The organism is Psychrobacter sp. AOP22-C1-C5 (assembly GCF_052378885.1).
Classification (GTDB): Bacteria; Pseudomonadota; Gammaproteobacteria; order Pseudomonadales; family Moraxellaceae; genus Psychrobacter.
Genome location: NZ_JBQSYC010000004.1, coordinates 173,015 through 230,685, shown reverse-complemented (window position 1 = coordinate 230,685; position 57,671 = coordinate 173,015). Strand labels below are relative to the sequence as shown.

Sequence of the window (57,671 nt, the reverse complement as noted above, 5' to 3'; positions counted from 1 at the left end):
AACGCGTTTTGCGAATCATACCGCTTTTGTAGTACATATCGAAAGACATATTATGATACCTTCCTTAGGTTCTTAATACTCAAATATCCAACATATTCTTTATCTTCTTCAGTTTCAATACTATTCTCTGTATTGACAATAGGCTCAATCAAAAGCTGAACGTCTGAAATCAGATCATTGACGTTGTATATATCATCGACATCTACCTCAAATTTATCGTCGATATGTGAGGCCGCATTAAGGGGTGATGGTTTATCTTTAAAAGTAAACACTTTATAAAACTCACTCTGCTTTGCTTGCTTAATAGCCTCCGCTTGACTGGCAGCCACGACAAGCAATTTATAATGAAACTCTTCAAAACTCCCCTGCTGATAGCCGCCCAAGTTTATAAAAAATAGCTTTAAATCAGAGGTGTTTTCTACTCGTTCATTTGTCTCAATCAATTTAATAGCATAGTTATCAACTTTGGTAATCGCTCGGTACGAATCAACGTGCCACTTGTTTTTTACCTCAGGCCAATGGTTATTGATATCAATTATCAGCTCATGCAGCTGATTTGCTACACCAAAAAAAATATCATGCTGTTCTATCAAGCGCCCTTTGGGACGACCGCCCAATTGAACCATATATAGGGTTGGCATTTTACGAAGTCCTTATTAACTTTTCATCTCTAATAAATATGTAAATACTATCAGACTGACAACACTCGCCCTGTCTTTAAAGCAAAAGCCCAATCTTCACGACCATTTTTCAAAGCCAGTTTAGCCGCTAATTCATGGTCATAGGTCACTTTGATATGTTCAGTTTGCCAACGTTTTCCCTGCTTAGTCTCTATACACTTAATAAGCGCATAATTGGCATGAGGAGAATAAGTTTGCATCTTATGAACAATGGGCAAATCATCTTCGTAGGCTGGATAACCAACGCTACCCGTATTGATGATAGTCTGTCCTGATGACAATGTGACGGTACGTGGAATATGCGTATGACCACAGATAACGACAGCACTATCAATACCATTGAGCAGTGTCAAAATATCTGCATCGCTACGTACCGCTGGCGCGCCTGTTACAATATCTTCAAGCAAATATATCATGTCATCAGTTGGTGACCCATGGCATAGATAGACATTTTCATTTAACTGACAATCAAACGGTAATGAGCGCATCCATTCAATCGCCTTTATTGGCAAGTCTTCGACAATAAAGCTCAGTGTCGAATTACCAATAAGGTCTGCTGTAGTCGCTTCATAGATCTGCCTATCCTGATTGCCACTAATAGTAATAATATCTTCTTGATGCGTCATTAATAGATCGTACGTCGCCTTAGGAGCAATGGGCCCATATAAAATATCACCAAGATTGACGATTTGATTAACGTTACGATGTCTGATATCAGCAAGTACCGCTTCAAGCGCAAAGACGTTGCTATGAATGTCTGAAATGGCAGCAATTGTAGTAAAGTCTTTATTATTAGAGTACACCATATTTTTCACTTCCTCTCAAATAGTTCTCTTATATACCGCCTAAGAATAAAAGCAAATAAAAAACCCAATGCCTCGTAATGATTGAGACATCGGGTTTTCATTTATCGTTACAAGACTCATGAAACTATAGTAAGAAAAAATAAGCCCACAGCCCGACAACAAAAGTCGCAATAATATTGAGAATAATACCAGTACGGATCATTTCTGTTTGCTTAATCAATCCAGTACCAAATACAATAGCATTTGGCGGTGTGGCAACCGGAAGCATAAAGGCACAAGAAGCACCAATACCGATAATCAATACCAAGACTTCGTGTGGCAAGCCCATCTGCTCAGCAATGGCTGCGAATACAGGTACAAGGAGTGCCGCAGAGGCCGTATTAGAAGCGAATTCTGTCAAGAAGATAATAAACGCTGATACTGCAATCATGACAACAATAATCGGTGCAGAAGACAATGCATTTGCGACCGTCTCGCCCAGTACCAATGAGGCACCTGACACCTTTAGAATTGTCGACAGCGCAATACCACCACCAAACAACATGAGAACACCCCAGTCGGTGTTGTCAGACACTTGTTTCCAAGACACCAAGCCAAGACTCACTACGGCTACCGCTGCTGACAAAGCAACAATAGCATCAGTATCCGTAATATCTAGTGCTGCACCAATTTGCTTAGAAAGTATCCAGCTTAATGCTGTGACGATAAAGACAATAATAGTCACTACACGTGGCTTGTTCCAAGCAATAGGATCGTCTTCAATTAGTGTGATTTTACGATTCAGATTCGGTTTGAGGTATAAATACATTGCACCTAATAATAATGGTAATAGCACCAACATCATCGGAATACCAAACTTCATCCAATCAACAAAAGCAATATCAAGCGCCTTTGCCGCAATAGCATTGGGCGGGGAACCAACGATGGTCCCTAGACCCCCAAGACTTGCTGAATAAGCAATACCTAGTAGTACGAAAACAAACGTACCACGATCTTTTTCGCGATCCACTTGAGTCAAAATACCGAGCGCCAATGGCAGCATCATCGCTGCAGTGGCAGTATTCGATATCCACATCGATAAAAATGCTGTTACCCCAAATATCAAAAACACTGCTGTACTTAATTTGCCGCCAGACATGGACAAAATCTTTAGCGCGATTTTTTTATCCAGTTTCTGCACATGAAGCGCGGCGGCCAGTGCAAAACCCCCGAAGAACAAATAAATAGTCGGGTTAGCGAAGCTTTGTAAACCAACCTCAGCATTGAAATCTGGTATGCCAATCAAGGCACCAACCACTACTACTAATAATGCTGTAATTGTGACATGCAACGCTTCTGTCAACCACAGTACACCGATAAAAAATAGTAAGGCAAGGCCCTTATTGGCATTGATATCGAATGGTAATACATTATAAAGAATCATACCGATAATCGCCGCAATAGCGACAACTATTAACCCTTTACCTGTACCCTTTGGAAAGGTATCAGTAAATAAATACTCATTGCCATCTTTAGGAAGATGGCTGTCTAGTTTTTGCTCTGACATAAAATGTCCTTATTTCCTCAAAGACAGTGTGAAAGAACCTATATATAAACGTATTTTTGTGCTTAACAATCAATTATTGTCGCAAAAAAAACACATCGCCATCATAGCAATATAGGACAAAAAAATTTGGCAAAGCTTTTGGTTGATAACAATCTGTGCTTTGAATAATGCATTAAGTTGGATGATTTATAATTATCATCCCTATCGTAATTTTTGCAATTTCTTCAGCTTTATTGGCTTACCATATCTGGTAACAGCGATCGTGACTTCTGGTTACACATCGTCACTGAACATGCGTAGATCATCTATGTACAAGACAATAAGCGTATTCCATACTTGATGAGTTGAATAAAAAACAAATGCCAATAGATGTTTGGCTATATTGAACCCTTAATAAAAACAAATAGGAGCACCTTATGACAGATGCAAACAAAACGGATTCAACCACCAAAATGGCACCAAAAGACATCAATCAAGATGGTCTTGCCAAAGAAGATCAGCAGCGCACCGACGACTCAGTGCTAGATATGATGCAAGGCATGCATGAGCATGAAGACCATAAAGACGAAGACAATAAGTAAACGACTACTTTAGACGCCTTCATTAACCACCTAGTTTAATATACAACATCGCTTGAAAATCAAAATATCAATGACATACAAGAGGCGCTTATCAATATGATGAGCGTCTTTATCTTTTCAGCTCTCTTTTTTCTGGTAAACGATCTGACGCATAGTTATAGACAAATGCAGCAATCGTAACGATAGCAATCGGTACAAACAAAGCATCATAGCCGACTTTACTGAATAAAAATGCCCCTAATGCACTACCACCACAAAAACAATACCAGATAATAGCTTGAAATCCTAATGTTGGCTTACTGATCGAACGACCAGCTAACCAGTTACCGATAGCAGCACCCATGTCTGAAGTTAATCCAGTCAAATGAGTGGTACGAATTACTGCGCCGCTATAAGTTGCTACCATCGCATTCTGTAGTCCACATGCCATAGCTGCCGCTACATGTCCTAGGTAATCATGCTGCTGATATAACCAATAGCTGAGCAAAAGTAATATCGCTTCAATATATAGCGCACGTCCATAACGTCTGCCAAGCTTCAATGATGCCTGTCCAATAATAAAACCACTCAATATTGCCCCAGCTAAAAACGACAATAGCAGCGCACCAATATATAAGATACTACGAGCGTCTAGATAAGCAATTGCTGCGGCAAATAAACTGACATTACCAGTGACATGCGAAACTGACAAATTGGTAAAACCCATGAGCGCGGCTGTATTCACGCAGCCTGCACTAAATGCCAGCACCGCGCCACCCCACAAGATCCATCTTGGTAGCTTGGTTATCATATCTATCGCCTAGAGGCTAGTCTCAAAATAGCTCTCAGTATAGCCAAAAAAGACAGCCAATTGGCTGCCTTCCTGTTGTCTATATCCTATAGCGCATAACTAAAGGTAACTATTTTGGTTCATCAAGCATCATTAACTGCTCGCTGATAGCAACCGTATTAAAACCTGCATCAACAAACATAATCTCACCTGTAATACCAGAAGCCCATGGCGACAGTAAGAACAAGGCCGCATTACCTACTTCCGTCTGGGTAATGTTGCGTTGCAATGGTGCAATTTTTTCGCTGATGTCGAGCATTTTGCGAAAAGATTTAATACCGCTGGCAGCAAGTGTACGAATAGGACCAGCTGAGATAGCATTCACACGGATACCTTCACCGCCCATTGAGGTAGCCAAATAACGTACGCTGGCTTCAAGACTGGCTTTTGCCATACCCATCACATTATAGTTTGGTAACACTGAGATGCTACCTTCATAAGTCAGCGTCAGCATAGAACCATGGCGCATAGCGAGCAACGCGCGTGCTTCTTTGGCCAATGCGACAAAGCTGTAACTTGAGATATCGTGAGCAATGTGACTGCCTTCACGAGTGGTCGCATTCACAAAATCGCCATCCAACTGATCCATCGGTGCAAAGCCAATTGCATGTACCACACCATTGATACCGTCACCCCAATGAGCAGTAACTTGCTCAAAACAAGCCGCGATGGACGCGTCAGAGGCAACGTCACACTCTAGCACCAAATCTGCCTCGAATTGCTCCGCTGCCATATCCACACGCTTTTTGATTTTGTCGTTTGGATACGTTAGGATCAATGATGCGCCTTCACGGTGTAGTGCTTCGGCGATGGCCCAAGCGATAGAAAGTTTGCTTGCGATGCCAGTTACGACAAACCGTTGTCCTTGCAGTAGCATAATATTTCCTTTTGAATCGAACAAAATGATTTAGAGAATAAAGTTATTTTGAATAGTCAGATATAATAAATATTGAGCAATAACCAAATATAAGTTAAAAAACGCTATTATACACGAATTGATTTAAGTAAACAGTCGTAAACTGTATTCCTCCAAAATCTGGTTTAATATCGACTAAACATTTAACGTTTTACCACAGCGGTATGAAGTTGAGCAGATTTCGAGTATAATTACAGCCCTTCCCCAGCTTGCACAATTTTTATAAAAATCCTTTACATAATCGGATTTAGCGTTAAGCTACACCCACATTTTGGATGGCTGCCAAACTTATGAGTAACACCCCAACTATAGCATCAGATTACCAAGAAAGCGTTGAGTCATATCGTCAACTGATTCTCTCAACGGGCGAAGACCTGGAGCGTCCCGGTCTTGAAGAAACACCGATGCGTGCTGCCAAAGCTTTTGCCCATTTAACCCAAGGTTATCATCAAAACTTGGATGAAGTCGTCAATGATGCTCTGTTTCCATCGAACAATCGTGAGCTGGTCTTGGTACAAAACATTGAGTTTTATTCATTGTGCGAACATCACATGTTGCCTTTTCATGGCATTGCGCATGTGGGCTATTTACCTAACGGTCAAGTATTGGGCTTATCAAAATTTGCACGCATTGTCGATATGTTTGCCCGTCGTTTACAAGTTCAAGAAAACCTAAGCGATCAAGTGGCACAAACCATTATGGATGTGACGGGCTGCCGCGGCGTAGCCATTGTGATGGATGCAGCGCACATGTGCATGATGATGCGCGGTGTAAATAAGCAACATTCTACCACCCGTACCACATCAATGCTGGGTGAATTTGTTCATGACAACCAAGCACGTATGGAGTTTTTGAGTGCAATACCGAGGCGTCAACCAGCGTTTTAAGTTGATGTATTAGTACCCATTACTTTGATATACATAAAAAAGGACACTGAGATAGTGTCCTTTTTTTATGTTGCATTGCTTGTGTATATCATCCTCTATAATCACTAATGACACTCAAACCACGTTATTTGTCAGCAGATACGTCACTTGCCTGCTTAATTTTCGTTAAAATCTCTTTTATTTCAGAGGCTGACAGATACGTTGGTACAGCATAGGTATCACTGACTTCTTTGGCAGCTGCTTTAGCAATTTTATTAAAATCGCTGGCTTGCATATTTTGAACAGTCGGATCGATATTTAGGGCTTTAATCAGGTCACGTACCTGTGCGATAAGCTTATCTGCTATGTCGCTATCGCTACTAGTAGCCTGACCATCCTCTATTATACCGGTTTTTTTGGCCAATTCAGCCAATCTTTTTTTGCTCGAATTACGATTGACATCAAGTACATAGGGCAGCACGATAGCATTGGCACGGCCATGAGGAATACCATAATATGCTCCCAATTGATGCGCAATGGCGTGCACATAACCAAGCCCCGCTTTATTAAAGGCGATACCACCATAATGCGCGGCAATACCCATCGCTTCTCTTGCTTTTAAATCACCGCCATCTTTATAAACTATTGGTAGATAATGCATGACAGATTTGACAGCAGAGGCTGCATAATAATCGGTTTCTACGCTTGCGTTGACACTCATCCATGCTTCGAGCGCATGCGTCAACACATCAATACCGGTGTCTGCTGTGATATGCGCTGGCATGCCTTTCATAATAACAGGGTCAATAGCCGCCGCCAACGGCACCATTCTTGGATCAATAGACAGCGCTTTTTGATGGGTTTCGTCATCTGATACAACTGCCCCAAGTGTCGCTTCCGAACCTGTGCCAGCAGTAGTAGGAATACAGTATAAAGGCGTCGCAGGTTTTCTTGCTTTTAGAATACCGATAAGCTGTTGAGGCTTGCAATTGTTGCCTTGTGACATCGCGATCATCTTCGCGGCATCAATCACCGAACCGCCGCCAATAGCAACTATCGAATCGCACTTGGCTGCTAGCGATTGGCGCAGGCCCTCTTCAACGACCTTGAAAGTAGGGTCTGGCGTCACACCATCATAGACTTTATATTGGATGTTTTTTTTATCTAAATAGTCGGTGATTTTGGCTGGTATACCAAGTTTGTTTAGTACGGCATCAGTGACAATAAACACGTTGGTGCTTCCTTCATTGATGAGCATATCGCACAACTCATCACAAGAAGTCTCACCAACGAATAACATGGGCCTTCTAATAGGTATCACGTAAGAAAACGCTTTTAGCACTTTGGCGCGAGTTTTGGCAATCGCCAAATAACCCGCATGCTGTAACCCATCCGTACTCACCAATTTAGCAATACTGTTTTGTTTTTTCATGAGCACAAAAATCCTTTTTAATTATGCTAACAATAGCAATAACGAATATTTTAATTAGCCAATTATGACCGTTGTTAAAATAGAAAATATACGAATGGCATGAGCACCTACATCAAGCATTCGCCTGCTTAAACTTATTGTACCACTGCCATTTTTGGTATGTCGCTATAATTGTGAACGGCCATGTTCTGGTTGTTTAGAGCACTCTAAGTTATCTTCAAAAATGCATTATATTTTTGTTTAGGCTAAATAGTAATCGCCTGCAATAACTGCTTGGCATACGGATGATGAGGATTGTTAAAGACATCTTCGGAGCGTCCAGACTCAATACACACGCCATCTTTGAGCACCATAATCTGCTGACACAGTGCGCAGACTACCTTTAGATCATGACTGATAAACACGTAGCTGATTTGCAGCTTTTCTTGAATCTCTCGCAGCAAATTGACTACTGTTACTTGTGTTGTACTATCAAGTGCAGACGTTGGTTCATCCAGTATCAAGAGACTTGGCTTCATGATGAGGGCGCGTGCCAGTGCCACTCGCTGGCGTTGACCGCCCGATAGCTCATGCGGATATCGCTGTGCAAACGCTAATGGTAAATGCACGGTAGCAAGACTGTCCACTACGGCCCGCTGACGTGCGACCTTATCAACACCTTGTACTAGCAGCCCTTCTTCTACTATTTGCATGACAGTCATGCGAGGGTTAATACTGGCGAACGGATCCTGAAAGACCATCTGAATTTGCGCGCGAAAAGTACGTAGCTCGCTTTTTGACAATGTGGTCATGTCTTGTCCATTGACTACTATCTGCCCACTAACACGCGCTTGATTGCTGAGTAATTGGCTCAACGCCAGCGCAATCGTTGTTTTGCCAGAACCCGACTCACCAACGATCCCCAATGCTTGTCCTTTTTGCAGTGTCATATCTAAGTCTTTGACAGCATCGAACCAGCGCTTAGTACCACCAAATAAGCTTTTTTCTATCGGAAACTGTACGTTTAAATGATTCATTCGCAATACCGTTGAAGCTTGATCTTGCTCATTGGCAAGTAACTTTAACGCTTGACCAAAATCTTGCTTGATCAGTGTGCGCGTATACTCTGCTTTTGGTTGACTAAACACAGTAGCGGTTTGACCTTGCTCAATCGTCTGACCTTGACGCATAACGATAACTTCATCACTGTAGCGCCTGACCAGATTGAGATCGTGGCTGATTAATATCATTGCCATATTATGCTGGCGTTTTAGATCATCTAACAACTCAAGGATTTCGTGTTGTAAGGTGACATCAAGCGCCGTGGTTGGTTCATCAGCGATTAAGATATCAGGCTGCTGCGCCAGTGCCATAGCAATCATCACGCGTTGGCGTTGACCACCGGATAATTCATGCGGATAACGATTCAGCTTATCAGCAGGCTCTGTGATATTGACATCATTTAGTAACGCGATGCTTTTGTCTCGCCATTGCTTTTTTGGCACGCCGCTTAGGCGCAATGACTCAGCGATTTGCTTGGCGACCGTATGTAGGGGATTGAGTGCCGTCATTGGTTCTTGAAAGATCATACCAATGCGCTGCCCACGGATGGAGCGTAGTGCTGCATTGCGCGCATTGTTGTTTGCTATTGGCAGGGGCGTCATTCCGGTTGAGCTGGCTAACTGTACCTGGCCGCTAATGCGCAAGTTGTCAGGCAATAACCCCAACAGTGCCAGACTGGCTATCGATTTTCCAGACCCCGACTCGCCAACGATGGCTAAGGTTTGTCCCTGTCTCAGTTCATATGACAGTTTATCGACCAGAGTCACGTTTGCAGAAGTGACAATACTCAGTTTGTCTACTGTCAGCATCAGCGTGCTCTTTGCATTACTATAATTGCCGTTATGATCGTTATTTAAGCTGTCACTATTGCTTAGACTATTATGTTCAGTAGCCATTGTCATATTAAGAGCGCCTCGGATCAAACGCATCACGCAGCGCTTCGCCCACGAAGATGAGCAATGATAAAATAAAGGTTAAGCTAAAGAATCCTGATAGCGCAAGCCACGGTGCATCAAGGTTGTTTTTGCCTTGTACCATCAACTCACCCAGCGACGGAGAGCCAGGCGGCAATCCATATCCTAAGAAGTCTAGCGCGGTTAAAGCAATAATATTGGCAGTTAAAATAAACGGCAGCTGTGACAAGCTTGAGGCCAACGCATTGGGCAAAATGTGTCTCAGCATGATTTGACTGTCAGACACGCCAAGATTGCGGGCCGCGCGGACATAATCAAAATTACGCGCGCGCAAAAACTCTGCTCGTACCAAACCGACCAGCCCCATCCATCCGAATAACAACATCATAGCAAACAGCATAGTAATACTAGGGCTAAATAGGCTGACCAAAATAATAATCATAAACAGCTGCGGCATACCGCCCCATACTTCCATAAATCGCTGTCCGGCCAAATCTACCCAGCCGCCATAATACCCTTGTATCGCACCGACGATAATACCTATCAGTGCGCCTGTAAGCGTCAATGCCAGACCAAACAATAACGATATCCGCATACCATAAAGTATTCGTGCCAGTACATCGCGTCCCAAGTCATCCGTACCAAGCCAATTTTGGCTATTGGGCGCGGCTGGGTATGGCAAACCTAACTCAACATTCGGCGTTTGATCGGCAAAAGGAATGGGCGGCATCACATAATAGCCCTGATCATTGATCAGCGTTTGCACTGCAGGGTCTTTATAGTTGGTCTCGGTCTCAAAGATACCACCAAAAGTCGTTTCGGGATAAGCTTTTACTATCGGAAAGTAATAATCACCTTGATACTGCACGAGGAGCGGCTTGTCATTAGCTATCACATTGGCTGCCATACAAATGACAAATATCACTGAGAATACAAAAAGCGATATCACTCCAAGACGATTGCGACGAAAGCGATCTAGGCGCGCCTGCCAGATAGGGTTTAGGCGGCGATTTTTTTGTGCAGAGATGACAGGTGACGTTGAGGATAGTTTAGTATTTGACATCATCGCCCCTCAAAGTCAATGCGAGGATCAATTAAGTGATAACTCAAATCACTAATTAACTGTAATAACAGCCCTACCAACGTGAAAATGAATAGCGTGCCAAATATCACTGGATAATCGCGCTGCTGAATGGCTTCAAAACCAAGCAATCCCAAGCCATCCAATTTAAAAATAATCTCAATAAGAAAGTTGCCCGCAAAGAAGATGCCAACGATAGCCGCTGGGATGCCCGCAATAATAATCAGCATCGCATTGCGAAACACATGCCCATACAACACTTGACGCTCACCCAAGCCTTTGGCACGAGCGGTGAGCACATACTGCTTACCAAGCTCCTCTAAAAAGCTAAACTTAGTCAAATACGTCAAGCCAGCAAAGCCACCAACTGTGCTTGCTAAAAGTGGCAACGCCAAATGCCAAAAATAATCTTTCACCTTACCAACAGCACTCAATTGATCGAAATTCTCAGAGGTGAGTCCTTGCAACGGAAAAATATTCCAATAGCTACCTCCAGCAAAAAACACCAATAGTATGACCGCAAATACGAATACAGGTATCGCATGACCGATGGCGAGAAGAATAGCCGTCGCTTTATCAACGCCTGAGCCATGATGCATGGCTTTATATATACCGAGCGGAATGGCAATCATATAAATAAGGAGCGTACTCCAAAGTCCAAGCGAGATCGAAACAGGCAGTTTCTCTACAATCAGATCCGTCACCGCCTGCCCTTTAAAGAACGACTCACCAAAATCCAGCCTTGCATAGTTTTTTAGCATCAACCAGAAGCGTTCAGGAGCAGACTTATCAAAGCCATACTGAGCATTGATGGCGGCGACCATCTCCTCCGACAAACCGCGAGTTCCTTGGTAGGTACTACTATTGCCGCCTGCACCTATATTACCACCCAGCGCATTGTCTTTTGCACCTTGCTCAATAAGGGCGAGCTGCTGCTCGACCGGGCCACCGGGTGCTGCTTGTACAATCACAAAGTTTGCCAGCAGTATCAAAAAAAGTGTCGGCACAATCAGCAGTAATCTTTTTAAGATATAACGACCCATAATGGCAGCTTCCAAAGATAAAAAATGTGACAACGAAGAAAATGAGCTGACAAATTTTACGCAAGCAAATTTTTAGGTACTTCTTTTAAATCGGTATGATGTACTAAAAATTATTTTTAAGCTCACGTAAAGCGGCAAACACGGACAAAGGCTCATCATCGGTCATTGCGGTTTTAGACTTTACGCCAGCTATCACGCTTGGCTCTTGTGTCCGCAAAAACACATTGATCGCGCGCTCATGCTCTAGTGTAACGGGCAACGTTGGCACACCTTGTGCCGTTTTTTCTTCTGCTTGTGTTAGTGTTTGCTGCATTGCCTCGTTATTAGGTTCAATCGACAAACCAAAGCGTAAATTGCTGGCTGTATATTCATGCGCTGGATACATAAGGGTTTCAGCTGGCAAGCTGTTTAAGCGCGTAAAGCTGTCGTACAACTGCTCAATCGTACCGGTAAACACTCGGCCGCAGCCTCCACTAAACAGGGTATCACCGCAAAAGCAATGTTTGTGACCTTCGATATCTAATACATAAGCCACGTGGCTGGCTGTATGACCAAACACTTCCCAGACTTGCGCTGCATAGCCCCACGCGTTCACCGTACTCTCGTCTCTTATCGTCTGATCTTCATCAACATTGTGCTCAGCGTGCGCTACCAAATGTGTCATGGGATAAGACTCTTGTAACTCTGCGACACCGCCAGTATGGTCATAGTGATGATGCGTGGTCCAAATCGAGGTGAGCTCTAATTCATTATCCTCTAAATAGGCGATGACAGGTTCAGCTTGGCCTGGATCAATGACGATCGCCTGCTTATTGCTTTCATTAATCAATGTCCAAATGTAGTTGTCATCAAATGCTTTAATCGGGTGAATACGAATACTCATATTAAATCCTTACCAGTGGTTATTTTTCTTGCTAATGTTTTTATCTAAACATAACATTTTTATTTACACACAATCGCTTCAATTCAAAAAGGATACCATGCTGCTGGGATGAATTCTCTGCAGCCTCTGTCTATAGAGCGGCAGCAATCGAAGAAAATTCATGTCAACAGAATACGTTTTGCATTACTTTCTTACTATGAATGGACGATATTTATATATGAAAAACCAAATTCACTTATCGCTTTAGATACTGATTGACACGCGCTTCTGCTTCTTTATCCGCCCACCAGTAATCGATACCGACTGCATTGGTCGGTAGTGTTTCAGTATGGCGGTATTGATCCCAATAAGCGACATTGGTACCGGACTTGCCATATAGCGGCACTAGATAATGACCTGCGCGCAGCAAGCGATCAAGCACATGAGTGTAGAGGACAATTTCGTCACGATTTTTAGCATTGCCCAGTTTTTCAATAACCGTATCAATCCCTGCATTTTTAATACCGACGGTATTACTATTACCCACTTCGTCAGCAGTAGTGCTACCCCAAAATCCAGCTTGCTCTGCACCTGGAGACAAACTTTGGGCAAACTTATCAACCACCATATCATAATCAAAAGTACGCATACGTTCATAATATTGCGGGCCGTCAACTTGACGCAGCGTCGCATTGAATCCTAGACGCTTAAGATTGCGAATATAAGATAACAGCACACCGCTCATTGTTTCACCCGTCATCAAAATCTCAATTTGCGCAGGCTTGCCATTGGGTTGATACAATTTCATATCATCATAATAAAACCCAGCATCTAGCAATAACTGCCGCGCCTTTAACAGACCTTCGCGATTAAAACCACTGCCGTCACTGGTTGGCAGCTGCCACTCTGCCAATACCGCTTGACGCTGAAGTGGCTCAAGCTTGGGCAGTAGTGGATTGAGCACTTTCATTTCGGCCGCAGATGGTGTGCCTTTTGCAGCAAGCTCTGAACCATGAAAAAAGCTTTGTAAGCGTTCATACTGCCCATGAAATAACGTCTTATTCATCCACTCAAAGTCATAAGCCGCCGTTAGCGCTTTACGAACACGGATATCTTGAAAGATTGGCTTACGCATATTCATGACCAACCCTTGCATCGGTACAGGGTTTTCACTACTGATCGTTTCTTTTTTAATCATGCCCGCCTTGACGGCAGGAAAGTTATAACCAGTCGCCCAGTTAGAAGCTTTATTTTCTGCGCGAAAGCGATATTGACCAGACTTAAACCCTTCAAAAGCAATCTCATCACTTTGATAATACACAAACTTAATCATATCAAAGTTATAACGACCCCGATTGACCATCAAATCACGTCCCCAGTAGTTGGGATCACGTACATAGCTGACTGCACGACCTGCATCAACGCGCCCAAGCTTATAAGGTCCACTACCCATCAGCGGTGTCAGGGTGATTTTTTCGTAATCAGTATCGATCGAAGACTTAGCAAATATAGGGAACTGCCCGACGGTTAATAGAATTTCTTTATTATCACTTGATTCAAAGACAAACTTCACTCGCTGCTTATCTAGAATCTGCACTTCACGGATGTCACCCAAATAGCTACGAATGTACATCGGCCCTTTATTTAATAGAGCATCAAACGTCGCTTTGACATCACGACTGGTCACGGGTGAGCCGTCCCAGAATCGCGCAGCAGGATCAACATGATATATGATCCAACTGGTATCTTCTGGATCGTAAGTCACCTTATTTGCCAGTTGCGGATACATGGTAAATGCTTCGTTTAAAGAGCCAGTCATCAAGGTATCGTACAGATAGTCGGTACCAATCATCGCCACACCAGTCGTCATCCATTTATTGGCACTGTTAAAGGTACCGCGCGCATCCAATGAAAGCGTGCCACCTGTTGGTGCCTCTGGATTGGCGTAAGGCAGATGAGGCGCGTCGATATACTCAGTAGGGCTATTATGACCAAGCGCTGTCGTCGTCATTGGCGCAGCAAAACTGACAGGCATCCAGCCGATAGTAATAGTGAGCAAGACGGTTTTTAACATGATATTTTTAATCATAATAAAGTGATGACAAGCCCTTATACCAAATCAATGAAAGTACTGAATATTTACCAAGTAACAAAAAACAGATTAAAAAATAAAAAAGATCAGTCTGAAATCAACAACTGGGCTAAAATTTCATCATAACAAACTTAGGTTTTTTAACCTAATCGTTTGCTACGTTAAGTACGGCTTTTACCATCTCAATAACGTAAAAATCAGAAATAAACTTAATAAAAAAAGACGCCGCTTACAAGGGCGGCGTCTTTTTATACTAAAACCTAAAATGACTAGTTATCAAATACTAGCGACTTAAGCGTGCTTTTTTTCGAACGCTATCATAAAGTCCACGAGCTGTTGTACCCATTCAAGCGACACGGCGTTATAAATGCTAGCTCGCATACCGCCCACATCACGGTGACCTTTTAAATTCAATAGACCAGCAGCCTCTGACTCTTCTAAGAAAACTTTATCAAGGCTGCTGTCAGCTAACGTGAATGGCACGTTCATAATGGAGCGATATTTAGGAGCAACTGGATTCTTATAAAAGTTGCTGTCATCGATGGTTTTGTACAGCAAATCAGCTTTTTGCTGGTTGATTTTACCGATAGCAGCCACGCCGCCCTGCTCTTCTAACCAATCAAAAACCAGTCCTGCCAAATACCAAGAGTAAGTCGGGGGCGTGTTTGACATGGACTCTCTTTCGACCTGATGCTCATAATTCAGCAGCAGTGGACACCACTCACTCGCCTTGCCCAAGAGATCTTCACGGACAATCACAATGACCAATCCTGCAGGGCCAATATTTTTCTGTGCACCCGCATAGATCATACCAAACTTAGACACATCAATTGGCTGTGACAAGATGCAGGAAGACATATCAACGATAATGGGCGCATCCACTTGTGGTGGCTCAAAAATCTGCAAGCCATGAATGGTTTCATTGGCGCAATAATGGAAGTACGCCGCATCTTCGCTAACATTCCAATCGTTTTCGTCTGGTACATCGGTAAAGTTACTGTCTTTCCCCGTTGCCACCACATTAATCTCACCAAGACCGAGATTGGAATAACGCTGCGCTTCCTTAACCGCTTTAGCTGACCAAGTACCAGTCGTTAGATAATCTGCACGTCCACCATTCAATAGATTCAATGGAATCGCTGAAAACTGTAAACTTGCGCCGCCTTGTAAAAACAGCACTTTGTAGTTGTCTGGAATATCCATTAGTGAGCGCAATTTGGCTTCGGCTTTTTCAGTAATGGCCAAATACTCTTTGCTACGGTGGCTCACTTCCATTACCGATACACCACGTCCTTGCCAGTCAAGCAGCTCATCTTGCGCCTGTAATAATACTGCAGTCGGTATCGTGGCAGGCCCTGCAGAAAAGTTGGGTAAACGATGAGGGGTCGCAGCACTAATTGGTGTTGTTTTTGTAGGGACTGAATTTGTAGACATGGCTATCATCCTAGTATGATGGGCGAATCGTTGTGAATTGGCTCTTAAAATCTAATTAACGGACTACCTAAAACTATCAAACTACCTCAAGAGAAGTCTTATATGTATTATAGCTATTCAAAGTCATCTTATTTATGTACCAAATCATTAAAGCGCGCATGACCAATTCATGCTTGACTAGCCAGAGATCTGCGCCCACAGTTGACGCTTTAAGTTACTATCAGCAAGCATCTCATTCAATGTAGGCGCGTCGGCAAGATTGGGATGCTCAAGACCTTCAGGCAGCTCAGTCAATGCAGCGATTTGTATGTCTTCACTTCGACCTATCTTAAATACATAACCTGCAAGGCTTGCGTTGGCAAGCTCAGCTGTATCCATACCTTTACAAATGGGAAATGAGGTGGTCTCGCAAGTGATTGAGAGTGCTTGCGTGATATTTTCCCATAGCTTTTGGCTGTCATTATCAAGGGCTTTGATATCAACCAACACCACCCAGTTGCCATAGCGACCACCTTGTAAATCAAAGGGTGCAACTTTCAGCAGGGTGTCATAACGGGGTTCAGTAGAGTCCGTTTGTTCAACTAAGACAGAGATTTTCTGTATTGATGTATCAACAAAGTTCGTAGTCGCTATATTAGGGGTGCTCGTATCAAAGCTGTAGGTAACTGGACTTTGTTCATGAGATGGGGTTGATGTAATGTCAGACGTATCGTCATTCGCATCATGATAATAGCGGTTAATAGCATCCTCATCTACGAGGTTTGAGGATGTATCATTTATCGAGTGATTATTCAAAATATCAGTATTGAAAATTTCAACGTCTGGCAGACCAATAGCCGAAATATCAGTATCCGGCATATCGGCGTTTAGATCATCAATACTTGGTTGTTCAACGCTGGTATGAGAAGCAGCAGATTGAGTTGTCGTGCGAGTAGTAGGTGCCGTAATATCAGCGATGTTAATAGTTTCTGAGGTTGGCTGCACCCACTGATTGATACCCATCATCGCTAAAATCTGGCGCTGCTGCATACGACGTTGTAATACAATTAGCGGATCTTGGATATCACTCATGCGTCTCTACTATCCTACTTATTTTAAATGGCTTTACAGTTTTTTATTTTGATGACTAAGACAAAACGCACCTTAGCTCAGTAGTTCTACATTTATCAATCAACTTACTCAAAACAGTTTCCGAACGCCCAACCATCGCTCTGATAGTAAGACTAAGCAATCGTACTCGTCTTGACTGACTATCGTATCGTGTAACATCATCGTATGCAATGTACTTAACCACTGTCGATAATCATTGTAGTCATAAGGGTTGTCGAGAAAGCCGTGATCAGCACGGCTGTCATGGGTCTGACTATTATAGTCTATTTGATCCCCGCCCTGTTGTCTCTCTTGGGGATTATTCTTCTGCTTATCTTGTCTGGCAGACGATATATAAGCAGGCACAATCTCTATCAATGCCAATAACTGTATACTGTTTAGACTCTGTGCTGTTAATAACAGCCATTGCAAATTGGCATCGCTAACGGCAGCCAATTCGATATCAATTAAACGTGCATGGCGTTTTAAGTGCACAATATAATGAGCCACGCTCGCGTCGTTATAACTGAGTAACGAGCTGTCTTGTGCCGACGTCATCTGACCTTTAATGTCTTTTGATAATCGATAGGCCAACAGTATGAGCACTGACCGCTTGGTATCATTTATACTGGCAAATACCTGACCGGACGGATCAAGCTGGGCGAAGATATCATCTCTGCCCGCTTGCAATACTTGCTGCCATGACGCTTGCATGACTTGCTCATTGTTTAATACGTTAGATAAGACGGGTAATAACCGCTGTAAATGAAGCGCTTGCCACAAAGATAAGATCGGTGGTATCTGCGACTTGCCAGCCTTTGAATGAGTTAGCAATAGATTCGGCTTGTCAGTAAGCCCTCCACTATCGATTATCTTATCCGCAAAACTCTTAGTCAGTTCAGCCGTTATTTGGTTGTCAAACAACGTCATCATACCGTGCTGATAGCGTTTAAGCATTGTCCGACATTTTTTTTGTTGGATATAATGCTGATAACTTTGGTTACTATGATCGCTTTCATGTTTTAGGCGTAATTTGTGGATGGCACTTTCAGACAGATCATGCCGACTCAGTTGCTTTATTGCTAGTCCAATCAGAGTACTGTCCAAGCGGCGGTCAAGAAGGGCCACCCTCTCTAATAATTCATGATCTATCGTATGCGGTAAGGTTTGCTCATGAGTAATGGTTGCATTTGCTGGACTAATATCAGCGTCATTGGCGACAGTAGGCAATTCGTGCCAAATGACTGTCAAATCATAGCGCGTTGCCGTCGATAGCATGCAACCTTGATGACATAGCATCACTGCCTCAATCAACGCTTGCGCTCCTAGCGCATGGTGACTGTGATTTAGCACATAATGTGGTAATGAAGCTATTGGTACATCATCGATACTGATCAAGGTTGCTGGTGGCAAATTACTGTCTGGTTTTGCTTGCCACGGCTTTAGCCACTTATGAGCGTGAACTTCTTGCGCTTTTACTTGCAATCGCCCATTTACAATCATATCTTTTTCTAAGGCAAACTCAAGCCCTGTTTCGACCTCTATATTTGATTCATTATCAACGTTACTGTCAGAAGAAGTAGGAACGTCATCACTATTAGTCACATTACTACCAGTCACATTTAGACGTTTGTCCAATTGATTGTTGGTTGCATTTTTTGTGTTATCAGTATTAGGTAGTGATTCAGACTGAGTTTTTTCTTGAAATTTATTGCTTAGGCTATTTTCTTTTATTATTCCCCAATCACCCAGTCGACGCTGTCCATATATCTGTCTGACTTTTTGTTGATTAAGACGCTTTTCTTTAGCAATTTGAATAGCGAAACTTTGATACGCATTCGCATTAATGGCACTCATACGCTCAGCCAAACTAGGATGAGTGGCAAACCATGATACGTCTCCCAAATCTGCACCACTGCTGGCAAAAAAGAAATGGCTGAGTCCATTGATATCGGCAGTACCCGTTAAGCGCGAGCCAAATGAGTCTTGATGAATGGCTTTTAAGGTTTCTATAATAGCGGGCGAGCGCGTAAGCTGTACACTGGTCGCATCAGCCAACAACTCACGCTCACGATTAAAACTGTGTTTAATCAACTGAGCACTGGCCATACTTGAGAAGCTTAAGGCATGTAAGATCAATACCCAGATACTCGGCAATGCTGGCAGTCCAGTGGCAGCCCTGTTTTGTTGCCACATTGATTGATTTCTAGATAAGGACTGCTGTTTTTGAGATTGGATCTGCCAGTAAGCAACCCAATCCTCATGCGTTTTAAAATTGGCAGTTTGCGCTTCATTAGCGTGGTCATTTCTATTGTCATTATTGTGACGCCAAGAACGACCTGAGCCTATAGAACCAACAGGATCGCTCCAGTCATACAGTATCTGTAAGCCTGCGAGTATCACCATAAGCTTTAGGTTAAATGCAGCATCCCCATGCAGGATGTGACCGTACTCATGACCAATAAGTCCGTATAGCGCTTCATCGGACAACTTATCCAGCGCGCCTTGCGTCACTACCAATACCATATCTTGACTATGTCGACCTGCTACGAAGCCATTAATACCCTGCTCATTCGGCAGCACATAAAGAATTGGCATTGATATACCCGAAGCAATGACTAGCTGCTGGGCAATCTCATAATAACGACGATAAACAGGTGGAAAATCGCGCTCATTACGCACCGCAATATGACGTGGACTGTAACGAACTTTTTGCACAGGCTCATGTTGATGGGCGACGCCGCGGCTTTGCTCCCAAACATCTTGACTATGGTCAATGAATAATCTCACTGCCCCTACTCGCCGAGCAATGGCACGGCCACCAGCTTTTAACCGACGATACTCTAAAAAGCTACCAACGATAAAACTCCCTAGTATCCCGACGATGACCAGTATCAGCACCCAATGATAGATGCCACCAGTAAATAACGTAAGCAATAGCGCCATGATAGCAAGCCCTACTGCCATATGGACAAATACAATAAGAAAAAACAGCCCATAGAGTAACAGGCTGCGCTGAGTACGTGTCCGCTGGGCGCCAAAAAAATCCATTTATTTGTCTGACCCAAAGATAAGTAAACGCATGGGATATCAGCTCATATCAACGGTTGGCGCTTGAGCAATTGCTTTTCTATCCTCAAAAATCAGTTGACTCAAAGGACGAAATCCAAAGGTTGTACTAACAAGGTTGTTTGGAAATACTTCGCGATCATTATTATAAAACATGACGCTGTCATTATAATGTTGACGCGCAAAGCCGATGCGATTCTCCGTATTGGTCAACTCATCCATTAGCTCTTTTATCATACTGTCTGCTTTTAGCTCAGGATACGCTTCTACAACTGCCGAGAACTGACCCAATGCCTTGGATAACATATCTTCTGCTTTGGCAAATAATGCCATATGCTCAAGCGAATCTGGTCGATGCTGATTGGAATCTTGCAAGCTTTGGGCATGATTACGTGCAGCAATAACGCGAGTCAACGTCTCTTGTTCGTGCGTCAAATAGCGCTTTGCAGTTTCAACGAGGTTTGGAATCAAGTCATGACGGCGTTTAAGCTGAACATCTATTTGAGCAAAACCATTTTTTGCTTGATTGCGCGCGCGTACCAACTTATTAAATATCGCAACCCCAAACACTACTACCAATACCACAAGGGCAATAAACAACCAGACAAACAGTTTCATAATAGAGTCCCAAAAAGTTTAGGGTTAACAAAAGTTAGTACATTATATTCTAACCCATCTTAATCCATGTAATCTCAGAACGGGACAAAATTTTTTGCAAAAAAAAGCCCTTTACAATGAAGGGCTTAATACAAAACATAAGTATTTTTAATTCTTTATCAAGATATTTATCGAATTTTAGGCAAAAAAAAGCGACTCCAAAAGCACATCCTCGGCACACATTGTGACTATTACCGTTGCTACCTTCCGGTCCTGGCGGGATTCATAGAACAATGTTGCGAGGCTACCAATGGAGCCACCAGTCGCAAATTATACAAGAATTTTTTAGCATTGCAACCCCTTTTATAAAACTGTTTGTTTTATACCCTATAACAAGCCGTAACTTAGGTGACAAAATTCTAACAGCAGGGGTCTTAATTTTTGCTATTTTAGTGTGTGGAGTTGGACACACATTGTCATCTAATAAATAAAATGAAAAATGAACAACTTCCAAAACAATCATGGGTTTTATCAGTTTTATACTAATAGACTCATGCACATACTATTGAGGTTTACTTAGGAGATTATTATGAAAAACATGTTAATTAATAGAGCGGCGCTTACTACGGGCACGGCGCTTTTATTCACAGTAATGATGGGTAGCGCCCATGCAGAAACAACTGGTTATGACCAGTTAACCTTTCAAGCAGAAGTAAAAGAAGAGATCCAGAATGATGAAGTACGCGCCAGCTTATATAAAAAAGCGCAAGCAACTGATTCTAAAACGCTAGCAACTACGCTCAATACCACTATTAATAATGCAATGAGAATTGCTAAGCGCTACCCTAGCGTTACAGTCAGTACAGGACAGCAGACTACCTACCCTCGCTATGATAAAAACGACAAAATCATTGGCTGGACAGGACAGGCAAACATTGATCTAAAGAGTACAGATTTTGCAGCGACGAGCCAGCTGATTGCCGATTTGCAGGAAACGCTCGTCATGGACAATCTAACTTTTGGGGTTTCAGACACTAAGAAAAATGAGTTAGAGCAAAAACTGATGACCGAAGCTTCTCGTGCGTTTCAGCAGCAAGCTAAGAACCTAACCCGTGCATGGGACGCTCGCAGCTATCGTGTGGTAAATGTCAGTCTGAATGCAGGCAGTAACTACCCACGTCCAATGTACGGCGCTATGGCCATGAAGTCTGAATCTGCTGATGCAGTGCCAAGACAAAGCTTTGAGTCTGGCAATAGCACTGTTTCAGTGACCGCTAATGGTACAATTGAGCTGACTAAATAAATCAAAGATATTTCAAGCAAGTTGAGTGATTTATGATAAAAAGGCAAGCACTATCAATAGTGCTTGCCTTCTTTTTTGCATATATCAAACCTATGAACACCGAATGGACATAAAATAGTGTTACTGGTAAGCCATTCTAAGAAACAGTCTTAAAGAAGACGCTCTAAGGCTTCGCAGTCTCTTTTTGACGCATTTTCAACATGACCTTTTGGTGCCACGGCAAATTTTGATAAGCCAAAAGTTGCTTGGCAATTTCTTTATTGTTTTGCATCGTGGTATTGTTTTGAATCACATAAATGGTGCGAGTCACTTGTTGAAGCACCTCGCCATTCTCGTTTTTTACCACAGCTTTTATCTCGTGCGCTCCTGGCAAAATATTGACCGTTGCAATCGTGCTACTAAGACCCTGTGCAACCTCATTGTTATCAAAGTAGATACTCACATTATCGCCTGCTTGTAGAGCAGGTTTAATTTGCACGTTCACATTGATACTTTGCGCCGGGCGACGATAAGCCCGCTCTTCGCTCGGCTCGACAATAGCAAGTTGATAGTTAATTGCTACTTTAGCCTTAGTACTGGCAACCGGTGTAACAGGCACTTGGCGTGTGTTAGTTGGCTGACTGCTCGCTTCATTGCTACTTGTATCATTACTAGCTGAGCTGTTGCTACTTGTTCTAGTTGTCTCATTACCTGTGGTAATGGCCATCTGACTGATTTGTTTACCCGCTTGCTGTTCATGATTCTGCGGTCGATCGGTAAACGTCACTTGTCCTGTTTTTTCATCGACAATTTTATAGATAGGCGCAGCATTTGCAGTCGCCGCACCTAGACTGACCACACTAATCATAAAACCAAATAGCAAAATTTGTGTCGGCTTTTTATTCAAAACTCTGTTTTTTGATAAGACAGTCATAATCAGTCAACCCAGCTTGTGTTTGTTATTGAAGTTATAACAGATATTATGCGGTACTTTTGCGGTTAAAGCAGTAATGAATGTAGAAAAAATTTCCCAATTGATTTGGATAATAGATATTAGAAACACAAAAAAACCAGCTAAGCGTTACTTAACTGGTTTTTATTTATCAAAATACTATGTATTTTAAGCCAGAAATTAACAGCTATAATACATATCGAACTCAACTGGATGTACAGTTATGTTCAAACGTTGCACTTCTTCTTCTTTCAATGCGATAAATGCTTCTAGCATGTCTTCAGTGAATACATCGCCTTTTAACAAGAACTCATGGTCATCACGTAGAGCCTGTAGCGCCACATCCAAGCTTTCAGCAACGGTTGGGATTTGTGCTTCTTCTTCTGGTGGTAAGTCATACAAGTTTTTGTCAGCCGCTTCACCTGGATGCATTTTGTTCTGAATACCATCGAGACCTGCCATCAGTAACGCTGCAAACGCTAAGTATGGATTTGCCGTTGGATCAGGGAAACGCGCTTCAACACGAACTGCTTTAGGGCTACTCACATGCGGAATACGGATAGACGCTGAACGGTTAGACGCTGAATATGCCAATTTGATCGGTGCTTCGTAATGTGGCACAAGACGCTTGTAGCTGTTCGTAGATGGATTGGTAATGGCATTTAACGCACGAGCATGCTTGATGATACCACCGATGAAATACAAGGCGGTTTCAGACAGACCAGCATATTCATCACCAGAGAATGTGTTTACGCCATCTTTTGAGATCGACATATGCACATGCATACCTGAACCATTGTCACCAACGATTGGCTTTGGCATAAAGGTCGCTGTTTTACCAAACTGATGCGCAACGTTATGAACCACATACTTCAATTGCTGAACTTCATCAGCTTTACGAACCATGGTATTGAACGCCACACCAATTTCAGACTGACAAGAAGCGACTTCATGGTGATGTACTTCTACGCTACCTTCACCAACGATCTCTTCAATACGTTCACACATAACAGCGCGCATATCGTGTGAGCTGTCGATTGGTGGTACTGGGAAATAACCACCTTTGACGCGTGGACGATGCGCCATGTTGCCCCACTCATAAGTCTCACCAGTTGACCAAGCTGCTTCTTCAGCTGTGATCTTATGGCTAACACCTGACATATCAATTGACCATTTAACATCATCGAATACGAAAAATTCTGGCTCAGGACCGAAATAGGCAGTATCACCGATACCAGTAGACTTTAAATACTCTTCAGCACGGCGAGCGATAGAACGTGGATCACGATCATAGCCTTGTAGCGTTGATGGCTCAATAATATCGCAAGTCACAACCACCGTTACAGCATCGAAGAATGGGTCAAGAAAAGCAGTTTCTGGATCAGGACGTAAGATCATGTCTGACGCTTCGATACCCTTCCAACCGGCAATGGATGAGCCATCAAACATTTTACCATCTTCCATGACTTCCTCGTCTATGGTAGACGCTGGGAAACTGATATGTTGCTCTTTACCGCGTGTATCGGTAAAGCGGAAGTCGACCCATTTAGCATTAGAGGATTGGATAAGGTCTAGTAGTTTGTTCGACATAAATAGTCTCCGTTGTGTAGATCACGTTATTGCGATTTTAAAGGTTTTGTTGCAATTTTTTGGTTTAAGAATGAAGGTTAGATAGGCTTCTAAAGTAAAATAGCGCTTTCCGTATTATGCTTATCATTATCATAACTATCAATGTTATTAGTTAAAAGGCATATTTAAGGCATATCCTGAATCAGACCAGCTTTCATTTCAAAATATTAAACACATGCCAAATAGATCACTCATTTTATTCTAACAGCATGTGACTCATCATGCCGAACTCTTCTATTATGTGTCAACACTCATTTTTGAACCACTGATAACCACTAACCTTCATAGCATCACTCATGCAAAGGCTGTGCCAATCTATCTATCGCTAGAACTAGAAAAAACTACAGCCATCTTAATTACGATGTATTTCAAACACCTACACTAAAATTTTAGTACCTCAAATATAATATTTTAGCTATTAATGGTTTAATTAATATTCTTCGCTAAGAATAAGAAATAAAAGTCTTGCACAGATTTAGTGCGAATTTATGAGCAATAATCGTGCATCTTGTAATTCTTTAGTGCATATCTCTGATTACAATTATTAAACTGGTGAGTTGCTTGACAGGTGCAATCTATAAGCCAAAATACATTTACGTTTGTTTAAGCCAATTTGTAGGGCAAGTGCCCTGCATTTGATAGAGGAGAAAATAGTGGTAAGATAACGGCGTCTTGCTATGATTAATATCATTAAGTCGGCTTAAGCCAAGTAGGAAGATATATAAGAGCTCAAATATAACGCTATTAATAAGTTGGAAACCCAATGATTCTGATGATCGATAATTACGACAGCTTTACGTACAATATTGTACAGTACTTCGGTGAGTTACAGCAGGACATCACCGTCTGGCGTAACGATCAAACCACTATTGAGCAGATTAAAGCATTAGCCCCCGATGCAATTGTCATTGGCCCGGGCCCCTGTGATCCTGACCGCGCTGGTGTGTCGCTAGAAGTTATAGAGACCTTTAAGGGCGTTTTGCCCATACTAGGGATTTGCTTAGGACATCAAGCAATTGGGCAAGCGTTTGGTGGACAAGTGGTCAAAGCAGGTAAAGTCATGCATGGGCGTTTATCTGCTATTTACCATAATAATAAAGGTGTTTTTGCAGGATTGCCCAACCCATCCCAAGTCACGCGTTATCACTCGCTTGTCATTGATAAGGCCACTCTGCCTGATTGTTTGGAGCTGACTGCTTGGACACAAAACATCGATGGTAGTATTGAAGATATAATGGGCATCCGTCACAACACGTTTGCCATCGAAGGAGTGCAGTTCCATCCTGAATCTATCTTAAGTGAAGCGGGCTATCAACTGCTCAATAATTTTTTGCAGACCCATAGTTTGGCAGTATTAAAATCAGATGATTTACCGCAAGTTGGTTAACGGTTGAATAAGTCGGCTGGTTACCGAATAAAAATAAGCAATCATGTTAGTAATAAGACCAATTTCAAATCCATTCATTTAAAAATTACATAAAAATAGTAAGCGAGATAATAATGAATACTGCTAAAACTGAGGAAACCCATAATTCAGACAACCTTTCTCAAAACAATGTTGCTCGACTGTCTGATGAAGAAATACATAAGCTGTTGACCACCGCCTTGGGTCGAATTTTTCAGCACATTGATTTGACCTTTGAAGAGATGTACCAAGTGATGCTGATCATTATGCAAGGCAAATGTAGCGATGCCATGATGGGTGCGATATTGACTGGACTACGGATGAAAGGAGAATCGATTGATGAGATTACTGCCTCCGCCAGTGCCATGCGAGATTTGGCAGCCAATATTGCTCCAGAAAATTGCGATTATCTGGTCGATATCGTCGGTACAGGCGGCGATGGTGCCAATCTATTTAACGTCTCTACTGCGTCGGCTTTTGTGGTAGCTGCCGCAGGGGCACAAGTGGCAAAGCATGGCAATCGCGGTGTCTCTACCAAGTCTGGCAGCTCAGACTTACTTGAAGAAGCCGGAATCAGTCTGGCGCTTACGCCTGAACAAACCAAAGACTGTATCGAAAATCAAGGTATTGGCTTTTTGTTTGCCCCAAACCATCATAGTGCGATGCGCTACGCCAACCCCGTACGTCGTGAGTTAAAATCACGTACGATTTTTAATATTTTAGGGCCGTTGACCAATCCTGCTGGCACGCCCAATCTAGTCATTGGCGTCTTTACGGCACAGCTTTGTGAGCCTATCGCTAAAGTGATGAAAAACTTGGGCGCACGTCATGTTATGGTCGTCGGCGCAAAAGATGGCTTAGACGAAATCAGCCTTGCCACGTCTACCACAGTGGCTGAATTAAAAGACGGCGAAATCTCCGTTTATGAGATGATGCCAGAAGACGCCGGTATCGAATCACAAACTCTCATTGGTCTTGATGTCCATTCTCCAAAACAAAGCCTCGAGCTGATTCGCGCGGCTTTATCGGGGTCAGAGACGACAGACCGCTCCGTGCTCAAAGCCCGTGATATGATTGCATTAAATGCAGGCGCAGCAATCTATACCGCAGGACTTGCCAGCAACTATCCTAATGGCGTCAGCCGAGCACAAAGCATTATTCAAAATGGTGAGGCTTTAATCAAGCTTGAGTCGTTAGCTGAGTACACGCAGCAACTGGCGATTAGAGGTTAAATAACAGGTTAAACCGTAAGCATATTAAGTGCACAAACCTAGCCACCCTCATCTATTTACACTTAACGATTCGGATACCAGCATGACCACAACTACTACAAAAATTCCTACGGTATTACAGCGCATTGTCGCAACCAAACTAGAAGAAGTAAAAGCCGCTCGCGAAGCATTGTCGCTTGAAAACTTACAAGCAAAAGTCGCAGCGGATAACAAACCACGTCGAGGATTTGCGGCGGCGCTGCGTGCAGCTGATATTGGTATCATCGCTGAGATTAAAAAAGCTTCACCTTCAAAAGGTGTCATCAACAATAACTTTGCGCCCGCTCTCTTTGCTCAGCAGTACGAGCAAGCGGGTGCCAACTGCCTGTCTGTACTGACAGACCGTGATTATTTTCAAGGCGATGACAGCTATCTTATTCAAGCTTCTAATACTGCAAGCCTACCTGTACTACGTAAAGACTTTATGATCGATGCGTATCAAATTTATCAATCTTATCTAATGGGTGCAGACTGTATCTTGTTAATCATGGCCTGTCTTGACGATGTGCAAGCACAAGAGCTACACGCACTAAGTATTGAGCTTGGTATGGATGTATTGATAGAAGTACATACCCAAGCAGAGCTTGAACGCGCGCTAGAGTTACCCCGCTCAGAGCATAATATTTATGGTATTAATAATCGTGATTTGAATACCTTTGATGTCAGCTTACAAACCACCCTTGATCTAAAGAATATTTTAATTAAGGCATTAACTGCTGATACTGATGGCGCAACGCATAAGCCCCTTATTGTTACCGAAAGCGGCATTCATAGCAGTGACGATATTCGTTTAATGCTAAACAATGATATTTCGCACTTTTTAATCGGTGAGCAGTTTATGAAGACCGATCATCCCGGACAAGCGTTACAATCCTTACTTGCGGGCGTTGCAGCAGACGGGTAAAGTAACGGACATAGTCTGGGATTCAATTATGAGACCATTCATTCATCAACCAACGATATGTTAACTTTTATGTCAAATTCTCTATTTTCAAAAGAAATGCAAGACCAACTCAAAGAGCTAAAAGGCCAACTGAGCAAAGGGCGTGATACTATTGCTCCCGAAGGTGAAAATCAAAAACCGACTGAGCCTGTTTCATTACCGACCCAAAAACAAGTCAAAAAAACGGTAAAACAGTTAGACAGTGAACATATCGACGATGATAAAGTACTGTTCATGCAAGCAATGCATGGTGTCAATCAGCTTGAAGACAAAAACGTTCGCTCACCTGCCAGCACCGCGAGAGCACGCAAACCTGATGCTGCAACGTTGTCAAAACGTGCGGCCGCTCAAGGTAGCGATGCCAGTGACTTGGGGGCAGGCTTGTCAGACATGCAGGCACTATTGAATCCTGTCGCTAGCGAGGCGTACTTATCATATAAACAGCCAACCTTGCAAAACAAGATTTTTGATCAGCTTAAGAAAGGTAAGCTACGTTGGTATGATGCCGTAGATATTCATGGCTGTACTATCGAAGAAGCACGTGATGCCATGACTCAACTATTGAGCCAAGCAAAACAGAATAATGAGACCATGGTAAAAATCGTCCATGGTAAAGGCAGCGAAGCCATTCTAAAAACTTGCGTTAATGGTTGGTTACGCCAATTACCAGAAGTATTGGCATTCTGCTCAGCCCCGCCAAAAGACGGTGGCAACGGGGCGGTATTGGTACTACTGAAAAAGCCTAAAGTTGATGGCGAATAAGCCCTACTGTTTTACTATAAAAAAGGACTGCCTATGTGCAGTCCTTTTTTTATTGCTCACTCTTACGTCGATGTCATCCTTGCCCTTAGGTGAAATAAATACCTATACTGTCCTTATACAAGCATTTATCTGATGATTAGCACAAACAAATAAGGCAAATCTATTATGAGCGTACATACCATTGAAAACCCCCAAGAGTTAGAGGCACATATCACAGCATTGACTGCTATTGAGCCAAAATTTGCTGCTGTCTATAAGCAAGTTGGAACGCCAGATCTCAGACACAATGTTGGCGGATTTGAGCAGCTGATGAGAGCCATGGTGGGTCAACAGCTTTCTGTAGCAGCAGCGGCAAGCATTTGGCAGAGGTTAGTTGATACAAATTTAACAACACCGCAAGCAATTCGTGAAGCGACCGATGAGACATTACGAACACAAGGACTGTCACAGCAAAAGACACGCTATGTTCGCTCATTAGTCGAGCATGATATAGACTTTGTGGCTTTAAAAGCCTTATCAGATGAAGAAGTGATAGAAACACTGACAGCCGTTACTGGAATTGGACGCTGGACCGCTGAGATGTACTTGTTGTTTTCGTTAAAACGCGCGGACATACTGGCTGTCGATGACTTAGCCATCAAAGCTGCTGCTATGGAACTACTGGGTTTGCCTGTGCGTCCAACACCAAAACAATTAAAGCACCTCACCCAAGACTGGTCACCACATCGTAGTGCAGCCAGTCTATTACTATGGTCATACTACGGTTTGTTACGCAATAAAACGGTGATTCCTTTATAGAACCATGACTTGATACTTTTATAGAATGTACCAAAAAGCTTACCAAGCCATATAGTTAAAGTTAAACCTAAGGCTGATGCCGTACAGAAAAACCCAGTTTTCTTTTGGCGTGTTTAAAGGTACTTTTTCTTAGTAAACGACTTTTATTTCTTAATCCTCTGAATGTATGACTTTGCTTATTGTCCTCTGTCCCTGCCGTTTGCTGATCGTCTTCTTCGTCATTCTTAGCACCAGCGCTGTTTTTATTTAAATTCACTACATAACGGTTATCATTATTTTCATCGGCAGCGTTGTCAGTATCATCGGTATTGCTATCACTCGATGACGCATTTACTGATTCACCATCGTTGTCTTTCATGTGAGAGTCACGCTCACCTCGATTCAAGATAAGCTGCTGTGTGGGTAGCGCATGCTCGACTTTGTATTTAGCCACTTGGTTCAACATATCGACAAACAAGACATTCTGTTTGTCATAAAATTCGGCAATGCCATTGGCGTTGATATAAGCTTGAAACTGAATGACATAACAGTCTTGACGTAGCTCTAAGATGTTGACCTGATTCCATTCTTGATTGGTCAAGTAGTGCTCGTTCAAAAACTCATCCAAATCTTTCACCATCTTAAACACCACGTCAATATCAGCGGTACGCTTGAGATACAATTGATGGAAAAAGCGAAACATATCACGAGAGGTAAAGTTTTCAATTTGCATCGACGAAAAGTCACCGTTTGGTACAGTGACAACCGTACGTGTTAAGGTACGTACGCGTGATGAGCGAATACCAATATCGATGACTGTTCCTTCATAAGTCCCAAACTTACAGTAGTCCCCTATTCGCACTGGTGAATCTGCCACTACAACGACACTACCGACAAGGTTTTCGATGGTTTTTTGCGCACCAAGTGCCAGTGCTAAACCACCTACACCCAATGCAGCGATACCCGTTGTCAAATCAAAACCCAAATTACCGAAGATGACAATGACGGCAAATATCAATAGCAGCGCTTTGACGACCTTGCGCATTAGTCCCAAAATTGAGACTCGCTCAGTATAATTCTTCTTGTAACTTAAGTTTACCGCTCGAGTAAATATGGCATCGATGACTCGAAGTAACAACCAAGTTAGCGCAAGCCAAGAAGCAATCTCGGTAAAACGATTAATAGGCTCACGCAGCGTCACGGACACGCCAGCATAAACCATGACCTCTGACAACATCAGCGCCATAATGACCACAGCCATTGGCAATATCACTTTGTCAGGCAGTGGTAGTGGTACACCGCGTACACGAGGATATACGAGTCGCAACAGATGATATAACAGCCATACCATGATATACGTGAGCATAAAGCTAGTGACAATCATGGTAAGTGCAGCAACCAGATCAACCATTTGATAGCCAAAGAGCTTTTTGCCTTCTAGCGAATCAAAAGTATAACGAGATACTAGGGTCGGCTCAGTATTTTCTATCACTTCTGGTATGGAACTGAGCGTATCACTCGAAAACTGCCAGTACTGCTCACCTGAATCAGATACTACTCTCTCTAGTACCAGTGTGACGCTTTTATCGCCGATATTGATCGCACCGACATTCTCTTGGCTTGGCGGCAACTGGTCAGTGAGATTGCCTTCAGGGGTATTATTGATTTGCAAATCCGGCTGAAAGCGTCCACCAGCATCCAATGCTTGTTTAAACTGTCGCACAATAGTGGTCGGATTGTCCGATTTTGATAAATTTAGATAATTACTCGCAAGCAAATAATCATTGTCACTAAGAGCCTTAATAAACCCTTGTACTGTATGTCGCGGCGTATCTCGCCCGAATGAATCTGGTATCGGTGTAGTTGTTGACTCTTCACTACTACTACCACCTAGCCCAAGCGCACTAGGCTCCGCAGCAAAAGCAGTATTGGGTAATAGTAAACTCACCATCATCGCAAACAAAAACACCATTATCGTTAACGGTGTTTTGCTGATTGAATGTGTTGAAGATAACTCGGTATTGAAAATTGGATTACGCTCGATAGACAAAACAAACCTCTTAGCTTTATGAATACTACAGCCGAAAACAGATAAACACTGCTCCTATAATAACAATTATTTATAACAGCCGTATATCTATAACAGTCATACTTTCGATTATAGATTTTTATGCCTACTTATATTACTGTCTATACCCAAGTTCATCCCTCCTAAATTACTAATATTTTTAGTAGGTCACTTACATAAGCAACAGCCAAAATGTGCTTTATCATGAATATTATTCAGCTTAACTTGAGTAAATGTTAGGTTAAATTGGTTTATAAATGCTCCACTTTTGTAGATAATGGCGACGTGTAATATAGTTATTGTTTTTTGTAACTTTTAACTTCCCAACTTTCGCTTCTGTAACTCTCTTATTTGATTAATTTGGAATTAAAAATGGCTTTATCACGTTTATCCTCAACTACTTATCTTCGGTTGTGTATCTTAAGCTCGCTTGGCTTATTTGCCGTGAGTGCGACAGCAGCCACCGATGATCTAAATATTGTTAGTGATAATACGCTTCCAAACGTTGAGCTTGATAAAATTGTAGTGACCGCAACACGTACACCAACTAAAACCAGTAATGTCATCGCCCAGACTCGAGTAATTGATAGTGAAGAGTTGCAGCGTTATCAGGGGCAAACAGTGAACGATGTCTTAAAGAATCAGCCTGGTATTAATATTACCCAAAGTGGTGGTATGGGAACTATTAGTAACTTCTATATGCGTGGTTATGATAGTAAACAAGTTCTTGTAATAATTGATGGGATTCGATATAGCTCTATTTCTACCGGAACCCCATCACTAAATCTATTATCAGCCGACCAAATTGACCGTATTGAAATTTTATACGGTGCTTCAGGCTCTAGTATTTATGGCTCTGATGCCATGGGTGGTGTAATTCAGATTTTCACTAAAGGCAACAGCGTAGAACAATCTAATGTTTCTGCTACAGTTGGTTACGGTAGCCACAATCATTATCAAGCAGGCGTAACAGGTCAACTTAAAAATGACACTTCGTCATTGAGCTTAGGTGTCAGTCGTAATAAAGCAGACGGGTTTAACGCGATTGCAAATAGTAATTCTTTTGATTATAACGCTGATGATGATGGTTTCGAGTCTACTAATGCCAGTTTAGGTTTGCAACATAAGCTTTCAGACTCCTTAAGCGCAGGGCTCAGTGCGTTATATTCTGACTCTACAACTGACATCGACTCTGCAGGTACTGCGTTCCCAAATGCCTATTCAGATCAAAAAAATGGCAGCGCCAGTGCTTTTATTCAACATCAAACGCCATTGACACTTACAAAGCTTAGCTACGGTCAAAGCATTGATAAATTGACCTCGCATGATAATAACTCTATTAATTATCAAGAAGGGAGCAAGTTTAATACTACTCAAGAACAAGCACGTTTAGAGAGTCAGATTAATGCACAACCGGGCACGGTTACTATTGGTGCTGAATGGCTATCTCAAAAGTTAGATGCGTCAGATGTTTTGGATTTTTCTAACGGAACTCCTGCCCAGACTACTTATGATCCTGATGACAGGACAGTCAGAAGTGCCTTTGTCGGTTATCAGTTAGCAGATACTTACTATGACTTGCAAGCCAATTACCGTGTTGATGACAATTCCCAATATGGTAATGAAAGTACCTATAACATAGGTGCTGCTTTACGCCCATTAGATGGTGTACGAATCGGCGCTAGCTATGCGACAGGCTTTCGAGCACCCACTTTTAATGATCTATACTATCCTGGTTATAACAACCCAGATTTGAAGCCTGAAAGCAGTAAAAATACTGAAGTATTCGTAGAATACAATAAAGGCAATCAAATTTCACGCCTTACTGGCTATCATGCGGATGTTGAAGATTTGATCGGCGGCAACACCAATACAGGTGAGGCAAAAATCAAAGGGGTAAGTCTTACTTCTGATTGGCGTATTGATTCATTTTTATTTGGTTTAGGTTATGACTATTTGGATGCCAAAGACAAAACAGCTAATAGCGCTAACTATAATAATGACCTTGTTTACCGTCCTAAAAATAGCGGTTTGATTTATATTGGTTATCAGCAACCTACCTTTGATTTGCGCCTCGAGGCTAAGCATACTGATGATAGATTCTCTGACGTCGCCAATCAAACTAAGTTAGACAGCTATACTCTAGTTAATTTGAGTGGCAGTGTCTACATTACACCCAACCTACGTGCTAATTTGCGCGTCGATAACCTTACTGATGAAGACTACACTTTATCTAATCAGTTTGGTACAGAATACGCGACTGATGGCATCAACTACTTTACCTCACTTACCTACAACTGGTTCTAAGCTTTAAACACTTAAAAGCCAATCAAGTTTAAGAATAAAAAAGGTCACCCATCGGTGGCCTTTTTTGTATCTGTTAAATTCAAAAGCTACATATGTCATTACCGCCTATCATTTACCTTATCCAATAGGTGACAAGCTAGCCTTCATCTATTACAATAACGGCCTCCGAGAGGTGTTGCGCCATAAGTAATGATAGTTGTATTTATACTCAAAAACCTACTATTCAACCCTTATGTTAGGCTCGGTTAACTGTTTGCTGCCCGTCTTTGGTCACTTACAGCGCAAATAACGGCACCTGCGTTTTTATTCTTTTTATCATACATTAACCACTGATAGGAGCATATTATGGACGCAGTGTCTAACATCCCATCTGCCCATACGATCGATCCCTCTTTCACTGACTATAAAGTCGCTGACATCAGCCTTGCTGATTACGGCCGCCGTGAAATCACTCTTGCCGAAGCTGAAATGCCTGCCCTTATGGGACTTCGTCGTCGTTACGAAGCAGAGCAGCCGCTTAAAGGCGCAAAAATTGCTGGCTGTATCCACATGACGATTCAGACTGCGGTTCTTATCGAGACGCTCGTCGCGCTAGGTGCTGAAGTACGCTGGACATCGTGCAATATTTTTTCAACCCAAGATCATGCTGCTGCTGCCATTGCTGCTGCGGGTATCTCTGTTTATGCTTGGAAAGGCGAAACAGAAGAAGAGTACGAGTGGTGCCTACGCCAGCAAGTACACGTCGGCGGTGAAGAGTCTGGTCAGCTTTGGGATGCCAACTTAATTTTGGATGACGGCGGTGATTTGACTGCTCTGATTCATGATGAATATGCTGAGCTTCTTGATAACATCCATGGTATCTCAGAAGAGACGACCACTGGCGTCCATCGTTTGGTTGACATGTTGAATAAAGGCACGCTCAAAGTACCTGCGATCAACGTCAACGATGCGGTCACTAAGTCTAAAAATGACAATAAATATGGCTGTCGTCACAGTTTAAATGATGCGATCAAACGCGCCACCGACATGTTCCTTGCTGGTCGCCGCGCTCTAGTTATCGGTTACGGCGATGTGGGCAAAGGCTCTACGCAGAGCTTACGCCAAGAAGGTATGATCGTACGCGTATCAGAAGTCGATCCTATCTGTGCGATGCAGGCTTGTATGGACGGTTTTGAAGTGTTATCGCCTTACATCGATGGTGACAGCACGGGCGGCGCAGCAAGTATCAATAAGCGTTTGCTTGAAGACACGGACATGATTGTTACAACGACTGGTAACTATCATGTTTGTGATAGACATATGCTAGCGGCGCTAAAACCTGGTGCTGTGGTTTGTAATATCGGTCACTTTGATACCGAAATCGATACCCAATTTATGCGTGACAACTGGCGCTGGGTTGAGATCAAGCCGCAAGTTCATCAAGTCTTCCGCTCGGATGACGAAAATGACTATCTGATTTTGCTTGCTGAAGGTCGTTTGGTGAACTTAGGTAACGCAACCGGTCACCCATCGCGTGTGATGGACGGCTCGTTTGCCAACCAAGTATTGGCACAAATGTATCTGTTCGAAGAAAAATTCGCTGATCTACCTGTCGATGAGCGTTTTGACAACTTGTATGTCAAAGTATTGCCTAAGAAACTAGACGAAGAAGTGGCGGCAGCTATGGTTGCAGGCTTCAATGGTACGCTCACCAAGCTGACTGAAACACAAGCTGAGTATTTAGGTGTGCCTGTCGAAGGTCCGTTCAAACCTGACGCGTATAAATACTAATAACAGTACTGAGGAGCACGACTATGAGTAAACCTGCTTTCTCATTTGAATTTTTCCCTGCCAAAAGTGAGCAGGGACGTGAGAAGTTACTGAGTACTTTTGATGAGTTAAATAAGTTGTCACCAGCTTATTTTTCAGTGACCTATGGCGCTGGTGGTTCTACTCGTAGCCGCACCTTAGACATTGTCCAAGCATTATGTGCACGCGGTGATACTGAAATTGCACCGCACATGTCTTGTATTGGTGATGATAAAAGTGAAATCGCTGACTTACTTGAGCATTACAAAAGCTTAGGCATCAAGCGCCTTGTTGCGCTTCGTGGTGACTTGCCGTCAGGTCAAGTGGGTATGGGTGAGCTACCATTTGCTTTAGATTTGGTTAAGTTTATCCGTGCGCACTCTGGCGATCACTTTCATATCGAAGTGGCCGCTTATCCTGAGATGCACCCACAAGCGCGTAGCTTTGAGTTTGATGTTGACAACTTGGTAAACAAATTTCAGGCTGGCGCAAATGCCGCAATCACACAGTTTTTTTATAATGCAGATAGCTATCTTTATTTGCGCGACACTTTAGAAAAACGCGGTATTGATACCACTGCCCAACCTTTGGTTGCAGGCATTATGCCGATTACCAATTCTAGTAATTTGATACGTTTTGCCGACAGTTGTGGCGCTGATATTCCACGTTATGTACGTAAGCAGCTGTCTGACTTCGGTGATGACAGTAAAGCCATTCGTGAGTTTGGTTTTGATGTGGTATATCGCTTGTGTGAGCGTCTCATAAATGAGGGCGTGCCCGCGATGCATTTTTATAGCATGAACAAAGTTGAGCCAAACAAACGCTTGGTGGAAGCCTTAGGATTGACTACCTAAACCAATACCCTATTCTGACTCAATGACTGGCGTTCTTAGGAGCGCCAGTTTTTTTATTGCTGCCATTATGACTTATTTATTGATTCTGTAAAAATCATAGCAATAGGTGTTGTACACGATTGATTAACGACAATACCTTTTCCCACTGAAACGATATTCTGCTAAGATATTTGAAAATACCATCATTTAAGATATAGGACTAAGCGACTGTGCGACGTTTTTTTTATGCCACCAGCAGTGACGACAGCAATGATACGGGCACAACCTATCCCAAGCTCAGCACTTTACCTATCGGTGCTAACGTTGAACTGACGGAGAGCATTGTCCATCATTGGTGCCGTGTGTTACGAGCCAATATTGGTGATCAAGGCATTTTGTTTGATGGCTTTGGCGGTGAGTATCAGGTGCAATTGCAGACTATTAGTAAAAAGCACGCCACGGTGGTTTTATTGGCTTATTCGGCAAATGATCGTAGTACTCCTATTTTTACCAACATCGGCCTTGTGATGAGCCGCGGCGAGCGAATGGATTATGCCATTCAAAAGTCGACCGAGCTGGGGGTAACCGCTATTCAACTCCTTAGTAGTCATCATGGGGAAGTTAATCTAAAGCCTGCGCAAGTAGAAAAAAAGCTGGCACATTGGCAACAAGTGGCTATTGCGGCCTGTGAACAATGTGGACTTAATCGGCCACCCCTTATTATATGGCCTTTGTCTATTAATGAGTGGCTCAGCAATCTATCAGCAAACCCTTCAAACATAGAAATGACCGTCAGCCCTATCGTATGTAAGCTTAGCCAAGATTCTTACTATCAAGCGTTACAACAACCAGCTGACTTGCGTATGCAGTTGAGTGTGCCTGCCGCAGGACAACCTGCTATGCCTGAGTCGCTACCAAAAGTATTAAAGCAAAAAACAGCCTATATTCAGCTATTGATTGGTCCTGAGGGCGGACTTAGTAGCGATGAATGCCAGCAAGCTGCCAAAGCAGGTTTTGAGCCTTGGCAAATTGGTACAAGGGTTTTACGTACTGAGACTGCGCCCGTGGTTGCGCTCGCGACTATACATGCTTTGAGTCAGTAGCTACCAGCACCTCATACACGTAAGCCTATTTATTTTCAATTTTGACGTTATGAGTCTAATTATGCCTACCTTCAGTCATATCTCAATCGCAGACAAACAGCAATTACTGGCTAAATTGTGCGAGCAGCTCGATGACGCTATCTTTATCTTAGATGATAAATTACGTTATTTGGCGGTTAATGCCAGTTACGAGATGATCATTGGTTATAGTGAGGCGTTTATACTGGGGCGACCTCTTGGTATCTATGCAGCAGAGTTGTTGTCAGAAGAAGAAAGGATTGTGTTAGCGGACATCATTTATCAATTAGATCATAAAGGTCTTTATGAAAATGACTTTTCGATGCCAAACCGCTACGGACAAACAATTGAATGTCATATGACGTATCGCAAGATTTATATCGAGCAAACGGCTTACTACGTTTGTATGGTGCGCGATATGTCCTCAGTCGTCAAAGACCAGAAGCAAGTAGCACATTTGCTCAATTACGATCAAGTAACTGGCTTACCAAACCGTAAAGTATTTTTAAATCAAACCAGTGACTTATTATTAGACAGCTACCAAGAAGTCGTTATTGTACGCTTAAATATTGACCGTTATCGTAGCCTTGCCAACTTGTTGGGGCCTGATGGTATCAATACCTTAATCAAAGATTTTGTAACGCGCGTCAAAGACCTAAAACTTGATAATTTGCACTGTTTCTCCCATTTTGGCGGCGATGACTTTGCTTTGCTGTTTGAGTGTGTTGATGCCAATATGATACGTCATCAGTTAGACAGCTTGATGCAAATGTGTGAACGCCCTTTTTCCTTAGATGAAAATACTGCAACTGATGCCAATATTTATTGCCATGTTTCTGTCGGTGTCAGTTACTTCCCCAAAAATGACAATGATTTGACAGGGTTATTGACTAAAGCCGAAAAAGCACTCCACTATGTCAAGCAGCAAGGTGGTGATGATATTTGCTGGTACGACAAGACCATTGATGAAGCCATTGATGATAGCTTACAGCTAGAAGCAGCGCTTAGAGTCGCCACCACCAAAGACCAGTTTGTCCCCTATTATCAACCAAAGTTTGAATTGGCAACTGGTATCATTACGGGATTTGAAGCCCTCGTACGTTGGCAACATCCAACACGTGGATTGCTAAAACCTGTACATTTTATCAATGCCATTATCACTCACAAGCTCTCGTTTGAACTGTTTTCACAAATGGCCATTAAAATTGCCAAACAGCTGTCTATTTGGCGACAGCAAGGTTTTTGTCAGCATATCTGTGTCAATGCTGACGCAGCCGAATTTAGCCATCCTGATTTTTTTGAAATGGTAAGCAATTTGCTAGTAGAGTATACGATTTCTGCGCATCAGTTCCATATTGAAGTGACTGAATCTTCTTTAATTCAGCGTCATGCTAATGTCAGAAAAAAACTTGAATTACTGAAAGAGCTAGGGGTTTTTTTAGCCTTAGATGACTTTGGCACGGGCTATGCGTCTTTGAGTTACCTACAAGAATACCCGTTCGATTTTATCAAGATTGACAAAAGCTTCATTTCTAATATCACAACGGATCGCGTCCAGTATGCGATTGTAAAAGCCATTTTAGACTTAGCAAATGCACTTGACATGAAAGTCATAGCAGAAGGTATCGAGACCGAACAACAGCGCGACCTGCTATTGGCTATGGGTTGTCATCATGGTCAAGGCTATTGGCTTGGTAGACCTGTGACAGCAGATGTGGCCACTGAGATGTTAGTTAAGCAGTATGCTGCTTTTCAATAAATTTGACTTAACTGCTTTTTACCTACCCATAATGCTCGCATTTTCAGTCACTTATTAGTTCTTAATCCTACCCTTAGCGTCGATTATATAACCGATGCAAGGTAGGTTCATGACTTATCAGTGCTGTCACCAAACTTGTATAATCTCCTATGAAAGCCTATCTTTTATAATGAATTTGTTAGATCTCATCAAGTCTCGAGCCGACTCTGACAATCGCCATTCTTTTCAATACATATTTTTATAATCGATAACTGAATCAATGGGCGTTCCTGCCTATCATTTATTCATCTAGGTTCGTTAGATTAAAACGAGTAATACCTATGTGCTAAGTGATTGTGCAATCACTCGTCTACTATTGACTATTATCGATTATATTCTAAAAAGGACAGGAAGTTATGCAATACAAAGCGCCCTTACGTGATATTCAATTCGTGATGCATGAACTGCTCGATAGTGAAAGCCACTACAAAACCTTGCCAGCGTTTCAAGAAGCTGATCGTGAGTTGATGGATAGTCTATTTGAGATGGCGGCAAGTTTCGCTGAAAACGAGCTGTCACCATTAAACCAAAGCGGTGACGCTGAAGGCTGCAAGTTTGACAACGGTGTCGTAACCACGCCAAAGGGCTTTAAAGAGGCCTATAAAGCCTTTTGTGAGCTTGGCTTCCCTGCCTTGTCTGCTGAAGAAGAGTTTGGTGGTCAAAACATGCCGTTCTCACTATCTACGGTCATCAATGAGATGGTTGGTACGGCTAACTGGTCATTCTCTATGTACCCTGGCCTATCGCATGGTGCCATTCAAACCATCGAACACCACGGTACTGAAGCACAAAAACAAACGTATTTAGAAAAAATGGTAACGGGCGAATGGTCAGGTACTATGTGTTTGACGGAAGCACATGCAGGATCTGATTTGGGTATTATCCGTACCAAAGCTGAGCCTAAAGAAGATGGCAGCTATAGCATCACTGGTCAAAAAATCTTTATCTCGGCAGGTGAGCACGACTTAACTGACAACATCATTCACATTGTACTGGCTCGTCTACCAGGTGCCCCTGCTGGCACAAAAGGCATCTCACTGTTTATCGTCCCCAAAGTGATGGTCAATGAAGACAGCAGCTTAGGTGAAAGAAACAGCGTCGTTTGTGGCTCTATCGAGCACAAAATGGGCATCAAAGCGTCTGCCACTTGTGTCATGAACTTCGATGGCGCGACAGGCTATCTGATTGGGCCAGAGAACCGTGGCCTACAGTGCATGTTCACTTTTATGAACGTCGCTCGTATTGGTACGGCAGTTCAAGGTCTAACAGCAGCAGAATATGCGTTCCAAGGTTCGCTAACTTATGCCAAAGACCGCTTAGCCATGCGTTCACTATCGGGTGCAAAAGCACCAGAGAAAGCTGCGGATCCTATTATCGTTCATCCAGCAGTGCGTAACATGCTATTGACGGAAAAAGCCTTTGCTGAAGGCGGTCGTGCATTGGTCTATTACCTCGCACATTTTGCTGATACCGTCGCAAAAGGTGAAGGCGATGATCTTAAATTTGCCGACCAGATGTTGTCATTGTTGACACCCATTGCCAAAGCATTCTTGACGGAAACTGGTCTAGAAGCGGCTAATCACGGTATACAAGTGTACGGTGGTCATGGCTTTATTAGTGAATGGGGTATGGAGCAAAACGTTCGTGACACCCGTATTGCTTGTCTTTATGAAGGTACTACAGAAATCCAAGCACTGGACCTATTGGGTCGTAAAGTACTTGGCTCACAAGGCAAACTGCTCGCAAACTTTGTACAAATCATCCAAAAATTCTGTGAAGAAAACAGAGAAAATGATGAGATGGGTCAATTCATTCGCCCACTTGCCAAGCATCTTAAAGAGTGGGGTGATTTGACCTCACGTATCGGTATGCAAGCCACTGAAAACCCAGATGCTGTAGGCGGTGCTGCTGTTGATTATATGTACTTCAGTGGTTATGTAACGCTAGCCTACTTATGGGCTCGTATGGCGCTAGTCGCTCAAACGGCCATTGCGGACGGTAGTAGCGAAAAAGCATTCTATGACGCCAAGATCAAAACCGCTCAATTCTATTTTGCTAAGTTATTGCCACGTACCACAACACACGTGCAGCGTATCAGCACAGGTGTTGAACCGTACATGACTATGGACGTTGATCAGTTCGCCTTTTAAGCAAAGGTTTTGGTAAAAGAGACAACCGTTTTTAACGAGCTACTTTTCATACATTAATTCGTGCATTTTTCTATCGGCAACATACTCAGGTGTGTTGCCGATTTACTTTATAAGCGTGTTTGTGCCACTAACGACCTCAATTGTACCAATCAATTTCGTTCAAAAAGTTTGATTAGCAATCCTATATAAATAACTTTAATTTTTAAATATATTTATGCACTGCAATAGCCACTGTTAACTTTTGGTGCACGCACAATTCACGAAGAAATACACTCGCTCACATGCTTATTTGTTAAACTTTGATCATCAACCACAAAGGTTACCTCAAGAGAGCAGTTGATAATCTTAACAACTTCAATTTTATTCATTTGAACCAAAGGAATGTTTATGGCTGTTTATAATGCCCCTCTGAATGACATGCGCTTTATCTTGACGGACGTATTTAAAGCGCCAGAATTTTGGCAAAATAACGAAAACTTAGCTCATGTCGATATGGAAACGGTCGATATGATTTTAGAAGAAATGGCAAAACTGACCAAAAACATTCTATTACCCATCAATCGCAGTGGTGATGAAGAAGGCGCAACCTTTCAAGGTGATGGTGTGGTCACTACCCCTACTGGCTTTAAAGAGGCTTATAAGCAATATGCCGAATCTGGTTGGGTTGGTTTAAGCGGTAATTCAGAATACGGTGGTCAAGGTTTTCCAAAGATGGTCACCATGCTCACCGAAGAGATGGTTTTTACTGCCAATCAGTCTTTTGCGCTTTATCCAAACCTAACAGTTGGCGCAACGCTTTGTCTGAACTCGGCGGCCTCTGAAGAGCAAAAGCAGACCTATCTAGAAAAAATGTATAACGGTGAGTGGTCTGGTACCATGTGCTTGACAGAACCACATGCAGGTACTGACTTAGGCATTATCAAAACCAAAGCGATCCCTAACGATGATGGTAGCTACGATATTTCTGGTACCAAAATCTTTATCACAGGCGGCGAACACGACCTAACGGACAATATCATTCATTTAGTATTGGCAAAAACGCCCAATGCACCAGAAGGCTCAAAAGGCATTTCATTGTTTGTCGTACCAAAATTTTTGGTCAATGACGATGGCAGCTTGGGTGCGCGCAATACATTGGCGGTAGGTTCTATCGAGCACAAAATGGGCATCAAAGCATCGGCCACTTGTGTCATGAACTTCGATAGTGCTAAAGGCTGGATGGTTGGACCAGAAAACACTGGTCTGTCTTCGATGTTCATTATGATGAACTATGAGCGTGTTACCATGGGCTTACAAGGACTTGGTGGTTCTGAGCTTGCGTACCAGAATGCAGCTTTATATGCCAATGATCGTGGTCAAGGTCGTAGTGATACACAGCTTCAAAGCCCAGAAAAACCTGCTGACGCCATCATTCATCATGCTGATGTACGCCGCATGCTGTTGAATGCTAAGGCCAATACAGAAGCGTCACGCTGTTTTGCCATGTACGTCGCCAAAAGCCTTGATGAGGAAAAGTTTAGTACTGATCCAGAGGCGGCGCAAGCAGCTGCCGCCCGCGTTGCTCTACTCACGCCAGTAGCCAAAGCTTTCTTAACTGATAAAGCGCTTGAAGCGACGATTGATTGTCAGCAAGTTTTTGGTGGTCATGGTTACATACGCGAATGGGGTATGGAGCAAATCGTTCGTGATACCCGTATTGCCCAGATTTATGAAGGCACCAATGGTATTCAAGCCCTTGACTTACTAGGCCGTAAAGTCGCAAAAAACAATGGCAAATATGTCATTCACTTCCTTGGTGAAATCCGTGACTTTGTCGATAGTATGCAAGCAGATCATGGCATCAAACAAGCAACGCTTGATGCAGCCAATACAATTGAAGAGCTGACCAATACTGTTCTTAGCAATATTGGTCAGCGTAAGAATGAGATCAATGGCTGTGCGGTTGATTATATGCACGCCTTTGGTTATCTTGCTTACTCATACATGTTTGCATTAATGGTAGAAGCAGCAAATGGCAAAGAAGGAGATTTTTATACCAACAAAGCCAAGCTTGCCGATTACTTTGTCGGTCGTATCTTGCCACGCATTGATGCCCATGCAAAAATGGTTAAAGCTGGTAGCGATCCAATGATGAACTTTGATCTTGATTACTTTGATGTGCCTGCAAGCTAAGTAGTTATTATTATCGATTTATAGTACCCTAATGAAAAGGACAGTCATGCTACTGTCCTTTTTTTTGCCAAAACGGTTTATAGTCTCATTACAAAAAAATAACTGCTAACAAAATAATTCCCTATCGGCGCATGGTTACGATTAGAATAACGCAAGAAAAAGTGTCGCTCAGATTACATATCTCAGTTTAAATGTCTGTATTACCAAGTTTTTATTTGTATTGACTGTTTCAGTACATCGTCAATATGAGTCATAAAAACCATCGAAATAATCATAATAAAGGATGCGACGTGTCAGAATTAAAACGCATTTTACAGCAAATTACCGCCCTAAGTGATGTGCCAGATCCTGAGATACTCAAGCGCTTAATAGATGAGCTGCGCGTGAGTGATAAGGAGCCTGAATTAGCCAATGAAAACATCCAATCATTGATTGATATCCTTCGCCAACATCCAGAATACGGTGATGGTCTCTCTAGCTTTGTATTAAAGCTGATTATCCAATACCGTCAAATCTCTCTTTATACTGACACAGGCATTATGTCAGATCATGGGTTTTTTAACAGTTTGCGCCGTTTGGTCGGTCACCGGTTTTTGCCCTTATTACCTCAAGAAGATTCCGTCGTTGAACTGGTCGGGTATTTATTTAGTAAGCGCACTGATGAGCGCTGGCTTGCCAGCATCGAAAAAGAAAAATGGGATGAGCTGGTTGCATTAATTCGAGTAGAAGAAAAACACTTAGACTTGGTTGCGACTGCAAAAAACAGTATTTTAAACGCGATTATTATTTTGTCTTATCGCATCAGCGGTATCGGCCTCCATCCTGATTTGATGGAGTCTTACCCACAAATACTAAATTACTCAGCGTCTTTTGTGGCTCAAAACCAGGAAGCGGTATTATTCGTTAATCAGTACAGACAAGCGCACGAGCTTGACAACTTAACGGATACCACTCCCGAACAGGCGGTTGACCCTGCCCCTTTATTGGTTATGATTGAACAGTGCGAAGATATCGTAGCTACGGTTCGCAAGCGTATTTACAAAACGGGCATCTCTATTCGTTTGACCAATATGATGCTGCGCTTGGATCAAAGCTTACAACGTATGCGCATTTTGACTGAACTGCTCACAGAGGACCACCAGAAGCGCGATCATGCTGTGATTGAACTGATTCAGACGCTGATTACGACTTCTAATCGCCGCTATAGCATTATCTACTTGATCGACAACAATACTAAATTGCTTTCGCGTAAAGTCACTGAAAATGCTAGCCGCGTTGGTGAGCACTACATCAGTACTGACAGAGCTGGCTATCGCCAGATGTTCAAAAAGGCCTCTATTGGTGGTTTTGTCATCGCATTTATGGCAACTACCAAGATATTGACGTATCAATTGGCGCTTGCACCGATGGGGCGAGCCTTTATCAATAGTATGATTTATGGTTTAGGCTTCGTATTCATTCATGTCATTCGAGGTACAGTAGCAACCAAGCAGCCAGCCATGACAGCTGCTGCTATTGCCTCTACCATATCTGAGGGTTCTGGTAAAAAATCTCATCAATTGACCAAACTGTCAGAGTTGATTGTCGATATTTTACGTACTCAATTTATTGCTATTATGGGTAACGTCATGCTAGCGATACCAGTGGCACTCATTATCTCTTTTGCGTGGTTACAGTACACTGGCACGCCGATGATTGATTCTGACAAGGCAGGACATCTTCTTCATGATCTTGACCCGTTCCGCTCATTAGCGCTTCCTCACGCGGCTATTGCAGGTGTTTATTTATTTTTGTCCGGTCTGATTGCAGGCTACTACGACAATCTAGCGGTTTATAATCACGTAGGCGCACGTATCCAGCGCCATAGAATACTCAAATCTATCTTGCCAAAATCATGGCTTCAGCGTTTAGGTGACTTTGTAGAAGCCAACTTAGGCGCCATCATGGGCAACTTTATCTTCGGTGTTTTCTTAGGTAGTACTGCTACCATCGGCTTTATATTTGGTTTACCAATTGATATTCGACATATTGCCTTTGCCTCGGCAAACTTGGCGCATGGTTTGTTCAACCTCTCCGCTGATCAAATCAGCTGGAGCATTATCTTGCTGTCGATACTTGGCGTGATGCTGATTGGTATGGTGAACTTAGTAGTCAGTTTCTCGCTAGCATTGTTTGTCGCATTACGTTCTAAGGAAGTGCGTTTCTTTGAATGGGGACGTCTCACAAAGCTGATCTTTGGTCATATTATTAGTCATCCGTCTGACTTCTTCTGGCCGCGGGACAAACCAATGAAGTACGCACGTATTGACAGTCAAGGTCATATGATATTTGATGATACCGCAGTACAAAAAGGCGGTAAGACCTTACCAAGTAATTATGTGGTACGCCGATTGTCAGATGTCAGAGTAATACCTGAATCACAGCAAGCTACTGAGCAAGGTAAGCAAAGTACAGACATATATTATGACAATCAGCCTGAGGGTAATCATATACAGCCTCATGTCTCTCCACAAAAAGTCGTGGATCTTGATGATGGTCTGGTAGATGAAGAGTTGAACAGTACGCCTTATAGTGATGATATTCAGTATGATAGAGCGACCAAAACACTAAGCGCCTTTGACGGTAATAATAATGAGGCAACTGGCGACGCCACTAATCCTAATGGACCTGAGGGCAAAACGACAGGTGATGCCAAAACGCCATTGCCAAAACCACCAAAACCACCAAAACTGCCCAGCTAGATGGGCAGCGTTGATGGCTTGATAGTCGATATAGTTTTCGGAAATTTAAGACAGTTAATAAGCCTGTTTTTAATCTTTAGTCATGGTCTTGGACACTGCGCACTAGACGTTATTACTTTACCGTCACCTAGTCTATAGGCCAACAGGTGGTTGCCCCACACGCAACCACCATCAAGTGCCCGAGCGTAAGGCAGATCAACCTCGCCTTCTAATGCCGCCCAATGCCCAAATAGTATCTTACGCGTGCGAGGTACATGCCATTCAAACCAAGGCAAAAAATCCTCTGGCATGGATTCATCTAGGCTGCCTGTAAAGCCAAATTCAAGCGTACCATCTTGTTTGCATAAGCGCATACGAGTGAAGTAATTGGCAATTGCGCGCATTCTGGTAAACCCACTGATATCTGGATGCCACTCATCAGCGGTCTTGCTATACAAGTTTGGCAATAACTGGTCAAGCTCTGCCAGACTGCCTTGCAGTTTTTCTTCTAGCTCCTTTGCATATCCCGCTGCTGCTTCAATGCCCCAGTGCGGTGGAATACCAGCATGCACCAGTACCGTATGCTCATCAGGATAAGCCAATATCGGCTGATGTCGTAACCACTCAAGTAGCTCATCACAATCATGGGCAGTAAAAATTGGAGCCGTCTTATCTTTTTTCTTAATTTTTGTGGCGCCGCGCCATACCGCTAGTAAGTTAAGGTCATGATTACCAAGTACTGTTGCGGCAGCTCCTTGCTCACACAGTGCTTTCACATCGCGCAACGTGTTTAACGAGTCCTCACCGCGTGCAACCAAATCCCCTGCAAACCACAGTTTGTCTTGATTGGGATCAAAATCTAATGACACTAATAATTGACAGTAGGCAGCATAGCAACCCTGCAAGTCGCCGATGACATACTGATGGCGAAAAGTCATAATCCCTCACTGGTTCGGATGTAAGAATGATAAGCAAACCAATCTCAAATTTACTATCAATACGCTTATATTAAGAAGCAATTTCAAAAAACAGCTGTTAAGAAGCAACGGCTAAGATAAGTACTCAATAAATACGCATCTTAGCTCTAACAGAAACTACTTACACCTCTAAATGCCGTGCACGATTGCTTAACGTCGCAAAATCTTTGACACTCAATGTCTCAGGGCGGGCTTGCGGATCAATATTGCAAGCAGCGAAATCTTCCTCGCTCAGCGTCGGCAACAAGGTAGAATTCTTAAAAATAGCCCGTAGTGTCTTGCGGCGGTGATTAAAGGTTTCGCGCACAACGATGGCAAAGTAATCTTCATCTTCTGCCAAGACCGGCTTATTGATATGCGGTGTCAGTCGAAAAACGGCGCTGGTTACTTTTGGCGGCGGATTGAAAGCGCCGCGTGGTACTGTTAATAAATAATCTGTATCGCAGTGATATTGCATAATGACGGACAAGCGACCATAGGTTTTGCTACCTACGTCAGCGGTGATACGCTCGACTACTTCTTTTTGTAGCATAAAATGCATGTCTTGAATCACATCGGCATAGCTGAGCAAATGGAACAATATTGGCGTAGAAATATTGTAAGGCAAGTTACCTACCACACGCAGCTTACCGCGCTCTTCACTATATAGCTCACGGTAATCGACATGCATGGCATTGTCTTTGATAATGGTAAAGTTTGGATGACTATTGGCCCCAATACGAATACGCAAGCTGTCTGCCAAATCGCGATCCAGCTCGACCACTGTCATCGCATCTACTTCTGCCAATAGCGGCTCAGTCAGCGCGCCCATACCTGGCCCAATTTCAATCAAATTGTCATCACGCTCTAGACGAATACTGTCTACGATTTGGCGAATGACACTGGTATCATGCAAGAAGTTTTGACCGAAGCGTTTACGCGGTTGGTGTTTGGCAGCTTTTAGGCTGTTAGAGATGGTTTGGGCATCAAACGTAGAATTGGCCATAAACAAGTCTTAATAGTAAAAAATAAAAGAGGGAAAGCACAGTAATGATAAGGTGCTTTTTATAATGTCGAATTATAGCACAGCTCATAATTAGGGCATATTTTCGAGACATTTTATCTATAAATCACTCATACCTTAGTGAAATCGACACGGTGGATTCTTTGGTTCTCAAATCATTTGCCATAATCTACCTTTATGCGCAGAATGGGCTGTTTTTGGATTCTATACTGCCTATTTTAGATGGTAAAAAGGTAGTGGATTGAGATTATTATGGGAATATTTTCGGTTCCTTATACAGATATCGAACGTGTCCAAACAACCGATGTGATCGGTAAATACCTGCTAACCTAACTTAAATAATGATAACATTTAGATTAGTTCTTAAGTTATTACATGCCCTTTCGTAATCTTCTCTCTTTATAAAATCTTCTGTAATACTAAACATCATATCCTCAGTCTCAAATATAATTCTTTTAGCTTCGTCTAGAAATATAATATTAGTTATATTGTGGGTATTTATTAGCCTACTACCTGTATCTATGAATTGAGACATAAACTTGATCCTTATTTTAATGTTAAAACCTTATCTCTAAATAATACCTCTGACGAGCTAACCAAGTGCTTTCACTGGTTCGGTTCCCTAGTGAGGACTTGAATCTTTGGCTGTAGGCTAATGGTATTAAGGTTTTGAACTATTGTGATAACTGTAGTGTACTTCACGGTGTACTGTTTTAGCAGCTCAAGATTTTTGAGTAAGATGGTATCTAGGCCAAAATAGTTACTATATTAAGTTGTAATTATAAACTCTCACCTCTTCTATGATGGCGTCAGGATTTTCTTCAAGCTCTAAGCCACCAGCTACGAAGTATATCCCTTCAATGATCTGTCCTTCGTTATCAGCAAGATAATGTATATCTTCAGCATCGTCCAAAACTAAGGCGTGATCTATATCTCCAATACGGCTACCAATTTTAATGTTACCTTCAAAAATATCACCTTTATAACCAGCGCCAGCGCTAATATCGCATAGAGTTCCTTTTTCAGTAAAGCCTAACTCTAGTTTAGGTTCTAAAAAATATATTATATATCCGTTATTATTTGGTATCTCAAAAAGTAAGACGCCTGTATTGTCTAAGGCTAAATAAACAGTCCATGGGACCTTATTTCCATCTACACTCTGATCGACATAAGGCAAAAAGCTTTCTAATTTATCACCTAATGTGAACCCTGCTAAGGATTTGCCAATCTCTGCTTTAGCATGTATATCCAAATGAGCCATTTATTTAACTAACCTTATATTGACTAATAAGCTTTGCAAGCTCGAAAATAGTATTAAATCGTGATCGATGCGCTATACAGGCATCGAACTGATCGTGTTATAGTAACTATAAAATATTTTAATACAATATTGATAACAACACTTATGACCTTTTGCGAAAGCTTAAAAGTTGTTGCCTGACTAGGTTTTCAATTCTTTGCCAATCAGCAAGATTGTAGCGAGAATAATGCGCCTCGATAGATATGTTCCTCTGTAGTCCTAGATCAAAAAATTGGGTACAAGGTGGTCTTGGTACGTCTCTGTTAGAGCACTCTATATGAGTTATGATTTGACCTGTCTTATCCCTCCTAAGAAAGACATCCTTTGCGTCTCTGTCCTCACGCCACGGTTTATTAGTAGCTGGGTCGATACCTGGTTGCGCATAAATTTCCAGTCCAAATTGAATCTCGTTAAGCGGCTCATACTGATAAACAGGGTTTACGTCAGTTGCACTAATGGTGCCATAGCCGATACGGTGAGTTGGGTTAGGAACAGTCACTCTGTCGCCTGAGTTGACGCTGACCGATACCCAAGGATTATCTCCTAAGTTTCTTTTATTGTCTCTACGATAAGCGCTCTTAAGGGCTTTATTAGTCGTATCTAGCATAGTATTGTCGGTATAACGCAGATCAAAACCGAAACTGTTGATTTTTGAGTCATAAGTGCGCATGGGTTTTGGATGCTCACGTTTGTTACCAAACGTAGGGTCGCCGTCATACGCAACAAAATGCACAAGGTTTTTAGGCATATCAACAGAAACACCGCCCAGATCGCCAATATGATTCGGGCGAAGCCCTTCACCACAAAAATTAATAATAGGTAGGGATAATACGATGGTTATCATTTGGCTAAATTCTTTAATAAACACTGACTACCTCAATAAATGAATATTAACCTTTGCTGTCAACTCTGTAGACATTGACTTGGAAGATTACCATTTTAAAAAATCTGATCTGCTATTTATTTTTATTAAGGTATACCCCAGCGGAACCAGCCATTTTACCCTTCAAACCTATTAATAGACTACTCAAAACAGACCGCTATAACGGAACCACTTATATTAGGTCACGTTTGATAATTCGTGATTAGACATTACTAATACTAGGAATGTCTAATGCTGCGTAACAAACCTCTTTAAGGCACCGTCTCATGCAAGAGGTTTATTAGTCAGTGAGCTATCTGCCATCTCATTTGCCATGATTAATGCTTGATATAAACTAGTGGCACTCGCGCCGCCGCGTCCTGCTAGATCCAGCGCCGTACCATGATCGACCGAGGTGCGAATATAAGGCAGACCCAAGGTTAAGTTAACCGTATCACCAAAACCATGTGATTTGAGTACGGGCAGACCTTGGTCATGATACATGGCAATTACTGCATCGCAGTTTGCTAAGTGTCTGGACGTGAATAAAGTATCGGCTGGCATAGCTTCCGATATATCCACGCCAGCCCTGATAAACTCATTGAGTACAGGATTGATAATTTCAATCTCCTCAGTGCCTAAATGCCCGCCCTCGCCTGCGTGCGGATTCAGACCGCAAACCAGAATGCGAGAGTTTGTTAAGCCAAATTTTTCACGCATGTCATCAATGACAATCTGTACCGTTTGGCGCACATTGTCAGCAGTGATGGCAGTGTGCACGTCTTTTAACGGTAAATGTGTGGTCACAAGCGCGACTTTCATGGCTTGATTAGCCAGCATCATGACGACTTTTTCACAGCCGCTTTGCTGCATAAAGAACTCAGTATGACCGCTGAACATCGTACCATCCGGTAGCTTGATCCCAGCATCTATGAGCGCCGACTTTTGCAACGGCCCTGTGATAATAGCCGCTACTGTTTTATTTGTCGCAAGCTTATGAGCAATTGCTAACTGTTTTGCTACCATCGCTGAGTTATCGATATTGATTTGACCAGCAGTGACTGGTGCAGCACAAGGTATATTCAATAAAGTAAACGCGCTGTCTACATTGGAGACTTGTTGCGATATTTGTAGTGTCAACGCATCAATATTTAAGCTGTTGCCGTCTAAGCTCTCAGTATTTTCACTAAAATTAATGGTTTGCCAGCTAGGACAACTTTTGAGGACGCCAGTCGCAATCAGCTCATTTGCACGGGTTTGCATGACGCTTGCATCAGCAATGACCCAAACTGGCCGTAGAAAATCTTGCAGCTTGTTTTCCGCTGCTAGTAGTAACACGACATCCATACCAATGCCAGCAGGCTCGCCCGTTGTTAGCAAGAGTGGTTGTTTCTGCTGCGTGCAATTATCAATTTTTTTCATGTAAGTCACCGATTTTACTGTATTTTTAGTCGTAATATTTTTATGATGTTTAGCGCTTTAAGTTATTGCTTAGTAATCTCAACGCCAGATAATTTTTTTATCAAAACCGTTAGAACGATCATAATGTGGTAGAATTTCGCTCTTGATTGTAGCATTTACTCACACGTACTAAGAGCCCGTTTTTATACTTCTCTTGTATTGATAAGGCGTGTGCATTGTGCACTATCGTCACTATCTACTCTGATAACAATCTCTCTTTTATACCGACTTTTGACACATTGGGCACTCATGGCAGATACCGAAAAAACCGACGACTTACTCAACCAGACACCGCCGCACAATATTGATATTGAAAAGGCATTGCTTGCGTCTTTGATGAGTATCGAAGAGGCGTATGACAAGATTGCAGACATCGTCACCAAAGATGACTTTTATGCGGGACGACATCAGTATATTTTCGATGCGATTGCACATTTGGCCGCGGTCAATGAACCTTATGATACGGTCATGGTGCATGACTGGTTGGAAGCTCAAAAAATTCTAAAAAGTGCGGGTGGTGATAGTTATTTGGCCGATATTTTAAGTCAAAGCCCTGCAACGTTGTTTAACCTTACCGCTTATGCGCAGCGCGTGCGCGAGCTCTCAACCTTGCGTCAGCTGATTACCACAGGTAACGAGATGCTGTCGCTTGCCTATAATCCAAAAGATCAGACCGTCAGCGACATTTTAGACAATGTCGAGGGTAAGATATTCAGTATCAATGAGCAGCACAACAAACGTGCCGAGCAGCGTGGTCCTGTTGGTATTACGGCTGTATTAACCAATGTTATCGACAAAATCCAAGAACTAAAATCAAACCCAGACGGCATGATTGGTCTACAAACGCCATTTGTTGAATTAAATAATAAAACACAAGGTCTACAAGCAGGTGACTTGATCATTGTCGCTGCCCGTCCTTCTATGGGTAAAACCACCTTTGCCATGAACTTGGCAGAAGGGGTGTTGTTTAACGAAGATTTGCCAGTCGTGGTGTTTTCGATGGAAATGCCAGCCGAATCTATCGTGATGCGTTTGCTGTCGTCGTGGGGCGCGATTAACCAGACACATCTGCGATCTGGGCAAATGAATGAAGATGAATGGGCAAAAATGATGAATGCCATTCAGCATCTGCAATCTAAGCACTTATACATTGATGATAGTACGGCTCTGCCGCCATCTGAGATGCGCTCGCGCTGCCGACGTATTGCCAAGAACCATGATGGTCGTCTAGGCGCTATCGTCGTCGATTATCTCCAGTTAATGAAAGTACCGAACCTAGACGGCAACCGTGTGGGCGAGATTTCTGAAATTTCTCGTAGCTTGAAAGCGCTGGCTCGTGAGCTTGAATGTCCCGTCATTGCCTTATCGCAGCTTAACCGCAGTCTTGAGAACCGACCGAACAAACGCCCTATTATGTCGGATTTGCGTGAGTCTGGTGCGATTGAGCAGGATGCCGATTTGATTATGTTCATCTATCGTGATGAGGTTTATAATGAGAACTCAGACCACAAAGGCGTGGCTGAAATTATCATTGGTAAACAGCGTAACGGCCCTATTGGTACTGTACGTTTGGGCTTTGAAGGACAATTTACCCGCTTTATCAACTTGACGCCAGAATACTATCAAGGCGTCAGTTTTGAGAATGATGAATAATATAGTCGATTTTAAATAAATCACTATATACTTAGTCAGAAGCAACGCTCGCATCTGAGCCGAACCGAGAATAACCATCAAAAAATAATTTATAAAATAGCCAGTGGTGCATCAACATGATTGATGCGCCACTGGCTTTATGCTTTCCTACTATCATTCCATAGCTCTGCTAATTTCGACATTTTGCTAATAAAGAAGGCGATTATGCGTACCATTACCATCAAACCAAAAGCCATTACTCACAACCTCAATCAGGTCAAAAAACTGGCACCCCAATCCAAAGTCCTTGCAATGGTTAAATCCAATGCCTATGGTCACGGGGTGGCAGCAGTACTACCAGCGTTAACGCAAGCAGATGGTATTGGCGTTGCTACCTTTACCGAGGCGTTAGAAGCAAGACAATTGGGCTGGAACAAAACCATTGGTTTGGTAGAAGGGGCGTTTACCGCCGATGAGTGGCAGCAGGCGATTGAACAAGATGTGAGCTGCGTGATTCATCATGTGCCGCAACTGACGTGGGCATTGGACAATGTCCCACCAGCTGATAGCGCAACCAGAGTAGTCTGGCTAAAATACAATACTGGCATGAACCGCCTAGGCTTCAATGCCGAGGGCGTTATTAACGCTGCTAGGCAGTTAAAAGAGACAGGATACCAGCTGATCTTGACCACACATTTTGCCAATGCTGATGACCACGATCACCCATTAAATGCGATGCAAATTCAGCGTTTTACGGACGTATTGGCGATTTTACAAAGTACCATTAGCCCAACTATCAAAGGGTCATTGTGCAATTCGGCCGGCATCGTCAATTTCTCAGAGCACCATTATGATTGGGTACGTCCCGGTATTATATTGTATGGTAGCTCACCCGTCATTGATAAAACCGCACAAGAATTAGACTTACAATCCGCTATGGACTTTAGCGCACAGATTATCGCATTACAAACAGTCAGTGCAAACGACGGTATCGGCTACGGTAGTCGCTGGATAGCGCAGCAGGATACCAAAACGGCTTTGGTGAGCGTTGGCTATGGTGACGGCTATCCACGTGTGGTAAACGATGATGCCTACGTTTCTGTCATCGATGACACAAGTAATCACAGCTATCCATGCGCAGTGATTGGACGTGTGGCAATGGACATGATTGTCATTGATGTCAGTAAGGTTCCAGCAGAGGTGCCTTTATTGAATAGCAAGGTGATACTATGGGGTAGCGCACCGCATGTTGACGAAGTCGCAGCGCATGCGGGCACGATCAGCTATGAGTTATTGTGCCGTGTGACCATGCGACCAAAGCGTCTCCAAGCGTAATCGCTGTCAGATATTAAGAACTTACCGCTTGTCTGGGTGACTTATCAATCATAGTAAATTGAGCGTTTACATTGGAATTAATTGCGCTATACTAAAAGTTTGTTGTCACCCCAGTATGCGCACTAATGCGATGCTATTAAAGACTGATAACATTTCACTGACTGCGATTAAATGCTAGGACTACTATGAGTTTGCGCCATTTTTTGACCTTATCTGATTTAACCAAACAAGAACTAGAAACCCTGATCAAACGCGCCAGTGAACTGCGTAAGATGCAACACGCAGGCGAGATATATCAGCCCTTTGTGGGTCGTACACTTGGGATGATTTTTGAAAAGTCCTCTACGCGTACCCGTATTTCTTTTGAAACTGGTATGGGTCAATTCGGCGGTAGTGCCATCTTTTTATCACCAAATGATACTCAGCTTGGACGCGGCGAACCATTAGAAGACTCAGCACGTGTTATTTCTAGTATGGTTGATATCATCATGATTCGTACCTTTGGTCACGAAAAGGTCGAGACTTTTGCAGAATACTCAAGTGTGCCCATTATCAATGCGCTGACTGATGAATTTCATCCTTGCCAGCTACTTGCTGATATGCAAACCTATTATGAGCATCGCGGTAGTATTGAAAATAAAATCGTCACGTGGGTCGGTGATGGTAACAATATGTGCTCCTCCTTTATGCAAGCGGCCAATCAGTTTGGCTTTGAGCTACGAGTAGCCGCGCCTTATGGCTTTGAGCCAGACCCAAAATTGATGGAGCGTTTCTCTCATTGTGTCAGCTTGGTTGAAAACGTACAGGATGCTGCAAAAGACGCTAACTTAATTGTCACCGATGTGTGGGCAAGTATGGGACAAGAGTCCGAGCAAAACACCCGCGCCCGCCGTTTTGCCCCTTATCAAGTGACCCCATCATTGCTGGATAAAGCTGATCCTGATGTGATATTTATGCACTGTCTGCCTGCGCATCGCGGTGAGGAGATTTCTCATGATATGCTGAATGATCCACGTTCAGTGGTGTGGGATGAGGCAGAAAACCGGTTGCATGCACAAAAAGCTCTGATAGAGTTTTTATTAAAAGACAAAATTAAGCTACCAGCTTAGCCGAGTAACTGTTATCAATTCGTTTTGAAAAGAAGAAAGCGTTACTGGTATGCTTATCTTTAAACGAGAGTTTTCGCAGCCTCTGTCACGCTTGCGAACAGCAAGCAAGAAAAATTTTACCAGTAGTGCGTTACTGAATTTATCTTGTCTGCTTTAAAATTGCGATCTGAAAATAGTGTTGTAAAAAACAAACAGCAGCAAATAAAAAAAGGCAGATCACATATAATGTGGTCTGCCTTTTTTGTGTTTATCCAACCGTTAGCCACCGATTAACGGAGCAATGTTTCCACCCCGTTACTGCTGGCTTTGAGCAATACATCCGCTTGATTGGCAGCAAAAATACCATTACAGACTACGCCTACGATATTGTTGAGTGTTTGTTCAAGCGCTACTGGATCGCTCACATCCAAATCATACGTGTCAAGAATCACATTACCATAATCCGTGACAAAGTCTTCACGGTAAACAGGCTCACCGCCCAATTGCGCCAATTGCCGCGCCACATAAGAACGCGCCTGTGGCAATACTTCTATCGGCACTGGAAAAGAACGACCTAGTATCTCGACACTTTTACTGGCATCCACCATACACACGAACTTATTTGATGCTGCTGCCACTATTTTTTCACGAGTGAGTGCACCGCCGCCGCCCTTTATCAATTGCAAATGCTCATTTACTTCATCAGCGCCATCGATATAAACATCCAGCGTGCCCGCAAAATTCAAATCTACTATCTCAATACCAAGTGCACGTAATCTATCTTCCGTCACCTGCGAGCTTGCAACCGCGCCAGCAAGCTTTAATGTTGGCAATAACTCAATCAAACAGTTGACCGTACTACCCGTCCCCACACCAAGTATCATGTCATCTTCGATATAGTTTAGCGCTGCTTTGGCGGCGGCTTGCTTTTGGGCTTGCTGATCACTCATCATAGATCCTTGGTAGAATAAACGTATCGTCTTAAAAAAAATAAAAGGCTAAAAAAGGTAGATGCGCCGCTATTATAACCGATGACTTTACTGAATGTCAGCGTAATACCTTTTCTAATATTGTCTATTTTATTTAAAACCAATACAGAGTGCTAATGGGATAAAGTTTTCGCAGCCTCTGTCACGCCTGCGAACAGCAAGCAAGAA

44 protein-coding genes and 1 other RNA gene (1 of these 45 cut by a window edge) are annotated in these 57,671 nt (G+C 42.7%); 19 read left to right on the top strand and 26 right to left on the bottom strand.

Going from position 1 to position 57,671, the window contains the following annotated elements; genetic code table 11:
- The 4 genes from ACT3TH_RS07885 to ACT3TH_RS07870 all read right to left on the bottom strand — a co-directional run.
- Window positions 1-49 carry the start of a hypothetical protein gene (locus ACT3TH_RS07885; protein WP_444755299.1) on the bottom strand. It extends 269 nt beyond the left edge of the window, so the window shows 49 of its 318 coding nt (coding positions 1-49); the start codon lies at window positions 47-49; the stop codon falls past the left edge of the window.
- 1 nt (window position 50) lies between these two features.
- The gene (locus ACT3TH_RS07880; RefSeq protein WP_444755298.1) at window positions 51-641 is read right to left on the bottom strand and encodes a DUF1543 domain-containing protein; all 591 of its coding nucleotides are present in this window, start codon (window positions 639-641) and stop codon (window positions 51-53) included.
- 50 nt (window positions 642-691) lie between these two features.
- Complete coding sequence (locus tag ACT3TH_RS07875) at window positions 692-1,486, bottom strand: metallophosphoesterase family protein (RefSeq protein ID WP_444755297.1); 795 nt, start codon at window positions 1,484-1,486, stop codon at window positions 692-694.
- A gap of 124 nt (window positions 1,487-1,610) precedes the next feature.
- Window positions 1,611-3,032: an SLC13 family permease gene (locus ACT3TH_RS07870; RefSeq protein WP_444755296.1), complete on the bottom strand. Its 1,422-nt coding sequence runs from the start codon at window positions 3,030-3,032 to the stop codon at window positions 1,611-1,613.
- 416 nt (window positions 3,033-3,448) lie between these two features.
- On the opposite strand from ACT3TH_RS07870, the gene ACT3TH_RS07865 reads away from it, so the two are divergent.
- A complete protein-coding gene (locus ACT3TH_RS07865; protein ID WP_444755295.1) occupies window positions 3,449-3,613 on the top strand; it encodes a hypothetical protein in 165 nt (54 codons plus the stop codon).
- A 109-nt stretch (window positions 3,614-3,722) separates the two neighbouring features.
- Here the strand turns inward: ACT3TH_RS07865 and ACT3TH_RS07860 are convergent, their stop codons facing one another.
- Together ACT3TH_RS07860 and ACT3TH_RS07855 are read right to left on the bottom strand one after the other, a co-directional pair.
- Window positions 3,723-4,403, bottom strand: a complete 681-nt coding sequence (locus ACT3TH_RS07860) for a YoaK family protein (RefSeq protein WP_444755294.1) — start codon at window positions 4,401-4,403, stop codon at window positions 3,723-3,725.
- 109 nt (window positions 4,404-4,512) lie between these two features.
- A complete protein-coding gene (locus ACT3TH_RS07855) occupies window positions 4,513-5,319 on the bottom strand; it encodes an enoyl-ACP reductase FabI (RefSeq protein WP_444755293.1) in 807 nt (268 codons plus the stop codon).
- A 329-nt stretch (window positions 5,320-5,648) separates the two neighbouring features.
- Here ACT3TH_RS07855 and folE point away from each other — a divergent pair, with 329 nt between their 5' ends.
- On the top strand, window positions 5,649-6,245 hold the full coding sequence (gene folE / locus ACT3TH_RS07850) for a GTP cyclohydrolase I FolE (RefSeq protein ID WP_444755292.1): 597 nt from the start codon (window positions 5,649-5,651) through the stop codon (window positions 6,243-6,245).
- A gap of 124 nt (window positions 6,246-6,369) precedes the next feature.
- On the opposite strand, the gene ACT3TH_RS07845 is transcribed toward folE, so the two are convergent.
- The 11 genes from ACT3TH_RS07845 to ffs all read right to left on the bottom strand — a co-directional run bounded on the left by ACT3TH_RS07845 (window position 6,370) and on the right by ffs (window position 21,191).
- Window positions 6,370-7,656: an iron-containing alcohol dehydrogenase gene (locus ACT3TH_RS07845; RefSeq protein WP_444755291.1), complete on the bottom strand. Its 1,287-nt coding sequence runs from the start codon at window positions 7,654-7,656 to the stop codon at window positions 6,370-6,372.
- Between the two features lie 245 nt (window positions 7,657-7,901).
- A complete protein-coding gene (locus ACT3TH_RS07840) occupies window positions 7,902-9,599 on the bottom strand; it encodes an ABC transporter ATP-binding protein (RefSeq protein ID WP_444755290.1) in 1,698 nt (565 codons plus the stop codon).
- A gap of 1 nt (window position 9,600) precedes the next feature.
- On the bottom strand, window positions 9,601-10,674 hold the full coding sequence (locus tag ACT3TH_RS07835) for an ABC transporter permease (protein WP_444755289.1): 1,074 nt from the start codon (window positions 10,672-10,674) through the stop codon (window positions 9,601-9,603).
- The gene (locus ACT3TH_RS07830) at window positions 10,674-11,735 is read right to left on the bottom strand and encodes a microcin C ABC transporter permease YejB (RefSeq protein WP_444755288.1); all 1,062 of its coding nucleotides are present in this window, start codon (window positions 11,733-11,735) and stop codon (window positions 10,674-10,676) included. The genes ACT3TH_RS07835 and ACT3TH_RS07830 overlap by 1 nt, the downstream gene beginning before the upstream one ends.
- A gap of 103 nt (window positions 11,736-11,838) precedes the next feature.
- Window positions 11,839-12,618: a hydroxyacylglutathione hydrolase gene (gloB, locus tag ACT3TH_RS07825; protein WP_444755287.1), complete on the bottom strand. Its 780-nt coding sequence runs from the start codon at window positions 12,616-12,618 to the stop codon at window positions 11,839-11,841.
- A 235-nt stretch (window positions 12,619-12,853) separates the two neighbouring features.
- Entirely contained in the window at window positions 12,854-14,686 is a 1,833-nt protein-coding gene (locus tag ACT3TH_RS07820) for an extracellular solute-binding protein (RefSeq protein ID WP_444755286.1), read from the bottom strand.
- Window positions 14,687-14,980: 294 nt separating this feature from the next.
- On the bottom strand, window positions 14,981-16,123 hold the full coding sequence (gene serC, locus ACT3TH_RS07815) for a 3-phosphoserine/phosphohydroxythreonine transaminase (RefSeq protein ID WP_444755285.1): 1,143 nt from the start codon (window positions 16,121-16,123) through the stop codon (window positions 14,981-14,983).
- Between the two features lie 177 nt (window positions 16,124-16,300).
- A complete protein-coding gene (locus ACT3TH_RS07810) occupies window positions 16,301-17,194 on the bottom strand; it encodes a hypothetical protein (RefSeq protein ID WP_444755284.1) in 894 nt (297 codons plus the stop codon).
- Between the two features lie 108 nt (window positions 17,195-17,302).
- Window positions 17,303-20,263 (bottom strand): M48 family metalloprotease, encoded by a 2,961-nt coding sequence (locus tag ACT3TH_RS07805; protein WP_444755283.1) that lies wholly within the window; start codon window positions 20,261-20,263, stop codon window positions 17,303-17,305.
- Window positions 20,264-20,302: 39 nt separating this feature from the next.
- Window positions 20,303-20,899 carry a LemA family protein gene (locus tag ACT3TH_RS07800; protein ID WP_444755282.1) on the bottom strand — a complete coding sequence of 199 codons (597 nt, stop codon included), beginning with the start codon at window positions 20,897-20,899 and terminating at the stop codon, window positions 20,303-20,305.
- 195 nt (window positions 20,900-21,094) lie between these two features.
- Window positions 21,095-21,191, bottom strand: an RNA gene (ffs, locus tag ACT3TH_RS07795) — signal recognition particle sRNA small type.
- Window positions 21,192-21,467: 276 nt separating this feature from the next.
- Between ffs and ACT3TH_RS07790 the strand changes: the two genes are divergently transcribed.
- Entirely contained in the window at window positions 21,468-22,181 is a 714-nt protein-coding gene (locus ACT3TH_RS07790; RefSeq protein ID WP_444755281.1) for an SIMPL domain-containing protein, read from the top strand.
- Window positions 22,182-22,344: 163 nt separating this feature from the next.
- On the opposite strand, the gene ACT3TH_RS07785 is transcribed toward ACT3TH_RS07790, so the two are convergent.
- Both ACT3TH_RS07785 and glnA read right to left on the bottom strand, forming a co-directional pair.
- Window positions 22,345-23,094, bottom strand: a complete 750-nt coding sequence (locus ACT3TH_RS07785; RefSeq protein ID WP_444755280.1) for a DUF4124 domain-containing protein — start codon at window positions 23,092-23,094, stop codon at window positions 22,345-22,347.
- Between the two features lie 198 nt (window positions 23,095-23,292).
- Window positions 23,293-24,702 (bottom strand): type I glutamate--ammonia ligase, encoded by a 1,410-nt coding sequence (glnA, locus tag ACT3TH_RS07780; RefSeq protein WP_444755279.1) that lies wholly within the window; start codon window positions 24,700-24,702, stop codon window positions 23,293-23,295.
- Between the two features lie 802 nt (window positions 24,703-25,504).
- On the opposite strand from glnA, the gene ACT3TH_RS07775 reads away from it, so the two are divergent.
- The 5 genes from ACT3TH_RS07775 to ACT3TH_RS07755 all read left to right on the top strand — a co-directional run bounded on the left by ACT3TH_RS07775 (window position 25,505) and on the right by ACT3TH_RS07755 (window position 29,920).
- Window positions 25,505-26,128, top strand: a complete 624-nt coding sequence (locus tag ACT3TH_RS07775) for an anthranilate synthase component II (RefSeq protein ID WP_444755278.1) — start codon at window positions 25,505-25,507, stop codon at window positions 26,126-26,128.
- Between the two features lie 113 nt (window positions 26,129-26,241).
- Window positions 26,242-27,378 carry an anthranilate phosphoribosyltransferase gene (trpD, locus tag ACT3TH_RS07770; RefSeq protein WP_444755277.1) on the top strand — a complete coding sequence of 379 codons (1,137 nt, stop codon included), beginning with the start codon at window positions 26,242-26,244 and terminating at the stop codon, window positions 27,376-27,378.
- Window positions 27,379-27,460: 82 nt separating this feature from the next.
- Window positions 27,461-28,321 (top strand): indole-3-glycerol phosphate synthase TrpC, encoded by an 861-nt coding sequence (trpC, locus tag ACT3TH_RS07765; RefSeq protein ID WP_444755276.1) that lies wholly within the window; start codon window positions 27,461-27,463, stop codon window positions 28,319-28,321.
- A gap of 69 nt (window positions 28,322-28,390) precedes the next feature.
- Entirely contained in the window at window positions 28,391-29,122 is a 732-nt protein-coding gene (locus ACT3TH_RS07760) for a Smr/MutS family protein (RefSeq protein ID WP_444755275.1), read from the top strand.
- 165 nt (window positions 29,123-29,287) lie between these two features.
- Window positions 29,288-29,920: a DNA-3-methyladenine glycosylase family protein gene (locus ACT3TH_RS07755; RefSeq protein ID WP_444755274.1), complete on the top strand. Its 633-nt coding sequence runs from the start codon at window positions 29,288-29,290 to the stop codon at window positions 29,918-29,920.
- A gap of 67 nt (window positions 29,921-29,987) precedes the next feature.
- Here the strand turns inward: ACT3TH_RS07755 and ACT3TH_RS07750 are convergent, their stop codons facing one another.
- Window positions 29,988-31,949, bottom strand: coding sequence for a mechanosensitive ion channel family protein (locus ACT3TH_RS07750; protein WP_444755273.1), 1,962 nt, complete (start codon window positions 31,947-31,949; stop codon window positions 29,988-29,990).
- A gap of 390 nt (window positions 31,950-32,339) precedes the next feature.
- Between ACT3TH_RS07750 and ACT3TH_RS07745 the strand changes: the two genes are divergently transcribed.
- The 8 genes from ACT3TH_RS07745 (at window position 32,340) to ACT3TH_RS07710 (ending at window position 46,877) form a co-directional block, all read left to right on the top strand.
- Window positions 32,340-34,274 carry a TonB-dependent receptor domain-containing protein gene (locus ACT3TH_RS07745; protein WP_444755272.1) on the top strand — a complete coding sequence of 645 codons (1,935 nt, stop codon included), beginning with the start codon at window positions 32,340-32,342 and terminating at the stop codon, window positions 34,272-34,274.
- Window positions 34,275-34,619: 345 nt separating this feature from the next.
- Entirely contained in the window at window positions 34,620-36,044 is a 1,425-nt protein-coding gene (gene ahcY / locus ACT3TH_RS07740; RefSeq protein WP_444755271.1) for an adenosylhomocysteinase, read from the top strand.
- Window positions 36,045-36,067: 23 nt separating this feature from the next.
- Window positions 36,068-36,916, top strand: coding sequence for a methylenetetrahydrofolate reductase (locus ACT3TH_RS07735; protein WP_444755270.1), 849 nt, complete (start codon window positions 36,068-36,070; stop codon window positions 36,914-36,916).
- Between the two features lie 209 nt (window positions 36,917-37,125).
- Window positions 37,126-37,998 (top strand): 16S rRNA (uracil(1498)-N(3))-methyltransferase, encoded by an 873-nt coding sequence (locus ACT3TH_RS07730; protein ID WP_444755269.1) that lies wholly within the window; start codon window positions 37,126-37,128, stop codon window positions 37,996-37,998.
- Window positions 37,999-38,059: 61 nt separating this feature from the next.
- Complete coding sequence (locus ACT3TH_RS07725) at window positions 38,060-39,775, top strand: putative bifunctional diguanylate cyclase/phosphodiesterase (RefSeq protein ID WP_444755268.1); 1,716 nt, start codon at window positions 38,060-38,062, stop codon at window positions 39,773-39,775.
- A gap of 395 nt (window positions 39,776-40,170) precedes the next feature.
- Window positions 40,171-41,964 (top strand): acyl-CoA dehydrogenase C-terminal domain-containing protein, encoded by a 1,794-nt coding sequence (locus ACT3TH_RS07720; protein ID WP_444755267.1) that lies wholly within the window; start codon window positions 40,171-40,173, stop codon window positions 41,962-41,964.
- Between the two features lie 387 nt (window positions 41,965-42,351).
- The gene (locus ACT3TH_RS07715) at window positions 42,352-44,136 is read left to right on the top strand and encodes an acyl-CoA dehydrogenase C-terminal domain-containing protein (RefSeq protein WP_444755266.1); all 1,785 of its coding nucleotides are present in this window, start codon (window positions 42,352-42,354) and stop codon (window positions 44,134-44,136) included.
- Between the two features lie 290 nt (window positions 44,137-44,426).
- Entirely contained in the window at window positions 44,427-46,877 is a 2,451-nt protein-coding gene (locus ACT3TH_RS07710) for a site-specific recombinase (protein WP_444755265.1), read from the top strand.
- Window positions 46,878-46,957: 80 nt separating this feature from the next.
- Here the strand turns inward: ACT3TH_RS07710 and ACT3TH_RS07705 are convergent, their stop codons facing one another.
- The 5 genes from ACT3TH_RS07705 to pdxA all read right to left on the bottom strand — a co-directional run bounded on the left by ACT3TH_RS07705 (window position 46,958) and on the right by pdxA (window position 52,420).
- Window positions 46,958-47,794 carry a symmetrical bis(5'-nucleosyl)-tetraphosphatase gene (locus tag ACT3TH_RS07705; RefSeq protein WP_444755264.1) on the bottom strand — a complete coding sequence of 279 codons (837 nt, stop codon included), beginning with the start codon at window positions 47,792-47,794 and terminating at the stop codon, window positions 46,958-46,960.
- Between the two features lie 160 nt (window positions 47,795-47,954).
- Window positions 47,955-48,818: a 16S rRNA (adenine(1518)-N(6)/adenine(1519)-N(6))-dimethyltransferase RsmA gene (gene rsmA / locus ACT3TH_RS07700; RefSeq protein ID WP_444755263.1), complete on the bottom strand. Its 864-nt coding sequence runs from the start codon at window positions 48,816-48,818 to the stop codon at window positions 47,955-47,957.
- Window positions 48,819-49,599: 781 nt separating this feature from the next.
- On the bottom strand, window positions 49,600-50,097 hold the full coding sequence (locus tag ACT3TH_RS07695) for a hypothetical protein (RefSeq protein ID WP_444755262.1): 498 nt from the start codon (window positions 50,095-50,097) through the stop codon (window positions 49,600-49,602).
- A gap of 142 nt (window positions 50,098-50,239) precedes the next feature.
- Window positions 50,240-50,980: a hypothetical protein gene (locus tag ACT3TH_RS07690; RefSeq protein WP_444755261.1), complete on the bottom strand. Its 741-nt coding sequence runs from the start codon at window positions 50,978-50,980 to the stop codon at window positions 50,240-50,242.
- Window positions 50,981-51,283: 303 nt separating this feature from the next.
- Window positions 51,284-52,420: a 4-hydroxythreonine-4-phosphate dehydrogenase PdxA gene (pdxA, locus tag ACT3TH_RS07685; RefSeq protein ID WP_444755260.1), complete on the bottom strand. Its 1,137-nt coding sequence runs from the start codon at window positions 52,418-52,420 to the stop codon at window positions 51,284-51,286.
- A gap of 288 nt (window positions 52,421-52,708) precedes the next feature.
- Between pdxA and dnaB the strand changes: the two genes are divergently transcribed.
- From dnaB to argF, 3 genes are all read left to right on the top strand, one after another.
- Window positions 52,709-54,112: a replicative DNA helicase gene (dnaB, locus tag ACT3TH_RS07680; protein WP_444755259.1), complete on the top strand. Its 1,404-nt coding sequence runs from the start codon at window positions 52,709-52,711 to the stop codon at window positions 54,110-54,112.
- A 204-nt stretch (window positions 54,113-54,316) separates the two neighbouring features.
- Window positions 54,317-55,426 (top strand): alanine racemase, encoded by a 1,110-nt coding sequence (alr, locus tag ACT3TH_RS07675; RefSeq protein WP_444755258.1) that lies wholly within the window; start codon window positions 54,317-54,319, stop codon window positions 55,424-55,426.
- 185 nt (window positions 55,427-55,611) lie between these two features.
- Window positions 55,612-56,535, top strand: a complete 924-nt coding sequence (gene argF / locus ACT3TH_RS07670) for an ornithine carbamoyltransferase (protein ID WP_444755257.1) — start codon at window positions 55,612-55,614, stop codon at window positions 56,533-56,535.
- A 269-nt stretch (window positions 56,536-56,804) separates the two neighbouring features.
- On the opposite strand, the gene rpiA is transcribed toward argF, so the two are convergent.
- Window positions 56,805-57,464, bottom strand: a complete 660-nt coding sequence (rpiA, locus tag ACT3TH_RS07665; protein WP_444755256.1) for a ribose-5-phosphate isomerase RpiA — start codon at window positions 57,462-57,464, stop codon at window positions 56,805-56,807.
- Window positions 57,465-57,671: the final 207 nt, after the last annotated feature.

Excerpts from the sequence above, each read along its gene's own strand:
- ACT3TH_RS07880 (WP_444755298.1), bottom strand. The coding sequence starts at position 641 with ATGCCAACCCTATATATGGTTCAATTGGGCGGTCGTCCCAAAGGGCGC.
- ACT3TH_RS07875 (WP_444755297.1), bottom strand. The coding sequence starts at position 1,486 with ATGGTGTACTCTAATAATAAAGACTTTACTACAATTGCTGCCATTTCA.
- ACT3TH_RS07870 (WP_444755296.1), bottom strand. The coding sequence starts at position 3,032 with ATGTCAGAGCAAAAACTAGACAGCCATCTTCCTAAAGATGGCAATGAG.
- ACT3TH_RS07865 (WP_444755295.1), top strand. The coding sequence starts at position 3,449 with ATGACAGATGCAAACAAAACGGATTCAACCACCAAAATGGCACCAAAA.
- ACT3TH_RS07860 (WP_444755294.1), bottom strand. The coding sequence starts at position 4,403 with ATGATAACCAAGCTACCAAGATGGATCTTGTGGGGTGGCGCGGTGCTG.
- ACT3TH_RS07855 (WP_444755293.1), bottom strand. The coding sequence starts at position 5,319 with ATGCTACTGCAAGGACAACGGTTTGTCGTAACTGGCATCGCAAGCAAA.
- folE (WP_444755292.1), top strand. The coding sequence starts at position 5,649 with ATGAGTAACACCCCAACTATAGCATCAGATTACCAAGAAAGCGTTGAG.
- ACT3TH_RS07845 (WP_444755291.1), bottom strand. The coding sequence starts at position 7,656 with ATGAAAAAACAAAACAGTATTGCTAAATTGGTGAGTACGGATGGGTTA.
- ACT3TH_RS07840 (WP_444755290.1), bottom strand. The coding sequence starts at position 9,599 with ATGACAATGGCTACTGAACATAATAGTCTAAGCAATAGTGACAGCTTA.
- ACT3TH_RS07835 (WP_444755289.1), bottom strand. The coding sequence starts at position 10,674 with ATGTCAAATACTAAACTATCCTCAACGTCACCTGTCATCTCTGCACAA.
- ACT3TH_RS07830 (WP_444755288.1), bottom strand. The coding sequence starts at position 11,735 with ATGGGTCGTTATATCTTAAAAAGATTACTGCTGATTGTGCCGACACTT.
- gloB (WP_444755287.1), bottom strand. The coding sequence starts at position 12,618 with ATGAGTATTCGTATTCACCCGATTAAAGCATTTGATGACAACTACATT.
- ACT3TH_RS07820 (WP_444755286.1), bottom strand. The coding sequence starts at position 14,686 with ATGATTAAAAATATCATGTTAAAAACCGTCTTGCTCACTATTACTATC.
- serC (WP_444755285.1), bottom strand. The coding sequence starts at position 16,123 with ATGTCTACAAATTCAGTCCCTACAAAAACAACACCAATTAGTGCTGCG.
- ACT3TH_RS07810 (WP_444755284.1), bottom strand. The coding sequence starts at position 17,194 with ATGAGTGATATCCAAGATCCGCTAATTGTATTACAACGTCGTATGCAG.
- ACT3TH_RS07805 (WP_444755283.1), bottom strand. The coding sequence starts at position 20,263 with ATGGATTTTTTTGGCGCCCAGCGGACACGTACTCAGCGCAGCCTGTTA.
- ACT3TH_RS07800 (WP_444755282.1), bottom strand. The coding sequence starts at position 20,899 with ATGAAACTGTTTGTCTGGTTGTTTATTGCCCTTGTGGTATTGGTAGTA.
- ACT3TH_RS07790 (WP_444755281.1), top strand. The coding sequence starts at position 21,468 with ATGAAAAACATGTTAATTAATAGAGCGGCGCTTACTACGGGCACGGCG.
- ACT3TH_RS07785 (WP_444755280.1), bottom strand. The coding sequence starts at position 23,094 with ATGACTGTCTTATCAAAAAACAGAGTTTTGAATAAAAAGCCGACACAA.
- glnA (WP_444755279.1), bottom strand. The coding sequence starts at position 24,702 with ATGTCGAACAAACTACTAGACCTTATCCAATCCTCTAATGCTAAATGG.
- ACT3TH_RS07775 (WP_444755278.1), top strand. The coding sequence starts at position 25,505 with ATGATTCTGATGATCGATAATTACGACAGCTTTACGTACAATATTGTA.
- trpD (WP_444755277.1), top strand. The coding sequence starts at position 26,242 with ATGAATACTGCTAAAACTGAGGAAACCCATAATTCAGACAACCTTTCT.
- trpC (WP_444755276.1), top strand. The coding sequence starts at position 27,461 with ATGACCACAACTACTACAAAAATTCCTACGGTATTACAGCGCATTGTC.
- ACT3TH_RS07760 (WP_444755275.1), top strand. The coding sequence starts at position 28,391 with ATGTCAAATTCTCTATTTTCAAAAGAAATGCAAGACCAACTCAAAGAG.
- ACT3TH_RS07755 (WP_444755274.1), top strand. The coding sequence starts at position 29,288 with ATGAGCGTACATACCATTGAAAACCCCCAAGAGTTAGAGGCACATATC.
- ACT3TH_RS07745 (WP_444755272.1), top strand. The coding sequence starts at position 32,340 with ATGGCTTTATCACGTTTATCCTCAACTACTTATCTTCGGTTGTGTATC.
- ahcY (WP_444755271.1), top strand. The coding sequence starts at position 34,620 with ATGGACGCAGTGTCTAACATCCCATCTGCCCATACGATCGATCCCTCT.
- ACT3TH_RS07735 (WP_444755270.1), top strand. The coding sequence starts at position 36,068 with ATGAGTAAACCTGCTTTCTCATTTGAATTTTTCCCTGCCAAAAGTGAG.
- ACT3TH_RS07725 (WP_444755268.1), top strand. The coding sequence starts at position 38,060 with ATGCCTACCTTCAGTCATATCTCAATCGCAGACAAACAGCAATTACTG.
- ACT3TH_RS07720 (WP_444755267.1), top strand. The coding sequence starts at position 40,171 with ATGCAATACAAAGCGCCCTTACGTGATATTCAATTCGTGATGCATGAA.
- ACT3TH_RS07715 (WP_444755266.1), top strand. The coding sequence starts at position 42,352 with ATGGCTGTTTATAATGCCCCTCTGAATGACATGCGCTTTATCTTGACG.
- ACT3TH_RS07705 (WP_444755264.1), bottom strand. The coding sequence starts at position 47,794 with ATGACTTTTCGCCATCAGTATGTCATCGGCGACTTGCAGGGTTGCTAT.
- rsmA (WP_444755263.1), bottom strand. The coding sequence starts at position 48,818 with ATGGCCAATTCTACGTTTGATGCCCAAACCATCTCTAACAGCCTAAAA.
- ACT3TH_RS07695 (WP_444755262.1), bottom strand. The coding sequence starts at position 50,097 with ATGGCTCATTTGGATATACATGCTAAAGCAGAGATTGGCAAATCCTTA.
- ACT3TH_RS07690 (WP_444755261.1), bottom strand. The coding sequence starts at position 50,980 with ATGATAACCATCGTATTATCCCTACCTATTATTAATTTTTGTGGTGAA.
- pdxA (WP_444755260.1), bottom strand. The coding sequence starts at position 52,420 with ATGAAAAAAATTGATAATTGCACGCAGCAGAAACAACCACTCTTGCTA.
- dnaB (WP_444755259.1), top strand. The coding sequence starts at position 52,709 with ATGGCAGATACCGAAAAAACCGACGACTTACTCAACCAGACACCGCCG.
- alr (WP_444755258.1), top strand. The coding sequence starts at position 54,317 with ATGCGTACCATTACCATCAAACCAAAAGCCATTACTCACAACCTCAAT.
- argF (WP_444755257.1), top strand. The coding sequence starts at position 55,612 with ATGAGTTTGCGCCATTTTTTGACCTTATCTGATTTAACCAAACAAGAA.
- rpiA (WP_444755256.1), bottom strand. The coding sequence starts at position 57,464 with ATGAGTGATCAGCAAGCCCAAAAGCAAGCCGCCGCCAAAGCAGCGCTA.